Source organism: Kitasatospora sp. NPDC058184, assembly GCF_042883725.1.
Taxonomy (GTDB): Bacteria; Actinomycetota; Actinomycetes; order Streptomycetales; family Streptomycetaceae; genus Kitasatospora.
In genome coordinates this window covers 56,833-114,319 of the sequence record NZ_JBHVVE010000028.1, presented here as the reverse complement: position 1 = coordinate 114,319, position 57,487 = coordinate 56,833, and the positions used below count along the sequence as shown (strand labels likewise).

The window sequence follows — 57,487 nt, the reverse complement described above, 5'->3', positions numbered from 1 at the left end:
CTCGACGGCTGCTCATCGGCTTGCGGACGTCAGCTCGTCAGCCGCCGTCCGCTCCGGTGTCCGGCGCGCGCCGGCCCCGCGTCAGCCGAAGGGCCGGTAGTCGCCGCTGCGCGAGGCGGACGCGAGGTCCTTCACCACGCTGCCGTCGGCCGACTGGTAGCCGTTCGAGGAGCCCCGCACCTTGCCGGCCAGCTCGCTCAGCGCGCTCTTGATCGTCGCGGTCTCCGCCTGCCAGGCGCTGCTGAAGTTGCGGTACGCCGGGTCGACGTCCTCGCCCCCGAACACGTCCGCGCCGTAGCAGACCGGGTCGCTGATCGCCGTTCCGATCGTCCCCTCGTCCCCGGACGCCTTGTCCAGCGCCTTCGCCTGCCCCTCGGCCCCGCCGGCCTGGATCGCGTACCCCGACCCCTGCGCCATGGTTCACCCCTCGTGCGTCCCCCGAGCCGTCCACGCGACGGCGTTCGAGCACCCTACGGGCCCTCCGGTGCCCGGGCAATTCGTATCGCGCCTGGTGGGAGGGCTGTTGCGAATTCATGACACACCGTCCGGAACCCGGTGACGGCGGGCGACGGACGCTCCGTCCGCAGTCACCGGGCGACGGGCCGCGGACGTCACCCTGCCGCGGGCGGGGCGGCGGCCCCGGCTACTGGATGCTCCAGCGGTGCGGGTGGCCGGGGTCGGCGGGGCAGGCGAAGACGTTGAGCAGGCCCCAGCGGCCGACGGTGACCTCGGTCGGCGTGCCGGCGTGGTGGCCGTCCGCCGAGGCCTCGTCCTCCAGCGGCCGCCAACTGCCGCTGCCGCCGTCCCACTCCGAGCTGTCGACGGTCAGCAGCAGCCGCATCGGGGTCGCGCAGTCGTGGCAGTCCATCGGGGCCGGGTCGGTGCTGTGCCAGGAGGCGAAGCCGCCGACGCGCCAGCCGGGCGGGATGGACAGGTCGTACTGGTAGAGCGGCGGGTCGTCCTCCCCGTGCTCCTCGGCCGCAGCCTCCCGGGCCTCCTCCCAGGCGTCGATGCGGGCGCACAGGTCCTCCGGGAGGAGGCCGGCGAACGGGTAGGTGGGCACCTGCTCGGGATGCAGCACGCACGGCTCGGGCAGGTATCCGTCGAAGCCGACGACCTCCGGGCGCGGGGGCTGGGCCAGCACCTCGGCGACCTCCCACGAACGGCGCCAGCGCAGGTCGAGCAGCATCTCCCAGCGGCCCGGGCCGTGGGCGTCGAAGGGGCACCAGAACACCTGGAGCAGGTCGCAGCCGTCCGGCCCGGGCGGCAGGTCGGGGACGTCCCGCCGGTAGAACTGCGCGAGGCCGACCAGCGGCAACGGGCCGTCCGCGGCCGGGCCTTCGACCCGGTGGCGGCGGTCGAGCTCCTTGAGCAGCTGCCGTTCCGCGTCCGTCGGTCCGGGGTCCTGCTCGCGGTTCCAGGCCGCGGCCAGGACCTCCCGGGAACGGTGGACGTCCGCCGGGCGCCGGCCGCGGGCGTGCGGGTGGGGGTCGGTGCAGACCGGCCAGGGCTCGTCCGCGGGCCACAGCAGCGGGCCGCCGACGGAGCTCGCCGAGGCGTCCGGCCGTCCGGGGCGCGGATGGAGCCGGGTGGTGGTGCCCCGGTGATGCGCCAGTTCGGGGAAGAGCGCCTCGACGTCGAGCGGGCGCGGGGGTGTGGTTCTCGGCATGGGGTCGACCCTAGAGAGTGGCCGGTGGCACCCGGGACCAGGGTCCCCGGCGCCGTGCTGTCAGCGCCGTGCCGGTGTCCCGCCGACGGTGACAGCGCGGTGTCCGCGTCCTGCAAGTGGCTGACCGCACAGTGGTGTTGAGACAGAGCAATCCATGGGAGGAACACCATGTCGAACAGCACTTGGCCGGGCTCCGGCCCGCGCACCACCTCCGTCCTGGTCTCCGGCGCCGGGATCGCCGGCACCGCCCTCGCGTACTGGCTGAACCGGTACGGCTTCCGGGTCACCGTCGTGGAGCGGGCCCCCTCGCTGCGCGGCGGCGGGCAGGCCGTGGACGTCCGCGGCACCGCCCTGACGGTGGTCGAGCAGATGGGGCTGCTGGAGGAGATCCGGGCCCGTCGGACCGGCCTGCGCGGGATGTCCGTGGTCGACGCGGACGGCCGCGAGCTGCGCCGCACCACCGAGTGGACGGCCACCGGCGGGCCGGTCGACGGCCCGGACGTGGAGATCCTGCGCGACGAACTCGCCGGGCTGATCGCCTCGGCGGACGCGGGCGTCGAGGGCGCCGGAACCGCCGGGCCCGGCGTCGAGTACCGCTTCGGCGACTCGATCGACACCCTGGTGCAGCACCGGGAGGGCGTCGAGGTCCGGTTCCGCGGCGGCACCGAGCAGGCCTTCGACCTGGTCGTCGGCGCCGACGGCCTGCACTCGAACACCCGCCGCCTCGTCTTCGGCCCCGAAGCGGACTACCTGCACCCCATCGGCACCTACCTCGCCGGCTGGAGCGTGCCCAACCACCTGGGCCTGGACCGCTGGGAGGTCGTCCACCGGCTCGGCGACGACCAGAACTGGTTCTGCATGGCGATGACCGTCCGCGACAACAGCGAACTGCGGGTCTTCGTCGGCCTCGACACCGAGGAGCCGCTCGACCGGATGCTCCCGCGCGACCCCGCCCGGCAGCGGCGGCTGGTGGCCGAGCGCTCCGCCCACGCGCGCTGGGAGGTGCCGCGCTTCCTCCGGGCGCTGGAGGAGACCGACGCCTTCCACTACGACGTCGTCGCCCAGATCCGGATGGAGCGCTGGTCCAAGGACCGGGTCGTGCTGCTCGGCGACGCGGGCTACTGCTGCTCCCCGTTCACCGGTCAGGGCACCAGCGTGGCCCTGACCGCCGCCTACGTCCTGGCGGGTGAGCTGCACGCGGCCGACGGCGACCACCGCACGGCCTACCCCGCCTACGAGCGGCGGCTGCGCGACCACGTGGCCGCCAACCAGGCGATCCTCGAACTGACCGGCGACCGGCGGGCCCGGGTCGACAGCATCGCGAACCTCGAAGGGCCCGGTCCGGAGCTGGAGGCGGCCTTCCGGGCAGCCCTCGACTTCGACCTGCCCGCGTACTGACTGCCCCGACCGCCGGTTTCGCCGCCCCGACGATCCGCCCCGACGATCCGCCCCGACGACCCGTCCCGCCACGGGCCGTCCGGGCGGGACGTCCTACAAGGCGGGGGAGAGCTCCGCGGCGAGCCGGCGCAGCTCGGGCCCGTACTCCGGGTTGGCGAGCGCGGCCGCGAACTGGGCGCGCAGGTAGGCGGCGGGGTTGCCGGTGTCGTACCAGGTGCCGGCGATGACCTGCCCGTAGACCGCGCGCCGGGCCGCGTAGGCGTTGATGGCGTCGGTCAGGTAGACCTCGTCCTCGGGCTTCTCGTGCCAGCGGAGGGTCAGTTCGCGCAGCTCGTCGACGATGCCCGGGGTGATGACGTAGCCGCCGATCGCCGCGTACGAGGAGGGCGCGTCGGCCGGCTTCGGCTTCTCGACCAGGCCGCTGATCCGCAGCGAGCCGCCGCCGAGGTCCTCCTTCACCACCGGCACGCCGTACCGGTAGGAGTCCTCGGGTGCCATCGGCATCAGCGCGAGCACCGGCGCGTTGGTCTGCTCGTACGCCCTGATCAGCTGCTGCGCGCGGGGGACCTCCGCCACGAAGACGTCGTCGGGCCAGAGCACCAGGCAGGGCTCGTCCCCGAAGTGGCGGGCGGCGTTGAGCACCGGGGTGCCGTTGCCGTACGGGCCGTGCTGGTAGAGGTAGCTGATGTGGCCCTTGCGGGACAGCTCGCCGACCTCCTCGACCGCCGCCGCGAAGGCCTCCTTGCCGTCCCGGCGCAGCTGCTCGACCAGGACGGGGTTGGGGCGGAAGTGCTCCTGGATCAGCCCCTTGTCGCCGTTCACGACGATGGTGATGTCGGTGATGCCGCTCTCGACCAGCTCGCGCACGGTGTGCTCGATCACCGGCTTGTCGCCGACCGGCAGCATCTCCTTCGGCGTGGCCTTGGTCAGCGGCAGGAGGCGGGAGCCGAGCCCGGCGGCGGGGATGACGGCTCGGCGGATCGTCCTGGGGGCCATGTGAGACGCTCTCTCGTTTCGTCGGTGGTGCGACGCCTTGGTGACGCGGCGTCACGGCCGACGCTATCAAGGACCGGCGGCACGTTGAGTGGACGGCTGCCGTACGGAAGTTGGCCCCCCGGCGGCCGTCCGGCTGCGCCCGCCGCCCGCGGGCGGCCCGTGACCGGTGGGGCGCGGGAGGTGCGAGGGGATTCGTGGGAGATTTGTCCGCCGGGGGACGTCAAGACGGCGTCGCCCGCTCCGACCACCGGTCGAGGGCGGCCCCGCCGGGGCCCGCGAACCCGAGGAGGACGAGATGAAGTTCCTGATCAGCCTGCACCTGAACCCGGCCGTGCTGGACGCGCTGACCGACGAGGAGAAGGGGGCGATCGGCGCCGGGCACGGCCGGTTCATCGAAGAGCTCAGGGAGTCCGGCGAGCTGGTCCTCACCCAGGCGCTGGTCGATCCGTCGCAGGCCGCCGTGGTGACCGTCCGCAACGGGCAGCCGGTGGTGACCGACGGACCGTTCCTGGAGGCCAAGGAGTTCCTGGGCGGCTTCTACCTGGTCGACTGCGAGGACAAGGAACGCGCGGTCGAACTGGCCGGCCGCATCCCGGACGCCGCGATCGAGGGGCTGGGCGTCGAGGTGCGGCAGGTGATGTTCTCCGACGGACACTTGGAGGCATGACGGAACCGGACTTCGAGGACCTGCTGCGTGGGCTCACGCCGCAGGTCCTCGGCGCGTTGGTACGACGGTACGGCCGCTTCGAGGGGTGCGAGGACGCGGTGCAGGAGGCCGTCCTCGCTGCCACCGTGCAGTGGCCGTCCGAGGGGGTGCCGGACAACCCGCGCGGCTGGCTGGTGACGGTCGCCTCGCGGCGGCTGATCGACCAGCTGCGCGGCGACCGCGCGCGGCGCGAGCGGGAGTGGGCGACGGCGGCCGCCGAGGTGGTCCCGGAGGAGGTGCCGGACACCGACGACACGTTGCTCCTGCTGTTCCTGTGCTGCCACCCGGCGCTGACCGCGGCGTCCCGGACCGCCCTGACGCTGCGGGCGGTCGGCGGACTGACCACGGCCGAGATCGCCCGCGCGTTCCTGGTGCCGGAGGCGACGATGGCGGCCCGGATCAGCCGGGCCAAGCAGCGGATCAGGGCCGCCGGCGGCTCGTTCGAGCAGCCCGGGCGGGCGCTGTCGGCGGAGGAGCGCGAGGAGCGGCTGCGGGTGGTCCTGCACGTGCTCTACCTGATCTTCAACGAGGGCTACACCGCCACCTCCGGCGGCGAGTTGCACCGCCTCGACCTCGCCCGCGAGGCGATCCGGCTGACCCGGGCGGTGCGCGCGCAGCTGCCCGAGGACGGCGAGGTCGCCGGGCTGCTCGCGCTGATGCTGCTGACCCACGCCCGCCGCGCGACCCGGACGACGGCCACCGGCGACCTGGTCCCGCTGGCCGAACAGGACCGCACCCGGTGGGACCGCGACCTGATCGGGGAGGGAACGGCGCTGGTCAAGGCGGCGCTGGCCGGGCCGGAGCTCGGCCCGTACCGGCTCCAGGCCGCGATCGCCGCCACCCACGCCGACGCGGCCCGCGCCGAGGACACCGACTGGCGGCAGGTGCACGCCCTGTACCTGATCCTGGAGCGGATCGCACCCAACCCGATGGTCACCCTCAACCGGGCGATCGCCCTCGCGGAGACGGAGGGCCCGGAGGCCGGCCTGGCACTCCTCGCCGCGCTGGACGCGGACGCCCGGATGGCCGGCCACCACCGGCTGCTCTCCGTCCGGGCGCACCTGCTGGAGCGGACCGGCGACACGGAGGGGGCGTACGAGCACTACCGGCGCGCCGCCCGGGCCACCGCGAGCCTCGCGGAGCGCCGGTACCTGGAGACCCGCGCGGGCCGGGTGCGGCCGACCGGTTGAGCCGGCCCGCTGATCGGGTCTGCTGAGCCGCGTCCGGTCGGGCCGCCCGGCCGCGCCGCTTCGCGGGGCCCGGGGCCCGGGGCCCGGGGTCAGAGCCCTATCGCGTCGGCGGTCTGCTCGGTGGTCCAGGCGAAGAAGTCGTCCGCCGGGTCCAACGAGCCGACCAGCTGGCCGTGGAGCTCGAAGCCGATCAGGCCGACCAGCTGCACCCAGGCGCCGATGGTCCGGGCGAGGACGTGCGGCGGCAGGTCGAGGCCGAACTCCGTGACGATCCGGGTCAGTTGCCCGGCCAGCGCGCCGCGCGGCGGCGGGACGGGCTGGGTGGGCCGCAGCCTGGCGTCGCGGACCACGCCGATCAGGGCGAACGGCAGCCGGGTGGCGGGTTGGACGGTGGTGCGGGGCGCCGCGTATCCCGGCACCGGGGTGCCGTAGAGCAGCGAGAACTCGTGCGGGTTGGCCCGGGCCCAGTCGCGGGTGGCCGTCCACAGCGCCCGCCAGCGCTCGCGCGGCGCGGCCGCCCCGGCGGTGGCGAGGGCGCCCTCCGCGGCCGCGCCGAGTTCGTTGTAGGCGTCGATGATCAGCGCGGTCAGCAGTTCGTCGCGGCTGGCGAAGTAGCGGTACAACGCGGAGGAGGCCATGCCCAGCTCGCGGGCGACGGCGCGCAGCGACAGCTGCTGGGCGCCCACCGAGGCGAGTTGGCGGCGGGCCTCCTGCTTGATCTCGCGGGTGAGTTCCTCGCGGGCCCGTTCGCGGGCGGTCCGGATCGCTGGCATGGGGACAGACTGCCACATTTCGGAGCGCCGCACACAAGCGAGAGCACTGCTCTTGTTTCTTTCATCCGCCGGTGCCATGCTGAAGACGTCGAAGCGAGAGCAGTGCTCTCGAAGAGAAGCGGTATTCACGGAACCGAGGAGTCGCGATGTCCCGCGCCGAGCACCTGCCCAGCTCCACCACCCGCCTCCAGGCGCCCACCACCCGCCTGGGCATCGCCGCCGGCAAGCTGCTCAACGGCATGGTCGCCGCCTTCGCCAAGGCCGGGGTCAGCCTCTGGGGCTCCCGGGTGCTGGCCGTCCGCGGCCGCACGAGCGGCGAGTGGCGCACCACCCCCGTCAACATCCTCACCCACGAGGGCGAGCGCTACCTGGTCGCACCGCGCGGCCACACCCAGTGGGTCCGCAACCTCCGGGCGGCCGGCACCGGCGAGCTCCGGGTCGGCCGCCGCACCGAGGCCTTCCGTGCCACCGAACTCCCGGACGCCGACAAGCCCGAGGTGCTCCGCGCCTACCTGCGCCGCTGGAACTGGCAGGTCGCCCCGTTCTTCGAGGGGATCGGCCCGGACGCCCCGGCCGAGGACCTGCTCCGGGTCGCCCCCGGCTACCCGGTCTTCCGCATCACGGGCAGCTGAACACCCCTGCCGGACGGGGGCGTTCGTACCGGAAGGGAGGAACTACGGTGAGTCACCGGGCCCTTCTTGCTCCCGAATCGTTGTCCACGGCGGCAGACCAGCCGAGGACAACCACCGGAGGTTCCCCATGAGGGACGAGCCCGAAGCGACGGACGAACCCGAGAAGGCCGACGAACCCGAGAAGACCGACGAGATCATGACGATCGACGGATACGAGATCGTCGACGGGATCGAGACGATCGACGGGATCGAGATCCCGCCGTACCGCAGCTACACCTGGGACGGCGAGGAGGGGGCCGTCCACATCGTCCTCTACCCGGGCGAGGAGGAGGCCGACGAGGAGCGCAAGGCCGAGTTCCGGGCGAGGGGCGTCCGGATGCTGGCCGACCTGAACGCCGAGCGGGAGGCGGAGCACACCCCGCCGTTCCCCGGTATGCCGAACCTCCGCCTGATCCACGGCGAGGGCCCCGCCTGAGGTCCCGCTCCCGCCTGAACACCCCGCTGCCCGCTCTGTGACACCCCGCCCGCGCACGCGCCGAGGCGCGTCCGCGGGCGGGACGGGGCGGGACGGGGCGGGGCGGTGCGGTGCGCGGGCGGTGCGGTCGCGGCGCGCGGGCGGCGCGCGCCGGACCGGGCCTCAGCCCTTGCCGCCGCCCGCCTTCAGCACCTGGGCCGCGGCCACGCCCGCCGCGCTGAAGCCGTGCCCGCCGCCCTCGACCTCGGCGGCGACGGCGAGGTCGCCGCGGTAGGCGATGAACCAGCTGTTGGTGGCCTGACTGCCGGCCTCGACGGTGCCGGTCTTGGCGCCGATCTGGCCGGACAGGCCGGCCATCGGGGTACGGGCGGTGCCCTGGGTGGCGGTCTTGGCCATCATGGCGCGCAGGTCCCGGGCGACGTCGGCGGGGAGCCTGCTCGGCGCCGTCACGCGCTTGGCGTCCTCGCGCAGCACGGGCTGGCGGAACGTCCCGTTCTGCACGGTGGCGGCGACCGAGGCCATCACCAGCGAGTTGACCTGGATCCGGCCCTGGCCGATGTACGCGGCCGCGGCCTCGTCCTTGTTCCCGGGCGTCGGGATGGTGGCGTCCCGGCTCGGGACGCCGATGTGCCACTCCAGGCCGAGGCCGAACTGGTCGCGGGCCACCGTGCCGAGGGTGCCGGGCTGGAGCTTCTCCAGGCCCTTGTCGATGAAGCCGGTGTTGCAGGAGCGGGAGAAGTCGTCCGCGAGCGTGTAGGACGGGAAGTCGCCGCTCTCGTCGTTGTGCCAGGCGCGCGGGGAGTAGGTGGTCTCCTTGCACGGCACCACGGTGTCCGGGCGCACGCCCGCCTCCAGCAGCGCGGCCGAGGTGATCACCTTCATCGTCGAGCCGGGTGCCTGGCCGCCCGCGAGCGCGCGGTTGAAGCCGCCCTGCGGGGCGTTGGCGATCGCCAGGATGTGGCCGGTGCTCGGCTGGACGGCCACCAGCGAGGCCGGATTGCCGTTCGCCGCCTGCTGCTTGACGGCGTCCTCGGCCACCTGCTGGAGGTCGGCGTCCAGGGTCAGTTTGACCACCGGGGCGCTCGGCGGCGTCAGCACGAACAGCGGCTCCGCCTCGCCGCCGCCCGAGAGCACCACGGCCCGTCCGGTGGTGGCGGCCGCGCCGTCCGGCGGGGCGATCTGGGGGAGGACGGCGCGCAGCGACGGGAAGGTGTCGAGCGGTCGGCCCTTGCGGTCGGTGGGCTTGGACACCGGGTTGGGCGTCTCCTGCACCCCGATGGTCCGGCCCGGGGTGAGCTGGGGGTGGATCACGGACGGCTTCCAGCGCACCACGGGCCGCCCGTCCTGGGACCGGACGACGCTCAGCACGCTGTCGTACTCCCAGGCGTCCGGGGTGCCCTCGAACTCCGCCTTCACCCGGAAGCCGAGGGCCGGCTCGCTCGGGCCGTCGGCCTTCGCGGGGCCCGTCCCGGTCAGGGCGAGCGAGCGGGCGCCCACCTGCTCGTGGAACGTGGCCAGTGCGGCGCGGGCGGTCTCCGGCCGGTCCGTCAGGCCGGCGGCGGCCGGGATGTCGCCGCGGCTCCAGGCCGCCAGGAACTCCTTGGCCGTCGACTCGGCCTGCTCGGCGGTCGGCGGCTCCTGCGGGGCCTTCGCCACGGTGCCGGCGCCCTGGTGGCCGCCACCGGCCGGGCCGTTGTCCGTCACGGCGTTCAGCACGTTGTAGGCGCCGTAGCCGCCGACCGCCAGCAGGGCGGCGAACACCCCGCCGGCGGCGACCATCACGACCCGGCGCGTGGTCGAGCTGCGCGGGGCCGCGTCGTCGTGCCCGTCATGCCCGTCGAGGTCGTCCAGATCGTCGTACTGGTCGTACTCGATCTCGACATCGGCGAGTCGGCCGTCCTGCTCGTGCCCGGCGTGCCCGGCGTGCTCGTCGTGCCGGTTGTCCCTGTGCTCCTCGAACATGCTTCCGTCCCCCCTGCGATCCTCCGTGGTGGCGGGCACGCCCCCTCCGGCATGTCGGCCCGCCGGCCCGATGACCGGACGAAGGTCCGTTCGGGCGCGGACCAGCCTATGCCGGGACGGGTGATCGGTCGACAGCGGGACGGCCCGCCCGGCGATCGGCCGGGCGGGCCGTAGGGGCCGGTCAGGCCCAGGGGTCGGTGAAGGAGCGGCCGGGCACGGGCTTGGCGACCAGGGCGATGGCGGTGAAGAAGTTGACCTGGCCGATGGCGAGCATGAGCGTGGTCAGGGCCGTGTCGTCGTAGTGCCCGGCGACCTCGGCGTACAGCGCGTCCGACACCCGTTCGCCGTGCGGGTTGGGCTGGAGGACGGCCTCGACCAGGGCGAGCGCGGCGCGCTCCGGGGCGGTGAACCAGGGGGAGTCCGGCCAGCCGGCCACCGAGGCGATCCGCTCCTCCGACTCGCCGGCCCTGCGGAGGAAGCCGGTGTGCAGGACGGTCAGGTAGGTGCTGCCGGCGATCTGGCCGGCCCGCAGCTGGACCAGGCTGATGGTGCTGCGGGGGACGGACCGGTTGCCGGTGGCCTTGAACAGTGCGGCCGAGACCTCGGCGAGCTCGGGGACGAGCTGCACCGGGTCCTGGGCCATGCGCGGGCGCAGCGGGACCTCGGCGGTGATCGGACGGGCGTTCATCGTGGTGTTCCTCTTCTCGCGGATGAGCGGATGAGCGGGTGACCGCTCGACCGGGTGGACCGTGCGGCCACCCGCTCACCGGTCCGACGGATCGCGGCGCGGCTTTGTGACAGCGCGGCCCGCCCGCAGCCCGAGGACGCAGCCGACGGCCACCAGGCCGGCCATCGCGAGCAGCGGCGCCGCCCAGGACCCGCTCGCGGTGTGGAGCGCGGAGGCGAGCGCGGGGCCGGTGGCGGCGAGCAGGTAGCCCCAGGTCTGGGCCATGGTGGAGAGCGCGGCGACGTGGTCCGGGTCGGTGCCCCGACGGGCGAACAGGACGGCGGCGAGCGCCTGTCCGCCGCCCATGCCGATGCCGAGGACGGCGGCCCAGAGCGGCGCCCCGCCGGCCGGGGCGAGCACCAGGCCGAGCAGGCCGAGGACGCAGACGGCCGCCACGCCCAGGATGTGCGGCCGCTGGTCGCTCCGGGCGGCGGCCAGGGTCGGGGCGAGGAAGCCGCCGACGGCGAGGCCGAGGATCAGCACGGCCTGGTCGGTGCCGGCGGTGGTCCGGCTCAGGCCCGCGTCGACCAGGACGGTGGGCAGCCAGGCCAGCGTCGCGTAGAAGACCAGGGTCTGGACGCCGAAGAAGGCCGTCAGGCTCCAGGCGAGCGCCGTCCGCCCGACCCGGCGGCGCCCGGCGGGTGCGACGGGCCCGGCCGGCGTCCGCGCGACCCGCAGCTGCGGCGCCAGGCCGGCCGCCGCCAGGGCCGCCGGGACGACGGCGATCGCGATCGCGGCCTGCCAGGACCAGGCGCCCGCGACCGGCGCGACCAGTGCGGCGACGACCGCCGAACCGGCGCCCATGGACAGCGCGTAGACGCCCGTCATGGTGCCGATCCGCCGGGGCGCGAAGCGGGCCCGGACGAACACCGGGATCAGCACGTTCACCACCGCCACCGCGACGCCCACCAGCACCGTGCCCGCGTACAGCCCGGGCAGGCCCGCCGTTCGCAGCACCGCCCCGGCCAGCAGCAGCACGCTCGCCCAGAACAGCCCGCGCTCCTCGCCGAGCCGCTGCCGGGCCAGGGCGCCGAGCGGGGCGAACAGGCCCATGCACAGCGGCGGCAGGAGGGCGAGCAGGGTCACGGTGCCCGGGCCCCAGCCGGCGACCGGCGCGAGCGGCCCGATCTGTCCGAACGCGACCCGGGTGTTGAGGCTGAGCAGGACGAAACCGAGGACGAGCAGGGCCCCGGCGGTCCGTGGGGTGCGGGAGGGGGCGGGTGCGGTGGTGGTCGCAGTGGCCGACGCGGTGGTGGCCGTCGGGTCGGTGAGCGGCATGGGGAGCAAGCCCTTCGCTTCGATGAGAGGTTAGGCTTGCCTAAGCGTTCTCGCTCAAGCGCGCTTGAGCGCAACCCGGTCCCGGCGCACCCGGCCGAGCCCAACTCGGCCTGGGTGCAACCCCGAAGGAGGCGGTGGCGGATGGCGGAGCTCCACTCGATCACCGAGGTCTCGGCGGCCTTCGGCCTCTCGGTGCCCGCCCTGCGCTACTACGAGGAGTGCGGCCTGATCGCGCCCGCCGCCCGCCGCGGCCGGGTCCGCTACTACGACCGGGAGTCGCTGGAGCGCCTCGCCCTGGTCCAGCTCTGGCACGTGGACGGGATGATCCCAGTCAGCGGGACCGCCGCCGTCCTGGCCAGCGAGCGGGCGGCCGACCGCACGGCGCTGCTGCACGCCCAGCGGGACGGGATGCTCGAGCGCGCCCGCCGGCTGGAGCACGCCGCGGCCGTCCTCACCCACATGCTGCTGTGCAGTCGGGACCGCCCGCTCGACTGCCCGACCACCCGGGCCCACATCAGTGCCCGGGTCGACGCCGCCCTGGCCGGCGAGGAGCTCGCCGACGGCTTCCTGCCCGCCCGGCCGGACGGCCCGCGGTCGGAGCACCCGCGGTCGGGCAGCGCCCCACCGCAGGAAGGCCTCAGCCCAGCACCGCCGGCGTCGGCCCGTCCGGCCGTACGGTGATGCTGTACGCCGCCCCCATCGGCCGCGAGCGGAACGTCAACGGCCCCATCGGCAGCAGGAGTTCCAGCAGTGCCGTGGTCTCGCGCAGCGCGAACCGGGTGCCCAGGCAGGCGCGGGCGCCGAGGCCGAACGGGAAGTAGGCGCCGAGCTGCCCGGGGCGGTCCGCGCCGTGGGCGAAGCGGGCGGGGTCGAAGCGTTCCGGGGCCGGCCAGAGCGCCGGGTCGCGGTGGGTGAGGTACGGGCAGACCAGCACGTCCGTCCCGGCGGCGATGCGGTGCCCGGCGATGACGTCGTCCTCGACGGCGTGCCGGGGGAGCAGCCAGGCGGAGGGGTAGAGCCGCAGCGTCTCGCTCACCAGCGCCTGCGGATCGGCCGTCCGGGCCTCGGGGTGGCGGTCGAGCAGCAGGAAGAGCCAGGTGAGCGTGGTGGCCGTGGTCTCGTGGCCGGCGACGAGCAGGGTGACCAGCTCGTCGCGGATCAACCGGTCGGTGTACCCGGGGTCCTGCTCGCCCGCGTCGAGCAGCACCCGGAGCACGCCGGGCTCCTCGGTCGGGCCGGCCGAACGCGCCGTGTCGATCGCCGCGTGCGCCACCGCGTCGATCCGGGCGAGGTCCTCGGCGACCGCGTCCCGGGCGTCCGCCGCGTTGGTGGGCAGGGTCGGCATCGCGGCCACCACCCGTTCCACCGACCGGAGTTCGCGGTCCGTCCGGTCGTCCAGCGGCAGCCCGGTGAGCGCCCGCCAGACGGTGTCCAGGGCGAAGCCGCGCATCTCCTCGCCGACGTCGAAGGCCTCCCCGCTGCGCCGGTAGCCCTCCCAGCGCTCGGCGGTGCGGTGCGCCGCCTCGGTGATCCGCCGCTCGTAGCGGCGCATCCCGGTGCCGGTGAACTGCGCCTGCAGCACCCGCCGTTGGCGCTTCCAGGGGGCGCCGGTGGCGGACAGCACGCCGTCCCCGACCAGCATCCGGGCGCGGTGCGAGCGCTTGACGTACCGGTCCGGGTGGTGGCCCAGGACGTGCTGCACGGCGGCCGGGTCGGTGACCAGGACGGTCGGTGTCGGGCCGAGCCGGAAGGCGGCGACGCCGCCGACACCGCGCTGGGTCCGGGCCAGCAGGTCGACGAGCTCGGCCTCCTCGGCCCGCCACCGCTCGACGACCTCCGCGGCCAGCTCCGGTACCGGACGGGTCTCGGTGCTCACAGGTCGTGTCCTTCCGCTCTGCTGACGGTTCGTCGGTTGCGGTCCGACTCTATGCCAGCGCGCGGCCCGTCCGGGCTGCGCCGAACGGCTGGCCGACCCGGCCGGGGGCGGCGCGGCGGCCCGATCGGCCGTACCCGCACGGGTACGGTGCGGCGGGGCCGACCGGCCCCTGCTCGCCGCGCGGATGGGAGAACGCATGCCTGGGACCCGGCACTTCGGAGGCGGCGGGATCCGAACGGGAAGGCCTGCGGGCGCGGGCCGGTGGCTGGCGGCCGCCCTGCTCGTCCCGGTCCTCGCGGCCTGCGGCGGCGGTGGCGGATCCGGGTCGGCCGGCGCCACCCGGAACGGCCAGAACGGCCAGAACAGCGGCTCGGGCCTGCCGGACGACCAGCGGACCAAGGACGAGGGGGACCAGGGCGGGTTCCGGACCGCGGGCGAGCCCTCGGCGAGCGTCCAGGGCATCGACAACAGGGCCCGGATCACCCTGTCCTTCCCGTCGAAGACCAGTTTCACGGCCGTGATCAGCAAGGTCGCCGAGTGCGGCAGCACGTCCTACGCCACCCCCGCCTCGCAGCAGGTACAGGTGACCGACGGCAAGACCGAGCTGGTCGATTTCCGGCTCCCGCAGTGGAAGCCCGGGACCAAGGACCGGACCGTCTGCCTCACGGTGACGGCCGACGACTCCTCCAAGCGGATCGAGGCCGCGGGCTCGGTGGTCGTCGTCAGCCCCGACGACGGGGCGACCACCGGCAACGGCGCGACCCCGAGTTACGGGTCGAGCCCGTCCAGCGGCGCCGGGAGCACCCCCTGAGACCTGCCGAGGAGGAACCCCCGGACGGGCAGCGGCAGCCGCAGCCGCGCTCCTGGGCCGACTGGCTCACCAGGCTCGCCACCTGGATCGCCCCGACCACCCTCCTCACCGCGTTGCTCTTCTTCTTCGGCTACGCCTACACCAGTTCGCTCTACGCCTTCTTCGGCATCGACGCCGGCACGATCGGCTTCGCCACCCAGGACCTGCTGATCCGCAGTTCCCCCGCGCTCTACCTCCCGGCCGGGGTCGCCCTGTGCGGGGCGCTGGTCGGCGCGCTGGGCTACCACCTCGCGACCAGGGCGGCCGGGAAGGGCGGGGCCGGCGCCCGGACGGTGCGCCGGGCCTGTTGGGCGGTCGCCGCACTGGTCGTCCCGCTGCTGGTGCTCGGCCTCCTGGCCGGCTTCGAGGTGTTCGACGCCGGCCCGCTGGGCACCCCGCTGCTGATCGGCGGCGCGCTGCTGCTCGGGGTCCTGGCCCGGATGATGTACGTGCGCGGCACCGGCGCACCGTACCCGCTGACCGGGGAGCGGGCGGCGCTGGGCGTCAGCGTGGCGATCATCGTGCTCTGCTCGTACTGGGCGGTCGGCGACTACGCCCAGCAGAAGGGGACGGCCGACGCCGAGGACCTCGCCCACCACCTCTACCGGCGCCCGGCGGTCGTCCTGGACACCCCCGAACGCCTCCACCTGGGGTGGCCCGGGGTGTGGGAGACGGCGCTGCCGGACGTGGACCAGGGCGCGCGGTTCCGCTACCGCTACGAGGGGCTGCGGCTGCTGGCCCTCTCCGGCGGCCGGATGTTCCTGGTCCCGCGGACCTGGACCTGGGAGACCGGCAACGGGCTGATCCTCCCCTTCGACGCCACCGTCCGGGTCGCCTTCCATCCCGGCTGAGGCCGCCGCGCGGGCTCCGCGCGACCCCCGCCCCGCGCACGGCTGCGCCGCGGTCCGTCCCCCTCGACGGACCGCGGCGCAGCGGCTTCACCGGGCGTCAGCGCGCCCCGGTCACACGGCCTGCCAGAGCGCCGGGACGATCGGCGGCTCCCAGCCGACCTGGGCGGTGTGGCCCTGGAGGCAGCGGTAGCTGACCCCGTTGTAGGTCACCACGTCGCCCGCCTGGTAGGTGGTGCCGGGCGTCCAGGTGCCACCCGGGTTCGGCGAGTCGTTGCCCACCACCAGGGAGAAGCTGGTGCTGTGGGTGGCCGAGCCGGTCCCGGTCAGGGTGATGGTGTAGGTGCCGGTGGCGGTCGAGGCGGCGGTGGCGACGGTGAGCGTCGCCGAGCCGCCGGACTGCACCGAGGACGGGTTGAAGGAGACGGTCACGCCGGCCGGGGCGCCCGAGGCGGTCAGGCTGACCGTCTGGGCCGAGCCGGAGGTGGTCGAGGTGGCGACCGTCGCCGTGGTGGTGTCACCGGGCTTGACGGTGGAGGTGGTCGGGTTCACCGAGAGGGAGAAGTCGTTGGCGGGCGCGGTGCCGCCGACCGAGGTCTTCCAGATGGTGTACGCCACGCCGTCGGCGTTGCGGTTCAGCACCGTCGCGTCGACGTTGCTGGTGGTGTCGCAGGACGAGTGGTAGCAGGAGTCGTAGGAACGCCCCGCCGTGCCGCCCCACTTGGCCGCCTGCGCCGAGGTCTTGGTGGCGTCGGCGCCGGCCGCGTAGCCCGAGGTCGGGATGCCGGCCTGCTGGAAGGAGTAGTCGTCCGAGCGGCCCTGGCCCTCGACGTTCTCCTCCGGCTTGAGGTTCAGCGAGTCCCAGTAGGCCTTCATCGGGGCCGACGCCGCGGAGTTGATGTTGTTGATGAAGTAGCCGGCGTTGGGCGAGCCGACCATGTCGAAGTTGTAGTACGCCTTGATCGCGGAGCGCTGGGCGGAGCTCAGCTGGCCGACGTAGGACTGCGAGCCCTGGAGGCCCTGCTCCTCACCGGTCCACCAGCCGAACCGGACGTGCCGGGTCAGGCTGGGGTTCTGCTGGGCGAGCACGAGCGCGTTCTCCAGCAGGACGGCCGAGCCGGAGCCGTTGTCGTTGATGCCGGGGCCGGCCGAGACGCTGTCCAGGTGGGCGCCGAACATGGTGACCTGGTCGGACGGGCCGCCGGGCCAGTCGGCGATCAGGTTGTTGGACTGGTAGCTGCAGGAGGTGCAGGTCTGCTCGGTGACGTTGTAGCCGGCCGCCTGCAGCTTGGCCTTGATGTACGCGATCGACTGGCTGTGCCCGGCGCTGCCCGCCCGGCGGTGGCCGCCGTTCTGGTTGGCGATGGTGTTCAGCTGGGACAGGTGGGCCTGGACCTTGGCGACGTCGATGTCGGGCGCGGGCCCGCCGGGGTTGCCCCCGCCGCCGACCGTCAGGCCGTACTGGGCGGTGTGGGTGGTGGCGCCGGCGGTGCCGGTGACGGTGATCTGGTAGGTCCCGGCCACGGCCGCCGCGGAGGCGGACAGGGTCAGGGTGGAGGAGGAACCGGCCTGCACCGACGAGGGGTTGAAGCTCGCGGTGACGCCCGCCGGGAGGCCGGAGGCGGTGAGGCCGACGGTCTGCGCGGTGCCGGAGGTGACGGCGGTGCTCACCGTCGACGAGGTCGAGGCGCCGGGCTGGACGGAGCCGGACGCCGGGCCGAGCGACAGCGAGAAGTCGTTGTTGCCGGACGGCGTGCAGGTCGGGTCGCCGCTCTGGGCGGGGACGCTGACGGCGTCCCAGGCGGCCTTGGTGCGGTTGAAGAAGGCGCAGGTGGCGTCGAGGCTCTTGGCGGCGGTCAGGGTGGCCGTGCGGTAGCGCTTGTAGGTCATGCCGCTGGTCTTGAGGAGCATGCCGCCGTAGAAGACCCGGCCGGCGTCCTTGATGCCGATGCCGGTGACGGAGGAGTTGTTGCAGGTGGGGCTGGTGGGCTTGCCGCCGCCGGGGTTGGAGCCCTCGGCCAGCAGGTAGAACCAGTGGTTGAGCGGGCCGGCCGCCGCGTGCTCCTCGGTCTGCGGGATCGACGCCGAGTAGCAGTTCGGGTCGTTGTTGACGAGCGAGGGGTTGTACATGTTGCGGATCGGGCCCTGGCCGACCAGGTTGATCATCTCGCCGACGGTGTAGTCCGGGGAGTCGTACGGGGCGGGCTCGTTGGCGTACGACTCGGTCAGCGCGCCCATGATGTCGCCGGTGGCCTCGCCCAGGCCGGACTCGTTGTTGGCGCCGCCCGGGGTGTACTGGTCGATGCCGTGGCCGAACTCGTGGCCGACCACGTCGATCGCCGCGATCCACTCGTTGGCCTGGCTGTGGCCGATGGATATCGTGCTGCCGTCCCAGTAGGCGTTGACGTCGTTGAGGCCGACCTTGACCGGCCAGCTGCCGCCGTTGCCGTTGTGCCCGTTGCGACCGAGCCAGTCGCGGAGCATGTCCCATTCCTTCTGGGCCGCGAACATCGCGTCGCCGCAGCCGGTCTCCTTGGTCGACGGGCTGCCGTTGCCCCAGGAGTCGCTGGACTTGGAGAAGACCTGCCCGGTGCTGTAGTCGGAACACGACAGGCCGGGCCGGTTCGGGTCGCGCAGCGAGTACGAGCCGCCCGAGCTCGTGGTGCTGATGGTGACCGGCGCGGGGCCGTTCCACTTGCTGTTGATGGTGCCCGCACGGACGTCGTCGTAGCTGTCGAGCACCTCGCCGGTGGCCGCGTCCACGAAGACGTGCAGGGTGCTGGGCGCCGACGCGGTGCGGCCCTTGAGGACGGTCTCCCAGGCGAGCCGACCGGTGCCGTCCTTGACCCGGACGACCAGGCGGGGGGAGTCCGCCGAGTCCACGGTGGCCAGTTTCGTCCGGGCGGTCTTCTCCGCGTCCGCCGCGCTGACCTGCGGGGTGGTCGAGCCGCCGACCGGTCCGGTGGCGGCGGACTGCAGGGCGCGGACCTTGCCCTGGGAGTCGGCGAGGACGACCGCGTCGCCGCCGACCACCGGCAGGCCGTGGTAGCTGCGCTCGTACGAGACGGAGTAGAGGCCGCCGAGCCAGGGCGTGACGGTCTTGCGCTCGTAGGTCTCGCCCGGGCCCTTGGCCAGCGCGTCCAGCCCGGCGTTCGCGGCCGCGTCGGCGGCGTTGACGGCGGCGGCCAGGGCGCTCGGCGGCGCCGAGGAGGGAGAGGGGGTGGGCGCGGCGGTGGCCGGGCCCGCGGCGGCGGCGATCATGCCGGCCAGCACGGTCAGGGTGGTCGCCGTGGTCAGCAACCTGCCTGCGGTGACTCTGCGTTGCATCGAGGCTCCTCGCATGTGGGGGTCCTCGACCGCGGACGGCAGGGGCTGGTGGCACACCGCGGGGCCGTATCAGGGGGACGGCCGTGCGGGCCGTCCGCGCTCGGGTGCCCGAACCCTCACACGACGTCATGCCCAGGTCAATGCCCGGTGCGCGCGGGGCAAGGGGTTGGCAAATTCCGTCAAGCCCGTCGGTCCGGCTTTGCGTCAAGCTGGGCTTTTCTTCAAGTGGTTGAGACCACCTCATGTACGAGGCGGGTGGCCATCGAGTACCGTCCTCCTGATCCGAGTCGTCGGAATCACTGGAATCGTCGACAGGCCCGGCGGCCGGCCGGGGACGACGCGCCCGGGGAGGCAGCCGTGCAGCGGAACCGTGTGGCCCCTGCGGCGGCGGTGCCGGCACCGCCGACCGGCCGGGGGCAGGACGCCTGGCGGGAGTTCGGCGCCCGGCTGCGGCACTGGCGGCGCCGGGCGGGCCTCACCCAGGCGCAGCTCGGCGCCGGGATCGGCTACGACCACACCGCGGTCAGCAAGATCGAGCACGGCGCCCGCCGGGTCACCCCCAGGGTCGCCGACCGGATCGACGACCTCCTCGGCGCCGCCGGGGAGTTGAGCGCCGCCTGTCAGCGCGCGGAGAACGCCGAACTGTGCGACCCGGACGCCATCTCGCCCGCCCTGCTCCGGCCCCCGCTGCCGGGCGGCGCACCGTCCGGCCCGCCCGCCCCGCCCCCGGCGCCCGCTCCGCCGCGACTGCCGGACTACGGGCTGCTCTGTCCGCTGCACGGCGCCGAGGGCTGCGCCGTCCCCGAGCCCGGGGAACTCGCGGCCCTGCACGCCGAGTTCTGCTCCGCCGAGGCGATCGCCGACCCGGCCGCCGCCCGCCCGCTGGACGCCGTCACCGCACACGCCCTGACCGGGCTGCTCGCCGCCCGCCTGCGCTCCGGCGAGACCGGCGACCGCCCGGTCCTGGTCGCGGCCGTCGAGCGCACCCTGCGCGCGGTGCTCGCCAGGCTCGCCACCGCCCCCGCCGGGCAGCGCGGCCCGCTGGTCCGGCTGGCCGCCGAGCACGCCCACGCGGCCGGCGCGCTGCGGATGCAGGACGGCCGCAACGCCACCGCGATGGCCTGCTACGACCGCGCCCTCACCTGGGCCGGGCTGGCCGCGGACCGGGCCACCCAGGTCGGCACGCTCAGCGACATGAGCATCCTGGCCCGGCTGGATGGCGACCCGGTCGCCGCCCTCGGCTACGCCCGCGAGATCGAACGGGCCGCCCCGGACCGGCACTGGGCCGGCGCGATGGGCCGGATCAGCCGGGCCCGGGCGCACGCGCTCACCGGCGACGTGCGGGCGACCGTCCGGCAGATCGACCTGGCCCGGTCGCACCTGGACCACATCGGCGCGGAGGACGAGGTCGACGTGCCCTGGCTCTCCATCGCCTCGATGCGGATGCGGGTCGAGTCCGCGGCGGCGGCCGCGCTGCGCGACCTCGCCGCCGCCACCGACGACCCCCGGCTGGCCCGCCGGGCGCTGGACGCCACCGAGACCGCCCTCGGCCTGCTCGGCCCGGACCAACTGCCCTCCAGCCGTCTGCTCTTCATCGTCCGCGCGGCCGACTGCCACGTCTGCGCGCACGACCCGGCCACGGCCGTCGACCTGCTCGGCCCCGCCCTGGAGGCGACCGGCGCGACCGCGCTGCCCGCGCTGGTCGAGTACGAGCTGCGCGGTCTGCGCGACCGTCTCGCGGCGCACGCGCCCCGTGCCGCACACCGATGGGCGGAGCCGGCCCGCTCCTGATCCGGGGGCGCTCCGGGAGCCGGGGCGCCGGCCGTGGGATTTGGCCGGATCGGTAGCCGCGCGGGGCGGCGCAGAAGGGGCGCACATCAGCGCTCGAAGATCTGCACGACTGTTGTCACACACCGTCAAGTCCCGTTTCTTCTCGACAATGCGCCCCCTTCGCGCCGCACAGACGTCAACTTCGTGCGCGTATAGTCCGCCGATCGGGTCATTCATGGAGTTAACACGTCGAATGACTGTCACGGCGCGCGTCGCCCGCTAGAGTCTCTGACGTTTCCAGTCGTTAGTCCGCGAAGAACGGGGGGCGCGTGCTGTCAGCCATTGCCCGCCGGCTCGCCCATCCGCTGCTGCTCCTGGGTGTGCTGTGCACAGCCGTCGCGACCCTGCACTTCCGCTGGGGGCCGGACCGGGTCTCCCCGCTCTTCCTGATCGCCGTCCTCGTCTACCTGGCGGTCCTGGAGCGGGTGATCCCGTACCGGACCGACTGGCATCCGAGCCGACGTGAACTCGGCTGGTACAGCGTCTACTTCGCGCTGAGCATGGTCGGCGGCGCACTGGCCCAGGGGCTGGTGGCGACGCTGGTGCAGGTGCTCGGCCCGGCCCACCCGGCGCTGCCGTTCGCGGTGGAGATCCCACTCGCGCTGCTGGTCGGCTCGCTCGGCGACTACCTCGTGCACCGCTGGTCCCACCGCAACAGGTGGCTCTGGCGGCTGCACGGGGTGCACCACGTCCCGGACAAGGTGAACGTCGCGAACAACGGCGTGAATCATTTCCTGGACGTGTTCGTCGCGCAGTCCGTGGTGCAACTGTCGCTGGCGCTGATCGGATTCTCGGCGGATTCAGTGTTCGTGGTCGGAATATTCGTCCTGGCTCAGGGGTATTTCGTCCACGCCAACATCGAAGTCCGCATCGGTCCGCTCGGCCACGTCCTGGCCGGGCCGGAACTCCACCGCCTGCACCACAGCACCGACCTCGCCGAAGCCGGCCACTACGCCTCCGACCTCTCGCTCTGGGACCACGTGTTCGGGAGCTTCACCTGGCGGCCCGGCCGAGTGCCGAAGGCCGTCGGCCTCACCGACCCGGCCGCGTTCCCCGCCACCGGCGAACTCGGCGCCACCCTGCTGCACCCCTGGCGCCGGGCGAAGACCACCGAGCAGTCCGTCTGACACCCGGCCCGAGCGGCCGCTCCCACCTGCCCGTGCCCCCGGCGCCACGCCATCACCACCCCGGATTGGATCATGACCTCCTCGCCCTTCGCCGTGCCCCGCGAACGCATCGCGATCACCGGTATCGGCTGCCGCCTGCCGGGACACGCCAACGACCACCGGTCCTACTGGCGCAACCTGATCGAGGGCCGGGACTGTCTCACCGAGACGCCCGCCGACCGCTACGACACCGGCACCCTGGGCAGCAGGGACCGGGCCAAGCCGGGGCGGCTGATCGGCGGCCGGGGCGGCTACATCGACGGCTTCGACACCTTCGACCCGGACTTCTTCGGGATCAGCCCGCGCGAGGCCGAACACATGGACCCGCAGCAGCGCAAGCTCCTGGAGGTCAGCTGGGAGGCCCTGGAGGACGGCGGCCTGCGCCCCGGCGAGCTGGCCGGCCGGGAGGTCGGCGTCTACATGGGCGCCTTCACCCTCGACTGGAAGATCCTCCAGTTCGCCGACCTCGACTTCGCCACCATCGCGGCGCACACCGCCACCGGCACCATGATGACGATGGTGTCCAACCGGATCTCGCACTGCTTCGACTTCCGCGGGCCGAGCGTCTCGATCGACACCGCGTGCAGCTCCTCGCTGGTCGCGGTCCACCTCGCCTGCCAGAGCCTGCTCCGCGGCGAGACCGAACTCGCCCTGGCCGGCGGCGCGTTGCTGCACATGGCGCCGCAGTACACGATCGCCGAGACCAAGGGCGGCTTCCTCTCCGCGGACGGCCGCTCGCGCGCCTTCGACGCCTCCGCGGACGGCTACGTCCGGGCCGAGGGCGTCGGCGTGGTCGTGCTCAAGCGGCTCTCCGACGCGCTGCGCGACGGGGACCCGGTGCACGCCGTCATCCTCGGCACCGGCGTCAACCAGGACGGCCGCACCAACGGCATCACCGTCCCCAGCGCGGACGCCCAGGTCACCCTGATCGAGCGGGTCTGCGCCGAGGCCGGGGTGCTGCCCGGCAGCCTCCAGTACGTCGAGGCGCACGGCACCTCCACCCCGGTCGGCGACCCGATCGAGGCCGCCGCCCTCGGCCGGGTGCTCGGCGTCGGCCGCCGCGCCGGGGACCGCTGCTACGTCGGCTCGGTCAAGACCAACATCGGGCACACCGAGGCGGCGGCCGGCGTCGCCGGGCTGATCAAGACCGCGCTCGCGATCAAGCACCGCCGCATCCCGCCGCACCTCAACCTGGAGCGGCCCAACCCCGGCATCGACCTCGACGCGCTGCCGTTCGAGATCCCGACCGCCCCGGTGGACTGGCCCGAGCACCGGGGCCCGGCCCGGGCCGGCGTCAACTCCTTCGGCTTCGGCGGCACCAACGCCCACGTCCTGCTGGAGGAGCCGCCGCGGCCCGGGCCCGCCGCACCGGTGGCCGAGCCGGCCCGCACGGTGCTGCCGCTGAGCACCAAGGACGCCGCCGGACTGCCCGAACTGGCCGCCGCCGTACGGCAGGAGCTCGCCGGCGGGACGCCCCTCGCCGACGTCGGCCACACCCTGGCGCACCGCCGCCAGCACCTGCCCGAGCGGCTCGGCGTGGTCTACTCAACCCGGGAGGACCTGGACGAGGCGCTGGCCGCGTACGAGCGCGGCGAGGAGCACCCGCGGGTGGTCCAGGGCCACGCCCGGGAACGCCGGCAGCGCCGGCTGGCCTGGGTGTTCACCGGCATGGGCCCGCAGTGGTGGGGCATGGGCCGGGGGCTGTACGAGCACGAGCCGGTCTACCGGGAGGCCGTGCGGGCCGTCGACCGGGAGATCCGCGCGCAGGCCGGCTGGTCGCTGCTGACCGAGCTGGACCGCGACGAGGCGGACTCCCGGATGGCCGAGACCTGGCTGGCCCAGCCCGCCAACTTCGCCGTCCAGGTGGGGCTTTCGGCGCTCTGGCGGAGCCACGGCCTGCGCCCCGACGCGGTGGTCGGCCACAGCACCGGCGAGGTCGCCGCCTTCCACGAGGCCGGGGTCTACGACCTGGCCGACGCCGTCCGGGTGGTACTCGCCCGCAGCCGGCTCCAGCAGCGCCTGGCCGGCACCGGCACCATGCTCGCGGTCGGCCTGCCGGAGGCCGAGGCGGAGCGCCGGATCCGCCCGTACCGCTCCCAGGTCTCGCTCGGCGCGGTCAACAGCCCCTCCGCGGTGACCCTGGCCGGGGACGCCGAGGCCCTCGGCGAACTGGCCGAGGAGCTGCGCCGGCAGGGCGTCTTCGCCCGCCTGCTGGACGTCGAAGTCCCCTACCACAGCGTGCGGATGGACCCGATCCGCGGCGAGCTGGTGGCCGCGCTCGCCGCCATCAAGCCCCAGGCGGCCCGGCTGCCGCTCTACCTCACCGCCCGCGAGGGGCTCGCCCGAGGGCCGGAGCTGGACGGCGAGTACTGGTGGCAGAACGTCCGCAACCCGGTGCGCTTCCGGGCCGCCGTCGAGCGGATGGCCGAGGACGGGCACGGGCTGTTCCTGGAGCTCGGCCCGCACCCGGTGCTCGGCCACGCGATCCGCGAGTGCGCGGAGCAGGCGCACACCCTGCCGTCGATCCGCCGGCAGCAGGACGAGCCCGAGCGCCTCGCCCGCAGCCTCGCCGAACTGCACACCCTCGGCGTCGAGTTGAGCTGGGACGCGCTGCACCCGGCCGGCCGCCCGGTGCCGCTGCCGGCCTACCCGTGGCGGCGCGACCGGTACTGGGTGGAGCCCAAGCCGGTCGAGCAGGTCCGGCTCGGGCGGCTCGACCACCCGCTGCTCGGCCGCCGCACCGCGAGCGCCCAGCCCGGCTGGACCGGCACCCTCGACCCCGAGCGGCTGCCCTACCTGACCGACCACCGGATCGAGGGCCAGGTGGTCTTCCCGGCCGCCGGGTACCTGGAGATGGCCGCCCAGGCCGTCCGCACCCTGACCGGCGGCACCGAGGTGACGCTGGCCGAGATCGAGCTGAACCGGGCGCTGTTCCTCTCCGAGACCGAGCCCGTCCCCGTCCAGCTCGGCTACGCGCCGGAGGACGCCCGCTTCACCATCGCCTCCACCCCGGCCGGCGGCGAGCCGACCGTGCACGCGGGCGGCCGGGTCCGCACCGGCCAGCGCCGCTCCTACGGCCCCGCACCGGACCTGGACGCCCTGCGCGCCCGGGGCCGGCACCTGGACGGCCCGGACTGCTACCGGCAGCTGGCCGAACGCGGCTACGACTACGGCCCCGCCTTCCAGGCCATCGCCGAGGTGTGGGCGGGCCCCGGCGAGGCGCTGGCCCGGATCCGGCCGACCACCCAGCTCGGCCCGGACGCGGCCGACCACCACCTCCACCCGGTGCTGCTGGACGGCTGCTTCCAGACCCTGCTCACCACCCGGCTGGCGGTGCCCGAGGGCGGCAGCGTCCGGCTGCCCGTCTCGATCGCCGAGGTCCGGCTCGACGCGATCGGCGACCGCCCGCTCTGGGTGCACGCCACCGTCACCCGGGACAGCGGCGAGGAACTCGTCGGCGACCTCGCGCTCTACACCGAGGACGGCACCCCGGTCGGCCGGGTCACCGGCTTCCGGGTCGCCGACGTCGCCCAGGCCCCGGCCTCCGTCGGGCTGTCCACCATCGACGGCTGGCTCACCGAGGTCGACTGGGTGGCCGCCGCCGAGGCGCCCCTCGACGAGACCCCCGGCGACCTGCTGCTCTTCGCCGACGAGGGCGGACTCGGCGACCGCCTGGCGGCCCTGGCCGCCGGGCGCGGCACCCGCTGCCACCTGGTCCGGCCCGGAGACGAGTACCGGCACGGGGAGGGGCACTCGACCGTCCGGCCCGACTCCGCCGAGGACGTCCGGCGACTGCTCGCCGACCTCGACCCAGCCTTCGGCACCGTCGTCCACCTCTGGAACCTCGACCAGCCCGCGCTGGCCGCCACCACCGCCGACCGGCTCGGCCCGCTCGCGACCCTCGGCGCCTACTCGCTGATCACCCTCGCCCAGGCCCTGCCCGCCGCCCGCCCGGACGGCCGGCTGCACATCGTCACCCGGGGTACCCAGCCCGCCGCCCCCGGCGACCGGGTCGAACCGCTCGGCGCCCCCGCCTGGGGCATCGGCCGGGTGCTGTGGCAGCAGGAGCTGGTCGCCCAGCGCGGCACCCTGATCGACCTCGACCCGGCCGTCGACGCCGCCGAGCAGGCCGAGGCGCTGCTCGCCGAACTCGCGGCCCGGGACGAGCAGGAGATCGCGCTGCGGGCCGGCGGCCGGCTCACCAGCCGGCTGCGGCAGGCCGAGGGCCTCACCCGCCCGCTGCCGCCGGTCCTCCGCCCCGACGGCAGCTACCTGGTCACCGGCGCCTTCGGCGCGCTCGGCCGACTGCTCTGCCGCACCCTCGTACGGCGCGGCGCCCGGCGGTTGATCCTGGTCGGCCGTACCGCCCTGCCGGAGCGCTCGGAGTGGGCGTACACCGACCCGGACACCCCCGTCGGCGAGCGGATCGCCTTCCTGCGCGAACTCCAGGCGCTCGGCGCCGAACCGCTGCTCGCCCCGGTCGACGTCACCGACGAGGCCGCCCTCGCGGGCTGGCTCGCCGACTACCGGCAGCGCCAACTCCCGCCGATCCGGGGCGTGTTCCACCTCGCCGGGCAGGTCAAGGACACCCTGCTGGCCCAGATGGACCGTCCGGCCTTCGACGCCGGCTACGGCCCCAAGGTGGTCGGCGGCCACCTGCTGCACCGGCTGCTGAGTGACGAACCGCTCGACCACTTCGTGCTGTTCGCCTCCGTGGCCTCGCTGCTCACCACCGCCGGACAGACCAACTACGCGGCCGGCAACGCCTTCCTGGACGCCCTGGCCCACCACCGCAGGGCCGAGGGGCTGCCCGGGCTCAGCCTGGACTGGGGCCCGTGGGCCACCGGCATGATCGAGGAGCTGGGCCTGGTCGCCCACTACCGCGACGCCCGCGGCATGAGCTCGCTGCCGCCGGACGCCGGAACGGCCGTCCTGGAGCGCGTCCTCGGCCAGGACCGCGCCCAGCTGCTGGTCGCCACCGTGGTCGACTGGCCGACCTTCCTCGCCTGGTACCCGGCGCCGCCGCCGCTGGTCGCCGACCTCGCGGCGAGCGCCGCCGAGCAGGCCCCGGCCGAGACCGGCGGCTTCCTGGACGCCTACCGCGCGGCCGACCCGCAGGCCCGCCGGGAGCTGGTCGCCGAGCGGCTGACCGCCGCCGCCGCGGCCGTGCTGCGGATCGCCGCCGAACGGATCGACGCCGACACGAGACTCGGCGCGCACGGCCTGGACTCGCTGCTCGCCATGGAGCTGCGCGCCCGGGTGCACGGCGAACTGGGCGTCGCCCTGCCGGTGGTGGCCCTGCTCAGCAACGGCAGCCTCGGCGACCTGGTCGACCTGCTCACCGAGGGCCTGGCCGAGCGGCTCGCCGCCGCCGGCGGCCCGGCCGAGGCCGAGGTGGAGCTGTACGCCGACGAGTCCCGCTTCCCGCTCACCCACAACCAGCAGGCGCTCTGGTTCCTGCGCCTGCTGCACCCGGACGGCTTCGCGTACAACATCGGCGGCGCCGTGGAGGTCCGCGCGGAGCTCGACCCGGAGCTGATGTTCGGGGCCTTCCGGTTCCTGGTCGCCCGGCACCCCGAGCTGCGCGCCGCCTTCACCGCCGAGGAGGGCCGCCCGGTCCAGCGCATCCGGGAGGAGGTCGAGGCCGACACCGGGCTGTTCGACGTCGAGGGCCGGCCGTGGGAGGAGATCCACGACCTGATCGTCCGTGAGTACCGGCGGCCGTACGACCTCGCCGAGGACCCGCTGGTCCGGCTGCGGCTGTTCCGGCGCGGGCCGGACCGCTGGGTGCTGATGAAGGCCGTCCACCACATCGTCTCGGACGCGATCTCCACCTTCACCTTCATCGAGGAGCTGTTCGAGGTCTACGAGGCGCTGCGCCAGGGCCGCACCCCGGAGCTGCCCCCGGTGCCCGCCCGCTACCTGGACTTCCTCAACCGCCAGAACCGCTTCCTGGCCGGGCCCGAGGCCCGGCGGATGCTCGACTACTGGCGCGGCCACCTGCCGGCCGAGATGCCGGTGCTGGCGCTGCCCACCGACAAGCCGCGCCCGGCCGTGCAGACCCACAACGGCGCCTCCGAGTTCTTCCAGCTGGACGCCGAACTCACAGCCCGGGTGCACGAGTTGGCCCGCGCCAACGGCGCCACCCCGTTCATGGTGCTGCTCAGTGCCTATTACCTGCTGCTGCACCGCTGGTCCGGGCAGCCGGACATCGTGGTCGGCAGCCCGGTCACCGGCCGCACCCAGGAGGAGTTCGCCTCGGTCTACGGCTACTTCGTCAATCCGCTGCCGCTGCACGTGAGCCTGGCCGGGGAGCCGACCGTGGCCGACCTGCTGGCCCGGGTGCGGGAGAGCGTGCTCGGCGGGCTGGACAACCAGGAGTACCCCTTCCCGCTGCTGGTCGAGCAGTTGGGGCTCCAGCACGACCCGAGCCGCTCCGCGGTGTTCCAGGCGATGTTCATCCTGCTCACCCACAAGGTCGCCGTGGAGCGCTTCGGCTACCGCCTGGAGTACATCGAACTCCCGGAGGAGGAAGGCCAGTTCGACCTCACGCTGTCCGCTTACGAGGACCGCGCGGACGGCTGCTTCCACTGCGTCTTCAAGTACAACTCCGACCTCTTCGAGCCCGCCACCGTCCAGCGGCTGGCCGCGCACTACCGCAACCTGCTGGACGCCATGACCCGCGCCGCCGAGGGCGAGCCGGTCGGGCGGCTGCGGATGCTGGGCGAGGCCGAACGGCGGGAGATCCTCACCGGCTTCAGCGGCGCCGAGCGCCGGATCGAGCACGACACCCCGGTGCCGGAGCTGATCGCCAAGGCCGCCGCCGAGCGGCCGGAGGCGGTCGCGGTGGTCGCGCCCGGCCGGGACGGCGTCCGCCGGCTGACCTACGGCGAACTGGACCGGCAGTCCCAGCGCACCGCCGTACGGCTGCGCGAACTCGGCGTCGGCGAGGGCTCGGTGGTCGCGGTCTGCCTGGACAAGTCGCCCGAGCTGATCAGCACCCTGCTGGCGATCTGGCGGGCCGGCGCCGCCTACCTGCCGCTCGACCCCGGGCACCCGGCCGACCGGCTCGCCCACCAGGTCACGGACGCCGGAGCGGCGCTGGTGGTGGTCGACCAGCGGCGCCCGCTCCCGGCCGACCTGCCCGCCACACCGGTCACCCTGGAGGAGCTGGACCGGCCCGTGCTGGGGGGCGCCGTACCGCTGCCCGCCGCCGACCCGGACCGGGCCGCCTACCTGATCCACACCTCGGGCTCCACCGGCCGTCCGAAGGGGGTCCGGGTCGACCACCGCAACCTGGCCGCCGTCACCGCCGGCTGGCGCGCCGAGTACCGGCTGGACACCGAGGTCCGGGTGCACCTCCAGATGGCCGGCACCGCCTTCGACGTCTTCTCCGGCGACCTCGCCCGGGCGCTCAGCACCGGCGGCACCCTCGTCCTGGTCGACCGCGAGCTGCTCTTCGACACCGCCCGGCTGTACCGGGTGATGCGCGAGGAGGCCGTGGACGGCGGCGAGTTCGTGCCCGCCGTGGCCCGCGCGCTGCTGGCCCACTGCGAGCGCGAGGGCCTGCCGCTGGACTTCCTGCGGCTGCTGATCGTCGGCTCCGACTCCTGGAAGGCCGCCGAGCACCAGCGGGTGCGCGCCCTGTGCGGCCCGCGGACCCGGCTGGTCAACTCCTACGGGCTGACCGAGGCCAGCGTCGACAGCACCTACTACGAGGGCGCCACCGACCGGCTGGAACCCGGCCGGATGGTGCCGATCGGCCGCCCGTTCCCGAACAGCGCCGTGTACGTCCTGGACCCGTACGGCGAGCCCGTCCCGGTCGGCGTGCCCGGCGAACTGTGGATCGGCGGCGCGGGCGTCGCGGCCGGCTACCCCAACGACCCGGAGCAGACCGCCCGGCGCTTCGTCACCCTGGACCTCGACGGCACGCCCGCGCGGCTCTACCGCACCGGCGACCTCGGCCACTGGGACGCCGCGGGCACGGTGCACCTGCTCGGCCGGATCGACAACCAGGTCAAGGTCCGCGGCCACCGGATCGAGCTGGGCGAGATCGAGGCCCACCTCACCGCCCGCCCGGAACTCGCCCAGGCCTGCGTGGCCGTCCGCCAGGACACCCGGGGCGAGGCCGTCCTCGCCGCCTACGTGGTGCCCGCCGAGGGCACCGTGCTGGACCGCCGCGAACTGCGCCGCCACCTGGCCGAGCACCTGCCCACCGTGATGATCCCCTCCTACCTCACCGAACTGCCCGCCCTGCCGCTCACCCCGAACGGCAAGGTCGACCTCGCGGCCCTGCCCGAGCCCAAGGCCGACACCGCCGGGGCCCAGCACGAACCGCCCGTCACGCTCTACGAGACCAGCGTCGCCGAGCACTGGCGGAACCTGCTCGGCCTGGACGAAGTCGGCCTCCAGCACGACTTCTTCGAACTCGGCGGCAGCTCGATCCGGCTCATCGAGCTGATCCACCACCTCCAGAGCGAGTTCAACATCAGCATCCCGGTCGGCCTGCTGTTCAAGGTCACCACCCTGCACGGCATGGCCCGCACCGTCGAGCAGATCATCACCGGCGAGGTGGCCGGCGGCGAGCCCTACCTCTGGTTCAACGCCGGAGCGCCCGAGGAGCACACGGTCTTCTGCTTCCCGCCGGCCGGCGGCCACGGGCTGGTCTACCGGCAGCTCGCCGCGCACCTGCCGGAACACCGGATCGCCTCCTTCAACTACCTGACCGGCGACGACAAGACCGCCCGCTACGCGGACCTGGCCGAGGAGCTGCACGCCGCCGGACCGTACGTCCTGCTCGGCTACTCGCTCGGCGGCAACCTCGCCTTCGAGGTGGCCAAGGAGCTGGAGCGGCGCGGACGCACGGTGGCCTCGGTGCTGATGGTGGACGCCTACCGGGTCACCGAGGCCTTCGACCTCGGCGAGGAGCACCTGGCCGTCTTCGAACGCGAACTCCACGAGCACCTCCACCGCCACACCGGCTCGCGGATCGTCGCCCAGGAGACCCTCGAACAGGCCAGGGACTACCTGGAGTTCAGCAGCCGGACGCCCAACACCGGAACGGTCAGGGCCCAGCTGGACGTGGTCTGCGAGCGCGACCGGCTCTCCGTGCACGTGGGCGGCGAACCGGGCTCCTGGCACGGCGCCTCCGCCACGGGCACCGCGGTGTACGTCGGGCACGGCGCCCACGCCGAGATGCTCGACGGGGACTTCGCCGCCCGCAACGCCGAACTGGCGGGCGCCATCCTGGCCGGGGGCACCGCCGATGGCCGCGGCTGACCGCGGGCCGGACTGGTCCGGCAGGGAGCGGGCCGCCGGCGGCCCGCCCCGGGTGATCGTGATCGGGGCCGGCCTGGCCGGCCTCGCCACCGGCTGCTACGCGCAGATGAGCGGCCTGGAGACCCGGATCTTCGAGAAGCACGTGCTGCCCGGCGGCTGCTGCACCGCGTGGTCCCGGCACGGCTACCTGTTCGACTACTGCATCGACTGGCTGATCGGCACCGCCGAGGGCACCGGCGCGCACCAGGTCTGGAGCGAACTCGGCGCCCTGGACGGCAAGTCGGTGACCCGCTTCGACACCTTCAACCGGGTGGTCGACGAACGCGGCCGGGCCGTCACCTTCTACGGCGACCCGGACCGGCTCGAGGCCCACCTGCTGGCCCTCGCACCCGGCGACGCCAAGCCGATCCGGGCCTTCTGCCGCGACCTGCGCCGCTACGCCGCGATGGAGCTGCCCTGGGAGCTCACCCCGCCGCCGCTGCGCACCACGGCGGAACGGCTGCGCACCCTGCGTGCCGTCCTGCCCGCGTTCCGGCTGTTCTGGCGCACCGCGACCACCCCGATGAGCGGCTTCGCCGAGCGCTTCCAGGACCCGCTGCTGCGGCGGGCCTTCCCCAACATGTTCCTCCAGGAGCCCGAGGGCTTCCCGCTGCTGCCGTACCTCTACACCCTGGCGGCCGCCCACAACGGCAACGCGGGCTTCCCCCAGGGCGGTTCGCTCGGGCTGGCGCGCTCGGTCGAGGAGCGCTACACCTCGCTCGGCGGGGTGATCGGCTACCGCTGCCGGGTCGAGCGCGTCCTGATCGAGGACGGGCGCGCGATCGGGGTGGAACTCAAGGACGGCACCCGGCACTTCGCCGACCACGTGGTGGCCGCCTGCGACGGCCCGACGGTGCTCGAACGGCTGCTGGAGGGCCGCTACTCCAGCCCCGCCACCGAGAAGCTGTACGGCGAACTGCTCGACAAGCCGGGCAACCTGTACCCGGCCGTGGTCTCCGCCTTCGTCGGCATCGACGGACCGCTGCCCGAGGGCGAGCCGCACAGCACCACCTACCTGCTGACGCCCGAGGACGGCGAGCGGCTGCCCGGCTCGCTCCAGCGCAGCCTGGTGGTGCAGCTGCGGTCCTCCTACGCGGACGGCTTCGCGCCGCCCGGCAAGTCGGTGCTGCACTGCACCTACTTCAGCGACTACCGCTCCTGGAAGGACCTGCGGACCGGTGACCGCCGGGCCTACCGGGCGCGCAAGCAGGAAGTCGCCTCGTTCGTCCGGGAGTTCCTGGAGCGGACGTACCCCGGGCTCGGCGGGCGGATCGAACTCGTGGACGTCGCCTCGCCGGTGACCACCGAGCGGTTCACCGGCAACACCTACGGCAGCATCCTCGCCTGGCAGGCCTTCTCGGAGGCCGAGGACGCCGCCAACCGGCTGGTCAACAAGGACCGGATGCGGCTGCCCGGGCTGAGCGGCTTCTCCATGGCGGGCCAGTGGACCGCGCTCGGCGGGCTGATCCGGGCCGCCACCAGCGGACGGTTCGCCGCGCAGTACCTCTGCCGGGAGCTCGGCCGGCCGTTCCGGGCCTGGCCCAGCGACAACCGGGAACCCTGGCACGCGGGCAAGTGGGGCCGCCTGCCGCAACTCGACCGCGCCACCGTGGGAGCGCCGGACGTGGGAGTGCCGGAGGCAGGAGTGGCGGAAGTGGGTGTGGCGGAGTGAGCGGGACGACCACCAGCGGCCGGCAGAGCATGGTCATCATCGGCGGCGGGCTCGGCGGGCTCTCCACCGGCTGCTTCGCCCAGATGAACGGCTACCGCACCCGGATCCTGGAGATGCACGAGATCCCCGGCGGCTGCTGCACCGGCTGGGACCGGGGCGAGTTCACCTTCGACTGCTGCATCAGCTGGCTGCTGGGCAGCGGTCCGGGCAACGAGATGCACCAGATCTGGCTCGAACTCGGCGCACTGCAGGGCAAGCGGATGCGCAACTTCGACGTCTTCAACGTGGTGCGCACCCGGGACGGCCGGGCGGTCTACTTCTACTCCGACCCGGACCGGCTGGAGGCCCACCTGCTGGACCTGGCCCCGGAGGACGCCCGGCAGATCCGGCAGTTCTGCGCCGGGCTGCGCAAGTTCCGCCTGGCGCTGGCCCGTTACCCCTTCCTCAAGCCGGTCGGGCTGATGGGGCGGTGGGAGCGGACGCGGATGCTGGCCTCCTTCCTGCCGTACTTCAACGTGATCCGGCGCTCGATCACGGTGCTGATGAGCGACTACTCGGCGAAGTTCCGCAGCCCGCTGCTGCGCGAGGCGTTCAACTTCATCCTGTACGAGAAGCACCCCAACTTCCCGGTGCTGCCCAACTACTTCCAACTCGCCTGCCACGCCGGGCAGTCGGCCGGGGTGCCGGAGGGCGGCTCGCTGGGGCTGGCCACCTCGATCGAGCAGCGCTACCGGCGGCTGGGCGGCGAGATCACGTACAACACCAAGGTGACCGGGATCCTGATCGAGGACGACCGGGCGGTGGGGGTGCGGCTGAGCGACGGCCAGGAGGTGCGGGCGGACATCGTGGTGGCCGCCTGCGACGGCCGGACGACCATGATGGACCTGCTCAAGGGCCGCTACCTGAGCGACACCTACCGCCGGCTGTACACCCAGACCATCACCGAGCCGGGCATGGTCTTCCCCGGCTACGTGACCGTCTTCCTCGGCCTGCGCCGGCCCTTCCCGGCCGGGGACCCGTGCACCACCTACCTGCTGGAGGACGAGGTCGCCGAGCGGCTCACCGGCATCCGGCACCCGAGCATCAACGTCCAGTTCCGCAGCCGCCACTACCCGGAGCTGTCGCCCGCCGACACCACCGTGGTGTACGCCAGCTACTTCTGTGACATCGCGCCCTGGCGGGAGCTGAGCACCGGGCCGGAGCAGGAGCCCCGGGTGCGGCGCGGCGAGGAACTGCACACCCTGCCGGTCGGCCGGGGGCGGGAGTACCAGCGGGCGAAGCGCCGGGTGCGCGACACCATCGTCGAGTACCTGGACGGCCACCACCCCGGGCTGCGGGACGCGGTGGCGGTCAAGGACGTCTCCACCCCGCTCACCCAGGTCCGCTACACCGGGAACTACAACGGGACGGTGCTGGGCTGGCAGCCCTTCGTGGAGAGCGGCGAGACCCTGGAGGAGGAGGTCAAGCGCAACGGCCCGGGGCTGCCCGGCCTCGCGAACTTCTACCTCTCCGGGGTCTGGGCGACGACCGGCGGGCTGATCCGGGCGGCGGCGGCCGGCCGGCACGTCGTCCAGTTCATCTGCCGGGACGACGGCAGGCCCTTCAGGGCCGAGGTGGACGACAGCGCACCGCCGCCCACCCTGCTCATCGAACCGGTCGGCCCCGCCGACCGCCAGTTTGGAGTCACCTCGTGAGGATCGAGAAGTGGGTCGTGCGGGAGCACGTGGACGGCGTGCCGGACGTCGAGCGGATGTACCGGAAGGTCGTGGAGGAGGTGGACGTCCGGCTCGCGGTGGACGAGATGCTGCTGCGCACCCGGTACGTCTCGGTCGACCCGTACCTCCAGGGCATCGCGCTGGACACGCCGATCGGCGACCACATGGGCGCGGACTCGATCATGGAGGTGGTGGAGGCCGGGCCCGCCGCGCGCTTCGGCGTCGGCGACCTGGTGCAGGGCTTCGGCGGCTGGCGCACCCACCTGGTCAGCACCGGCGCGCCGAGCTTCTGGCAGACCGGGACCTTCCCGATGGTCTTCCCGGCCTTCCGCCGGCTGGACCCCGCCGACTACGGCGATGACCTGCCGCTGACCACCGCGCTCGGCATCCTGGGCGGGCCCGGGATGACGGCCTGGGGGACGGTGGAGAAGTTCCTCGACGTGCGCCCCGGGTCGACGGTGCTGGTCAGCGGGGCCTCCGGGGCGGTCGGCTCGCTGGTCGGGCAGCTGGCCAGGCACCGGGGCGCCCGGGTGATCGGCACCACGGCCTCGCCGGAGAAGGCGGAGCGGCTGTGGGAGCTGGGCTTCGAGGGGGTGCTGCTGTACCGCGACGGCGACGCGCCGGAGCGGCTGCGGAAGGAGTTGGCCGAGCTGGCGCCGGAGGGCATCGACCGGTACTTCGACAGTCTCGGCGGGGCGCTCACCGACGTGGTCTTCGGGATGCTCGCGGTGGAGAGCCGGGTGGCCGTCTGCTGGCAGTGGGGGAGCCAGGTCGGCGGGGACTGGGCGGGGCCGCGGCTGCTGCCGATGATCATGTTCCCGCGCACCACGATCCGCGGCATCTTCTCGCTGGAGTGGTTCACCGAGGAGAACTGGGCCGCGCTGCGGCGGGACCTCGGCGCACTGGTCCGTAGCGGGGAGCTGGCGTACCAGGAGACGCTGCACCGGGGGTTCGACAGCATCCCGGCGGCCTACCGCGGCCTCTACCTGGACCGTTCGGCGAACCGGGGGAAGGTGCTGGTCGAGCTCTGAGCGGACGGACGTGCGGCAGGGCCCTTCGGCGGATGTGCCGAAGGGCCCTGGCGAGCGGTCAGCCCAGGGTGAACCAGGTGCTGCGGGACTTCTTCCACTCGGGGTGGGTGAGGTCCTTGGCGGCGGTGCCGTCGTTGTAGAGGTCGGCGGAGCCGTCGTCGGTGATCAGCTGGGCGCGGGCGCCGGGGGCGTCCAGGTCCGGGACGTCCGTGACGGCCTCCCAGGCGCCGTAGTCGCTGGTCGGCAGGTCGATCAGCTTGGTCGGCTTGGAACCGGGCTGCCCGTTCCAGCGGTAGAGCGCGTACGGGGCGGAGTTGTCCTCGGCGGACCAGGAGCCGGCCACGATCAGGTACTGGCCGAGGTCGTTGCGGCGGATGTCGCGGACGGACAGCCCGCCGAGGTCCAGCTCGACCGGGTCGCCGAAGGTCGCGTGCGCGGCCGAACCGTTCACCAGGGACGGGAGGTTGGTGACCGGGACGAGTAGCGCCCGGCCGCCGGTGACGGCCGGGGTGAGCGGCGCGCGGAAGCCGATGTAGGCGGTGCTGGTGCTGCCGGGGGCGAACTCCAGGCCCTCGACGTTGAAGCCGTCGATCTGCTTGGGCGCCTGGCCGTCGGCGGCACCGGCCGCGAAGCCGTAGCGCTTGCCGTGGGCGTCGTCCCAGGAGATCAGGTCGTCGCGCAGGCCGTGGTACGAGCCGGCCAGGGACAGCTGGGTGTCGGCGCCGGAACCGGTGACGGTGGTGGCGAAGACGGTGTGCCGGTCGGGCTTGACCACGCCGTCCTTGTTGTTGCCGAGCGAGCCGGTCCAGTAGATGGTGTTGCCGACCCGGGTGGCGGCCTCGATGTCGATCTCCTTGGAGACGCCGAGGGCCGAGCTGAAGTCCCAGGTGCGGACCGGCGCACCGGAGTTGTCGCGGTCGTACAGGCGCAGGGTGTTGGACTCGTCGTCGCCGACCACGATGAAGCCGCCGCCCGCGTCCACGGCCGCCGAGGCGTCGCTGGAGCCGGTCAGGTAGCGGCTGGTCGCCGAGGACTGGACGGCGGGGGAGGCGGCGTAGTGCAGGGTGCGGGTGGCGCTCTTGCCGCCGAGGCCGGTGACCTTGATGGTGAGGTCGGCGTAGCCGACGCCCTGGGCGGCGACCGCCAGGGTGCGGGCGCCGCCGGTGCCGCTCACCGTCACGTCGCCGGTGCGGGCGACGGCGCTGCGGGTGGTCGCCGAGGCGGCGACGGTCAGCGCCGAGGCCGCGGCGCCGGACTGGGCGACCGTCACCGTCACGGTCGGGTCGCCGGTGGCGCCGACGGCGCCGGACAGGTACCCGGCCGAGAAGGTGATCGTCGGGGTGCCGTACGAGGCGGCGCCCGCCGGGAGGGCGGGCAGGGCGAGCACGGGCACCGCCGCGACGGCGACGGCGAGCGGCAGCAGGCGGCGGAGGGAACGCGACACGGTGGCTACCCTTCGGCAGGAGGCGGGAGTTGACGGAGGGTGCAAGCCTGCTGGCGCTCGGCGAACACCGACCCTACGGCGACCTTACGAGCAGGGACGGGCAGGCGAACAGCACGCCTCGCGGCGGTGAAGCACCGTGCGTTCAGCCGGTGATGCCGGCCGCCCGCAGGCGGCGCTCGACCGCGTCCCAGGCGGGGGCGACCGGCTCGGTCCTGCGGGTGCCGACGCCCTTGTCCTTGAAGCCGCTGGAGGTCGACACGCAGACCACCGGGCCGTCGGAGAGGTCCGGCTCGCCGAGGCTGCGCAGCCCGGCCAGACCGGCCGCCGCGGACAGCTCAGTCCACAGCCCCGCCCGGGCCAGCTCCCGCTGGGCGTCGGCGAGTTGGCCGTCGTCCAGGGTCAGCGCCCGGCCGCCGCTCGAGCGGACCGCGAGCACGCCCCGGTAGCCGCTGACCGGGGAGGTGATCGAGTAGGCGTCGCTCGGGCCGACCGTCACATGGGTGGCGGGCAGGCCGTCGGCGATCGCCCGGGCGAGCGGACCGGAGGCGGCCGTCTCGCAGGAGTGGATGCGCGGCACCCCGGCGGTCAGGCCCAGCCGGTGCAGCTCGACGAACCCCTTCCAGACGCCGAACAGCAGCTCGCCGTAGCCGGTCGGGACGAAGACCGCGCTCGGCAGGCCGACGTCCTGGAAGATCTCGTACGCGACGGTCTTGTAGCCCTCGGGGCCGTACGCGTGCCCGGTGTGGGTGGTGGTCAGGTTGCTGACCGGGTGCAGGCCCAGCCGGTCCACCACCTGGCGCAGCAGCGGCCAGCGGGCCTCCCACGGCACCGGGAGCACCACCGCGCCGTAGGCGTTGAGGAAGGCGTCGACGTTCGGCGGCGTGTCCGGGCCGGTGAACACCACGCAGCGCAGCCCGGCGCGGGCGGCGTAGGCGGCGGCCGAGGCGCCGTGGTTGCCGGAGGAGGCGACCGCGAGGCCCGGCGCGCCGGCGCCCACGGCGGCGCTGGTGGTGCAGCGGTTCAGCCGGTCCTTGTGGCTCCAGGTGGGGTTGCGGGACTCGTCCTTGACGTACACCCCGGGCGAGACCTCCACCAGCGGGGTGGCGCCCTCGCCCAGGCCCGGCGCGAGCAGCGGCGGCAGCAGCGGGGCCCAGCGCTCCAGGCCGCCGCGCACCGGGGCGGGGGCGAACAGGCCCGCCGGGTCGGCCTTGTCGTAGGCGTAGTCGACCTCGACGGGGTAGGAGACGTCCTCGGTGCTGGTGCGCGGGCAGCCGGCGGTGAGCGGGGGCCAGAGCGGGTAGTCGAGGGCGGGGTCGCCGAGGGAGCGCTGGCCGGTCGCGAGGGAGTCTTCTGTTGGCATGCCAGGAGACTAGCCGGGCGGCCGCCCCGCGGTCCGGCGGTTCGGCGGGCCGCGGCGCGAACCCGTTCGTGGGGGACCGGTTCCGGCTGTTCCGGGCGTTCCGGGCCCGTTCCGGGCGGGGCGGGTCCGGATCAGGCGCTCTGGCGGACCGCGGAGATGTCGAACTCCAGGACGACCTTGTCGCCGACCAGGACGCCGCCGCCCTCCAGCGCCGCGTTCCAGGTGACGCCGTACTCCTTGCGGCTGATGGTGACCGAGCCCTCCAGGCCCACCCGGAGGTTGCCGTACGGGTCGACGGCGTTGCCGGTGTACTCGAAGTCGATGGTGACCGGGCGGGTGGTGTCCTTGATGGTGAGGTCGCCGGTGACCCGGAAGTCGCTGTCGGAGCGCGCCTCGACCGCGGTGGAGCGGAAGGTGATGTCGGGGAACGTGGGGGCGTCCAGGAAGTCGTTGGTGCGCAGGTGCTGGTCGCGCTGCTCCACGCCGGTGTCGATGCTCTCGGCCTTGATCACCACCTGGCCGGAGGAACGGGACGGGTCGGCGCCGTCCAGGTGGGCGGTGCCCTCGAACTGGTGGAACGCGCCCCGGACCTTGGTCACCATGGCGTGGCGGGCGACGAAGCCGATCCGGGTGTGGGTGGGGTCGAGGACGTAGTCGCCGGTGAGTTCGGAGAGGTTGGCGGTCATGGTCGGCATGCCTCCTGGTGCGGGTCCCGGGTCTCGGCCCGGGGCTGGTCGGGCGGTCCCCGGACCACGCTAGGGGCAGATCCCGCGGGCCGCGCGCCGGGCTGGGCCTAAGTGGGGCACGGGGTGGGAAGGCTCGCGGGGTACGTCGGAGGAACGGGGAGACGAGGGGGCCGGATTGGACAGCGGGATACGGGCGATGGTCGACGCGGTCGGCGAGGCGGAGCGGCAGGTGCGGGAGAACGCGCTGCCGAAGGCGCGGGACAGCGCCCGCGAGAGGGTCCCGGAGAAGGAGGAGGCGGCGCTGCTGGGTGCGCTCGCCGGGCTGGTGGAGAGCATCGGGGAGCTGGCGGGCGCGGTCGGCGACCGGGTGACGAACCGGGGTACGGCCAGGACGTACACGGTCGCGGGCAGGCGGCTGCGGAGCGAGGCCGGCAACCTGCGGGGCGACGAGGACGAGACCGCGGCGCGGTCCAGGTGACCGGCCGCCGGTGCCCCCGGCCGGGGGCACCGGCGGTGTCGCTCAGCGGTGGCTCGGGAACTGCACCACCTGCTGGTAGGTCGGGCGGTTCTGCCAGGTGGTCTTGGCGTCCGTCACGCCGCCCAGCGGGCGCTGGATGATCGTGTCGGCGCACCACTGGTCGCCGGCCGCGCAGTCCGCGTCGCCCGGGTAGACCTGGGCCGGCGTCCGGGCGGCGGCCTGCTTCAGGGTGGTCAGCAGGACGGCGCGGCAGGCCGCGAGGTCGCCGCCGCCACAGAACGGCCGGGCCAGCGGGCCGGCCACCCGGTCGCCGAGGACGGCGCGCAGGTCCTTGTCCAGGTAGCTCCACCAGCCGTACTGGAAGGCCGAACCCTTGTGCGGGATGGCCTCGTTGGCGCTCACCGGGCCGCCGCCGGGGCCGGTCTGCCCGCCCGAGGGGGACTCGTTGATCTGGAGGGCGCCGGTCAGCGCGCCGAACAGCGGGTCGCCGAGGCCCGGCCGCATGACGCCCTCGGCGACCAGCGGCCACCAGGCGTCCATCACCCGGATCGCGGTGGCGTCCGCGTAGCCGTGGCTGCCCGGTGAAGTCTCCTTCCGCTGCCCTCCGTTGGCGAGCCAGGCCTCCAGTTGTTGCAGGGCGGTGAGGGTGGCCTGGTCGGTGACGGGCGCGCTGCGCAGGACGCGGATCAGGTCGGGCAGCACGTCCTCGGCCCGCAGGTCGGCCAGGGCGGCGCCCTCCATGGCCTGGGTGAGCGAGACCCGGCTCACCTTGCCGCCGTTCCCGAGCAGGGACTTGACCCGGTCGTCCAGCAGGTTGCCGCGGTGCACCGAGCCGTTGCCGAAGCCGGCCGAGGTGTAGCCGTTCGCCTGCTTGTTGTTCCAGGAGATGTAGTAGTCCTGGTTGACGGACTGCGGGTGCTCGGCCGCCGGGGTGTACCGGGCGGTGTTGGCGACGGGGTCGAAGTCGGCCCACTCGTAGGCGGGTTGGGCCTTCACGGGGAGCCCGGGGTCGACGCCGGGGGCGCGGACCGGGTTGCTGCCGGAGTTGTAGTACGCGATGTCGCGCGAGTCGGCGTAGAACCAGTTGAAGGTGTAGTTGATGTCCTGCGCCGCCTGCTGGAACCCCGCCGCGTCGTGCACCGCGCCGGGGTCGTTCAACTCCTGGAAGCCGATGATGGATTCGGCCTCGTGCCGGTAGGTGGAGCGCAGCGAGGTGAAGGCGACGGGTGCGCCGCCGACCGTGCCGCGGGCGGTGACCAGGCCGTACCGGGAGCGGTTCATCACCAGGGTGTAGGACCCGGCCGGGGTGGAGTCGGCGGTGGTCGGGTTCCAGGCGTTCTTGCGTTCCAGCCGGTCGAAGGGCAGGCACTGGCCGTGCCAGAGGTAGGAGTTGGCGGCGGTGGTGACCGGGGAGCCGTCGGTGGTGCAGAGCGGGACGGCGTAGGTGTCGGTGATGTCCTGCCCGGCCGAGGTGGCGCTCCAGGCGTAGTCCTGGCCGCGGCCGAGCTGCACGTAGAAGCTCAGGCCGGCGAAGGCGGCGCCGCGTGCGCTGATCCCGGGGCCCTGGATCTCCTCCAGCATCAGCAGTTGCGGGGCGAAGTAGCCGGTCTGCGGGCCGAACACGGCCACCGGGTGGCCGTCGTCGGTGCGGGCGCCGGAGACCAGCAGGGCGTTGGACATGCCGTGCCGGGCGGTGAGCAGGTTGCCGGGCAGGACGCCGTTCGCCGCGGTGGTGGCGGAGTCGGCGGAGCCGGTGGCGTCGTAGACGACCCGCTCGGGCACCACCGAGCCGGGGTCGGGCAGCGCCTCGCCCTGCGGGTGGTCGGGGACGGTGGCGTACGGGAAGCTCTGCCCGTCGTGCAGGGTCTGGACGGCCTCCGGGTCGTCCGCCTCGCGCAGCGACGCCCAGACCGCGTCCCCGGCGTCCTTGCCGTACCGGGCCTCGGCGGCCGACTTGACCTGGGCGGAGGCCAGTTCACCGCCGCCGCCGGAGCCGAACAGGGCGCCGACCACGGAGGCGAGGGCGACCAGGTCGGTCAGCTTGAACGGCTCGATCGAGCCGGCGTTGGTGATCGGGTCGATGTGCCCGGTGAGGTCGTACTCGCCCGGGAAGGTGCGGGCGTTGTAGGACTCCTTGGCGTACTGGTTGACGCCGTCGAGGTAGGCGTTGGCGTCGGCGAGGGCCTGGGTGGCCCGGCCGCCGCGGGCGGCGATGGTGTCGATCTGCTGCTGGAGCTCGGCCTCGGTGTACGGGGCGGCCTGCCAGAAGGTCTGCTCCAGCTGGCGGTTGGCGGCGGCGCCGCCCGCGAAGCCGGACAGCTGGCCGCGGCCGACGTGCCGGAAGAGGTCCATCACCCAGAGCCGGTCCTGGGCGGCGGCGTAGCCCGCGCCGAACTCGGTGCCGTAGCGGGTGGTGCCGGTGATGTGCGGGACGCCGGTGGCCTTGTCGCGCACGATGGCGACGTCCGGGCGCGGGCTGGTGGTGCTGGCCACCTGGTCGGCGGGGACGCCGAAGGAGGCGTCGTTGAAGAAGTCGCGCAGCTTGGCCTCGGTCAGGCCGGGGTAGCCGGAGGCGAGGGCGGCGTAGGGGCCGAGCTGGTCGTCGGTGTGCGCGGGGCGGGTGCCGAAGGCCCGGTTGAGCAGGATGTCGGCGAGGGTGGCGTTGCCGTTCTCGCCGGGCGGCAGGATGTCGGCGCAGTGGCCGCCGCAGTAGTCGTTGGCGGCGGCGGTCGCGGGGGCCGGCGCGGCGGCGGTGGGGGTGGTGGTGAGGGCGGCGGTGACGAGCAGGGCCGAGGCGAGGGCGGCGGCCGGGAGTCGGAGGGAGCGGGGGCGGGGGCGTTGGTGTTGGCGTGACCGCAAGGCGGACTCCTCCGTCGAAGTCTCACGGAAGAGTCGACGGTAGGGGCGCTACTGGCCGGTTGGCTAGTGGCGTGCATGCCATTTCCCGTACGGGGGAGCGGAGTTGGCCGTCCGCGGGTCGGTCGGGAAGGAGCGGCGCCGCACCTGCCGGGCTCAGTCCGGAGGTGCGGCGCCGGGTCGGTGGCGCGTCGGGTCAGGGCTTGAGCACCAGGCGGATCGGGTCGCCCTCCTTGTGCTCCAGCGCCTCGACCGCACGGGCCGCCTCGGCCAGCGGGAAGGTGCCGCTCACCGAGCGGGAGAACTCCAGCCGGCCGCCGCGGACCAGGTTGACCAGGTCGACGACGTCCTGGCCCTCGGAGCCGTAGTGGCCGCGGATCTGCTGGCGCAGGTAGCTGACCAGGGTGCCGTTGGTGACGGTCAGCGGCTTGTTGGTGAGGCCGACCAGCACCAGGCGGCCGTGCTCGCCGAGGGTGGCCATGGCCTGCTCGCGCACCGGGGCGACCCCGGCGAAGTCGAAGGCGACGGACAGCGGGCGGCCGCCGGTGGCCTCGCGCAGCAGCCCGGCGAAGCCCGGGTCGGCCGGGTCGAGGGCGGCGTCGGCGCCGAAGGCCAGGGCGCGCTCGCGGGCGGCCGGCAGCGGGTCGACGGCGACGATCGGGAAGGCGCCGATCGCCCGCAGCAGCTGCACGCCGTGGGCGCCGAGGCCGCCGACGCCCCAGACGCCGACCGCCTCGGCCGGGCGTACGGCGCCGGTGGCGGTGATCGCGGCCCAGGGGGTGGAGACCGCGTCGGGGATGAAGCAGGCCTGCTCGAAGGGGAGTTCGTCCGGTATCGGCACCAGGGTGGTGGCGGTGGCGAGCGCGTACTCGGCCCAGCCGCCGTCGTAGTCCACGCCGCGGGTGTGCACGACGCCGTCGCGGGTCTCGCCGGCCTGCAGCAGCACCCGGTCGCCGACGGCCGTACCGGTCACGCCCTCGCCGAGAGTGTGCACGGTGCCCGCGACCTCGTGGCCGAGGGTGACCTTGTCGCCCTCGAGGTAGAGCGGCTTGAGCATGCCCTCGATCAGGTGGACGTCGGAGAGGCAGACGCCGGCGGCCTCCACCTTGATCAGCACCTCGCCCGGGCCGGGGGCCGGGACGGGGACCTCCTCCACGGCGAAGGCGCCCTTCGCGACGTCGAGCCGGCCGGCGAGCATCGTGGCGGTCATCGGGACTTCCCTTCTCACGGGGGCGGCGGGTCGGGGGAGTGCCCGCCGCTCCGGAAGTTACTTGTTATTCAACAAGCAAGTTCACACTAGCATGGTGGCATGTCTACGCACGATGAGGACCGAACCGGTGGGGCCGGGGCGCTCCGGGGGGCGCCGGCGCGCCGCACTCAGGCCGAGCGGCGCGCCCGGGCCGAGTCCGCGCTGATCGCCGCCGCCGCCCGGCTGATCGCCGAGCACGGCAGCACCGGGGTCACGCTGGCCAGGGTGGGCGAGGAGGCGGGCTTCAGCCGGGGTCTGGCCACCCACTACTTCGGCTCCAAGGCCGCGCTGCTGGCGCGGCTCCAGGAGGCGGCGCTGGCCGAGGCGATGGCGTCGGCCGCACCGGCGCGCAGCGGGGCGGGGGCCGCCGACGAGCTGTGCGGGTTCGCGCGCGGCTGCCTGGAGGGCGTCCGCAACCCGACCGACCTGGGCCGGGCCTTCGTGGTGCTGGGGGCCGAGGCGCTCGCCGGGGCCTCGGAGCTGACCGGCGCGGTGGCGGAGCTGGACGCCCGGACCCGGGCGTGGACGGCCGAGGTGGTCGGGCAGGGGCAGCGGGACGGGGAGGTGCGTCCCGGTGTGGACCCGGTGGCCTTCGCGCCGGCCTTCGTCGGGCTGCTCAAGGGGCTGGTGGTGCAGGCCGCGGCCGCGCCGGAGGCCTTCGACGTGGGGGCGGCGGTCGCGGAGTCCGAGCGCTGGATCCGGCTCGCGCTCACCGCGGGCTGAGGCTGCGGAACGCAGGCGGCCGGGTGGTCCGCGCCGCTGTCGGCCGCTCCGCGCGCAACCCCCGCTGACCTCGCGGTTCGCCGCGCGGACCGGATCCGTACGGCCTGGATATCCTGATCCCATGAGCGACAACCTTCCCCCGTGTCCGCAGTGCTCCAGCGAGTACACCTATGAGATGAACGCCCTCATGGTCTGCCCCGAGTGCGGCCACGAGTGGGTGCCCGGCGGGGCCGACGAGGCCGGAGCGCCGGCCGGCGAGCGCGTGATCAAGGACGCCGTCGGCAACGTGCTGAGCGACGGCGACACCGTGACGGTGGTCAAGGCGCTCAAGGTCAAGGGCAGCGTCTCCGGCATCAAGGCCGGCACCAAGGTGCGCAACATCCGCCTGGTGGACGGCGTCGACGGGCACGACATCGACTGCCGCGTCGAGGGTTTCGGTGCGATGCAGCTCAAGTCCAGCGTGGTGAAGAAGGCCTGACCCACGGGCCCGAACGGCCGCGCCCCGCCGAGGAGATCGGCGGGGCGCGGCCGTTTTTTCGGAGTGGAGCCGTTTTCCGGATTAGTTGTAAGCTCACAATGATTACAACAACACAAATAATCATGGAGCGTTCGTCATGCCCGATGCCGCTCGACCGCGGCCCTGGCTCGTGCTCGCCATCTGCTGCATGAGCCTGCTGATCGTCAGCCTCGACAACACCATCCTGAACGTCGCCCTGCCCGCCATCCGTCGCGACCTGGACACCTCGGTGTCCGGACTGCAGTGGACGGTCGACGCCTACACCCTGGTGCTGGCGAGCCTGCTGATGCTCGCCGGCTCGACCGCCGACCGGATCGGCCGCCGCCGGGTGTTCCGGATCGGGCTGGTGGTGTTCACCGGGGCCTCCCTGCTGTGCAGCCTGGCCCCCGGGCTCGGCTGGCTGATCGCCGCGCGGATGCTCCAGGCGGTCGGCGGATCGATGCTGAACCCCGTCGCCATGTCGATCATCAGCAACACCTTCACCGACTCCCGGCAGCGCGCCCGCGCGATCGGCGTCTGGAGCGGCGTGGTGGGCATCAGCATGGCCGCCGGGCCGATCATCGGCGGGGCGCTGGTGGAGTCGGCCGGCTGGCGGGCGATCTTCTGGATCAACGTCCCGATCGGCCTGGCCGCGCTCTTCCTCACCACCCGTTACGTACCGGAGTCGCGGGCGGCCCGCACCCGCCGGGTGGACCCGGTCGGCCAGCTGCTGGTGGTCGTGCTGCTCGCCGGCCTCACCTACGCGATCATCGAGTCGCCGGAGCGCGGCTGGACCTCGCCCGTGGTGCTCGGCTGCACGGCGGCCGCGCTGGGCGCCCTGCTGGGCCTGCTCCGGTACGAACCCCGGCGCACCGACCCGCTGATCGACCTGCGGTTCTTCCGCTCCGCGCCCTTCGCGGGCGCCACCGTGATCGCGGTCGCCGCCTTCGCGGGCCTCGGCGGCTTCCTGTTCCTCGGCTCCCTGTACCTCCAGGACGTCCGGGGGCTCGACCCGCTGCACGCCGGGCTGTTCATGCTGCCGATGGCCGTCATGTCGCTGCTCACCGCGCCGCTGTCCGGCCGGATGGTCGCCACCAGGGGGCCGCGGACGCCGCTGCTGCTGGCCGGGGTGGCGCTGACCGCGAGCGCCGTGCTCCAGGCGGTCGCGTACTCCGCGCACCTGCCGACCGGGCTGCTGGTCCTCGCGTTCCTGCTCTTCGGCACCGGATTCGGCCTGGTCAACGCGCCGATCACGAACACCGCCGTCTCCGGGATGCCCCGCTCGCAGGCCGGGGTGGCGGCGGCCGTGGCCTCCACCAGTCGTCAGGTCGGCCAGTCCCTGGGCGTCGCGGTGACCGGTGCCCTGATGGCCGGGGCGGCCCTGTCGGACCCGGTGGCCTTCACCGGGGCGGCACGGACGGCGTGGTGGATCATCGCCGGCTGCGGGGCCGCCGTCCTGGTCGCCGGTACGCTCACTTCCGGCCGCTGGGCCCGGGCGACGGCCGAACGCGCGGCGCAGCGGCTCGCCGCCGAGGAGGCGGCCGAGGAAGCCGAGCGGACGAAGGGGATGGTGGACGCCTGATGGAGCGCCTGGACAGCGGCGGGCACCCGGAGGGGAGCGGGAGCGAGGCCGGAGCGGCGGCCCGGGTCTGGCAGGGGATGAACGCCCTCGTGCTGGAACGCTACGACCGCCGCAAGAGCGTCGCCGAAGCCCTCGGCATGAGCTTCAGCCGGGTCAGGGCGCTGCGCCGGCTCGTCGCCGGCCCGATCACCCTGCGGGAGCTGGCCGAGCGGCTGGGCGCCGACCCGCCGTACACCAGCGTCATCGTGGACGACCTGGTGCGGCGCGGCCTCGCCGAGCGCATCACCAACCCGGTCGACCGGCGCTCCAAGCTGGTCCACCTCACCGAGGAGGGCGAGGCGAAGGCCGCGATCGCCACCGGGATCCTCAGCACCCCGCCCGACGCGCTGCTCGCGCTGCCGCCGGAGGACATCCGCGTGCTCGACCGGGTGGTGGCGAAGCTGCTGGGCTGAGCCGCCCCTGCCGACCCGTTCGGCGGTGCCGAGCCCGCGGCGGAAGGGCCGTCACCGGATCCGCTCCGGTGACGGCCCTTCAGAACTCGGGGGGGGGGAATTCCCCGGCGGGCGCGGCTACTTCGCGCCGAAGGCCTTCTCGATGTCCTCGACGACCTTCTCCGCCGCGATCGGGCCGGAGCTGCTGCTCCACACCTGGCCGTCGACGCCCATGAGCTGGTTGGTGCCGACGGCCTTGAGGCGGGTGAAGGCCTCCTGCTTGCGGGCGGTCTCCAGGGCCTTCTCGCCCTCGGCGTTCAGGGTGGCGACGAACACCCGGTCGGCGTCGGCCTTGTTGAGGTTCTCCAGGGACAGCGGGTCCGAGTGGGGCTGGGCGCCCAGGCCGTCGGCGATCGGCATGGTGCCGGCGCCGGCCTTCTTCAGCAGGTCGCCGGGCATGTTGGTGGTGTTCATCACGATCGGCCCGTTGGGCATCCAGCGCATCACCACGGCGCTGCCGCTCTTGCCCTCGCCGGCCTTGGCGGCGCGCTTGTCCAGGGCGTCCAGCTTGGCGGCCAGGTCGTCCTTGTGGCCGAGCGCGTCGCCGTACACGGCGAGCACCTCGCGCCAGTCGCCGGCCTTGGGGACGATGGTCGGGGCGACCGCCGAGAGCTTGTCGTACTGGGACTTCTCGATGCCGGAGGAGGCCAGGATGAGGTCCGGGGTGGCCTTCAGGATCGCCTCGAGGTTGGGCTCCTTGACCGTGGCGACCAGCGGGATGCTGTCGGCCTTCAGGTAGGCGGGGGCGGTGGTGCTGCCGCGGCTGGAGCTGGTGCCGACCGGGGTGACGCCGAGCGCGAGGGCGGTGTCCAGCGAGGTGTCGCCGAGGGCGATGACCCGCTTGGCCTCGGCCGGGACCTCCACGGCGCCGAAGGCGGTGTCGATGCTGCGCTTGCCGCCCTTCGCGGCGGCGGTGGACGAGGAGCCGGAGTCACCCGCGGACCCGCCGGACCCCGAGGAGCCGCACGCGGTCAGGCCCAGGGAGAGGGCGCCGACCACGGCCGCGCCGAGCAGGGTCTTGGTAAAGCGGGTGCCAAGCATGGGTGTTCTCCGAGAAATGGTAGTTTACGGGCGAACCGTTTTTCTGAGGTTAGCCTAACCATACGTAAGGCCCTGACGGGGAGGCCCGGTGTGACATTCCGATCACTCCTGCTGCGCGGACTGCTGCCCGCCGGCGCGATACTGCTGCTCGCCGTACTGGCGAGCCTGCTGCTCGGCGCGGGCGACGTGGGACCGTCACGGGCGCTCTCCACCCTGCTCGGTGACGGCGACTCCGACTCCCGGTTCACCGTGTTCCACCTGCGCGCCCCGCGCACCGCGGTGGCCCTCGCGGTGGGGCTCGCGCTCGGCGTGGCCGGCACCGTCCTCCAGGCCGCCGCCCGCAACCCGCTGGCCGAGCCCGGCCTGCTCGGGGTCAGCACCGGCGCCTCCTTCGCCGTCGTGATCGCGATCGTGCTCGGCGCCAGCGCCGCCAGCGTCGGCCCGTACGTCGCCGTACTGGGCGCTGGCGCCGGCTGCCTGCTGGCACTCGGCGCGGCCCGGCTGCGCGGCACCGGCGACGACCCCGTCCGGCTGGTGCTCGCCGGCGCGGCGCTGAGCGGGCTGATGAACGCCGGCTCCTCCGTGCTGCTGCTCTCCGACGCCCGGGCCGCCGACGAGATCCGGTTCTGGACCATCGGCTCGGTCGCCGGCCGCGGCACCGACCAACTGCTCGCGGTACTGCCGGTCCTGCTGCTCGGCCTGGTGCTGGCGCTGCTCTCCGGCCCGGCGCTGACCGCGCTCAGCCTCGGCGACGACGTCGCCACCGGCCTCGGCCACAAGCCCCGCCGGGCCCGCGCCCTCGCGGTGACCGCCGTCGCCCTGCTGGTCGGCGCCGCCACCGCGATCGCCGGACCGGTCTCCTTCGTCGGCCTGGTGGTGCCCTTCGCCGCCCGGGCCCTGGTCGGCCCGGACCTGCGCCGGCTGCTCGTCGTCTCCGCCCTGCTCGGGCCAGCCGTCGTGCTGCTCGCCGACGTGGCCTCCCGGCTGGTCGCCCGCCCGTACGAGATGCCGCTCGGCGTGATGACCGCCCTGTGCGGCGCCCCCGTGCTGGTCGCCGTCGTCCGCTCGCACCGAATGCCCGCGCTGTGAAGGCCCCCGTGAAGGCCCCTGTGAAGAACGCCGCAGAGAACGCCGCAGAGAACGCCGTGGAACCCGACGCCCCCTCGGCCGCGACCCGGCGGCCGGCGCCGCCCGTGCCGCCCGGCACCCGGCTGCTCGCCCTGGGCGGCCGCTCGGTGCTCGTCCCGGTCCGGCCGCTGCTCGGCTGCACCGTCCTGCTGCTCGCCGTGGTCGCGGTGACCGCCGTCTGCCTGGCCGTCGGCGAGACGAACCTCGACCCGGTGACCGCCCTGCGCGCGGCCTTCGGCGACGGCACCGCGCGCGACGTGCTGCTGGTGGAGAAGCTGCGGCTGCCCCGCGTCGAGGCCGCACTGGCCGTCGGCGCCGCCCTCGGCGTCGCCGGCTGCCTGATGCAGACCCTCGCCCAGAACAGGCTGGCCACCCCGGACACCGTCGGCTTCAACGAGGGCGCCACCGCCTTCGCGGTCGCCTCCGTCACCGGCGTCGCCACCCAGCTGCTGCCCTCCGCCGCCGCCCTGGCGGGCGCCGCCACCGCCGCCTCGCTCGCCTTCGCCCTCGGCGGCGGGGCCGGCCGCAACGGCTACCGCTTCCTGGTCGTCGGCCTCGGCATCGGCGCGGTCTTCGGCGCGGTGACCAACCTGATGCTCTCCCGCGCCGCCATCGACTCCGCCAACGCCGCCTACGCCTGGACGGTCGGCACCCTCAACAGCCGGGACGCCGACGCCGTCGGCTACCTCGAACTCGGCCTGCTGGCCTGCCTGCCCGCCGCCGTGCTGCTCGGCCGCCGGCTGTCGCTGCTGCGCTTCTCCGACGCCGTCGCCACCGGGCTGGGCGTCCGGGTGCGCGGCCTGCGGGTCGGCGTCCTGCTGGTCTCCGTGGTCTGCGCGGGCCTGGCGGTGGCCGTCGCCGGACCGCTCGGCATGATCGCGCTCGCCGCGCCCGAGGCCGCCCGCCGGATCGCCGGACCGCGCTGCGTGCCGGTGCTCACCTCGGCCGTCGCCGGAGCCGCCTTCACCCTGCTCGCCGACCTGATCGGCCGCACCCTCCTGTCGCCGCTGGAGGTGCCGGCCGGCCTGGTCACCGCCGTCGTGGGCGGCCCGTACCTGCTCTGGCTGCTGCTCACCACCCGTCCCCGGAGGACCGCATGACCGCCCGCCCCGCGACCGCTGAATCCCCCGGGACCGTGACGGCCACGGTCGGAGCGCCCCGGCTGGCGACCAGCGCGCTCAGCCTCGGCCACGACCGCACCATCGTGGTGCGCGAGCTCGACCTCGAACTGCCGCAGCGCCAGGTCACCGTCATCGTCGGCCCGAACGGCTGCGGCAAGTCCACCCTGCTCGGCGGCCTCGCCCGGACCATCGCCCCGCGCTCCGGCGCCGTGCTGCTCGACGGCAAGCCGCTGACCTCGCTGTCCACCCGCGCCATCGCCCGGATCATCGGCCTGCTGCCGCAGTCCGCCACCGCCCCGGACGGGCTGACCGTCCGCGACCTGGTCCGCTACGGCCGCCAGCCGCACCAGGGCCTGCTGCGGCAGTGGTCCGCCGCCGACGCCGAAGCGGTCGAGCACGCGCTCGCCGCCGCCGACCTGCACGAGCTGGCCGACCGCCCGCTGGACACCCTCTCCGGCGGCCAGCGCCAGCGCGCCTGGATCGCCATGGCCGTCGCCCAGGACACCGACATCCTGATGCTGGACGAGCCGACCTCGGCGCTGGACATGGGCCACGCACTGGAGGTGCTGGAGATGGTGCGCGGCCTGACGGCCGAGCGCGGCCGCACCGTCGTCCTCGTCCTGCACGACCTGACCACCGCCTGCCGCTACGCCGACCACATGGTGGCCATGCGCGACGGCCGGGTGGCCGCCCAGGGCGCGCCGCGCGACATCGTCACCCCGGAGCTGGTGCGCGAGCTGTACGGGGTGGAGAGCGTGATCCTCACCGACCCGGTGCACGGCACCCCGGTGGTCTGCCCGGTCGGCCTCGCCCCCCGGGTGCGCTGACGCCGGCGGGCCGGTCAGCCGGCCAGGCCCGGCAGCACCAGGGCGCCCGGCAGCTCCGCCAGGGCCCAGCCGGGCAGGATGAGCTTGCCCCGGCGCCGGCCGCTGCCGACCAGGACGTACGGGGCCGCGGCCACCGCCTCGTCGATCAGCAGCGGCCAGCCGCCGGGCAGGCCGACGGGGGTGATGCCGCCGTACTCCATGCCGGTCAGCTCGACCGCAGTGTCCATCGGCGCGAAGGACGCCTTGCGCGCCCCCAGCTGGGTGCGCACCGCCTTGTTGACGTCCACCCGGGTGGTGGCCAGGGCCAGGCACCCGGCCAGGGTCACCTCCCCGGCGCGCTTGGCGGCGACCACCACGCAGTTCGCGGAGAGCTCCGGCGGCACGTCGTAGGCCGCGCAGAACACGGCGGTGTCCGCCTGCTCCGGGTCGCTGTCCACGTAGAGCACCGAGGCGGCCGCTCCGGGCGCGTCCCAGTTCTTCAGCGCGTCGGCGACGGGCGCGGCGAGCTCCGCGCCGAGCTCCAGGGCCGGTACGGCGGTGGCGAAGTTCCCGAACGGCGGGGCGGTGGACTCACTCATGGAGCGGACTGTAGCGCGCCCGGCTACCCGGTCGGCCGTACCCGGCTGCCGTCGGCCGTACGGGAGGACCGCGGTCAGCCGTACGGGACGACGGCGACCGGGCAGTGCACGTGGTGGATCGCGGCGTGCGCCACCGGGCCGAGGTGGTGGTGGCGCAGCGGCATCCGCCGGATGCGGCGGCCGACGACCAGCAGCCGGGCCGTCGCGGCGGCGTCCACCAGCTCGACGGCGGCCTTGCCGCGGATCAGGTCGGTGCTCACCGTCACCTCGGGGTGCCGGGCCTGCCAGGGCTCCAGGGCCCGGGCGAGGCCGTCGTGCTCGACGGCCGAGACCTCGCCCTCCAGCCCGCCGATCGCCCCGTAGGACATGTACTCGCTGCCGGCCGGCGGGGACCAGACGTGCACCACGCGCAGCGGCGCCGAACGGAGCGCGGCGGCCTCGAAGGCGAAGGCCAGCACCTCGTCCGCCGGGTGCGCCAGGTCGAGGCCGACCGTCACCGCGCCGTCCGGTTCGTCCCCGCCGGCCCGGATCAGCACCACCGGGCAGTCCGCCCGGCGCAGCACCTCCTGGCTCACCGAGCCGACCAGGAAGCCGCGCAGGGTGCCCAGCCCGCGCGAGCCGAGCACCAGCAGGGCGGCCCCGTGCGCGGCGGCCTCCAGCGCCTCGACGGGATCGCCGGCCACGGAGCCGGCGGTGACCTCGACCTCCGGCGCGATGGTGCGCAACTCGCGCTCGCGATCGGCGAGTCGTGCCAGTGCGGAGTGGTCGCCGGGCCTGCTCCCGGGGGCGATCTGCTTCGGCCGGGGCCAGGCCTGGAGGACGTCCAGGCGCAGGCCGCGGCGCTGCGCCTCGTGGGCGGCCCAGGCGGCGGCGGCCAGGCTCTCGGGTGAGCCGTCGAATCCGACGACGACGGGTCCGGTCACGGCGTGCTCCTCGGTTCCGGTGCGGCCCCAGCCCCCGGAGGTCTCGGTGCGGCCAGTATCCGCGCCGGCCCGGACCGGCGCCTCCCGGAGCCGTCGCCGGTCGCGGTGGGTGACGGGACGGGCCCGGTTCCGCCGTCCGGCTGGTCGGCCGGGTGGTGGCGCGGCACGCCCGGGCCGGGCGGGGGCGCCGGGCTAGGGTCGGCCGAACCGCCGCGTGCCGGTCGCGCCGTTCCGAGCGCTCCGCCCCAGCCGGTCCTTCTCAGCCCGGGAGAACGATGCCGAGGGTCCCCACGTTCCGCTCGCGGTGGGCGGGCGCCGCCGCCGGACTGGCCGTGCTTGCCGCCGCCCTGGTGGGCTGCGGGGACGGTGGAAGCGGCGGCCCGGTCACCCTGAACTGGTACAACTTCCCGGACGACTCGGGCGCCCTCCAGCAGGCCGCCGACCGCTGCGGGCAGCAGTCCGGCGGCCGCTACACGATCCGCTACAACAAGCTGCCGCGCGGCGCCGACGGCCAGCGCCAGCAGCTGGTGCGCCGGATGGCGGCGCACGACACCGGCGTGGACGTCCTCGGCCTGGACGTCACCTGGCCCGCCGAGTTCGCCGAGGCCGGCTGGATCCGCGAGTGGACCGGGGCGATGCGCGAGCGGGCCACCGCCGACACCCTCGACGCGGCGGTGCGGACCGCGACCTGGCGGGACCGGCTGTACGCCGTGCCGTACAACTCCAACACCCAGCTGCTCTGGTACCGCGACGACCTGGTGCCGACCCCGCCCGCCACCTGGGCGGAGATGCTCTCCCAGGCCCGGGAGCTGGACCGCGAGGGCAAGCCGCACCTCGTGGAGATCCAGGGCGCCCAGTACGAGGGGCTGACGGTCTGGTTCAACACGCTGGTCACCAGCGCGGGCGGCTCGATCCTCACCCCTGACGCCCAGGGGCCCGCGCTCGGGGCGCCCGCCGTCACGGCCGCCGGGGTGATGCGCGACCTGGCGGCCTCGGTGGCCGCCGACCCCTCGCTGTCGAACCAGATGGAGGACCAGAACCGGCTCGCGATGGAGTCCGGCACGGCCGCCTTCGAACTCAACTACCCCTTCGTCTACCCCTCGATGAAGGCCAACCGGCCGGAGCTGTTCCCGCACTTCCGCTGGGCGCCGTACCCCGCGGTGAGCGCCGACCGCCCCGCCAGCGTCACCATCGGCGGGATCGACCTCGCGGTGGGCGCCTACAGCCGGCACCCCGACCTCGCCGCCGAGGCCACCCTCTGCCTGCGCGACCGCGACAACCAGCTCACCAACGCGCTGAAGGGCGGCCTCCCGCCCTCGCTGCGGAGCCTGTACGAGACGGCCGAGCTGACCGCCAGCTACCCGTTCGCCGCCGACGTGCTGGCCGCCCTCGACTCCGCCAGCGTGCGGCCGCAGACTCCGGCCTACCAGAACGTCTCCATCGCGATCTCGCACACCCTCTCCCCGCCCGCCGGCATCCACCCGGAGAAGGACGTGGCCGACCTCCGCGGGCAGATCCGGGACGCCCTCGGTTCGAAGGGGCTGATTCCGTGACACCGCCCGTTCCCGGGCCACCGCCCGCTCCCGGGTCACCGTCCGTTCCCGGGCCACCGCCCGCTGAGGCCGCGGCCGGGGCCGCCGCCGGGCCGGGACCGGCCGGGCCCTCGCGCGGCGCCCGCCAGGAGAGCCGGCTGGGCCTGCTGCTGTGCGCCCCCGCCGTGATCGTGATGCTCGCCGTCACCGCCTACCCGATCGGCTACGCCGTCTACCTGTCCCTACAGCGCTACGACCTGCGCTTCCCGGCCCAGGCGCACTGGGTCGGGCTCGCCAACTACGGCGCGGTGCTGACCTCGCCGTTCTGGTGGCAGGCGCTCGGCGTCACGGTGCTGATCACCGCCGTGTCGGTGGCCGTCGAGCTGGTGCTCGGCCTGGCGCTCGCCCTGGTGATGCACCGTACGGTCTTCGGGCGGGGGACGGTGCGCACGGCGGTGCTGGTGCCGTACGGGATCGTCACCGTCGTCGCGGCCTACTCCTGGCAGTACGCGTGGACCCCGGGCACCGGCTACCTGGCCGCCCTGCTGCCGGAGGGCAGCGCCCCGCTGACGGAGCAGTGGCCGGCCGTCGGTCTGATCATCCTCGCGGAGGTGTGGAAGACCACCCCGTTCATGGCGCTGCTGCTGCTCGCCGGCCTGGCGCTCGTCCCGGACGAGACGGTCCGGGCGGCGATGGTGGACGGCGCGAGCTCCGGGCAGCGGCTGCGGCTGGTGATCCTGCCGCTGATGAAGCCCGCGATCCTGGTCGCGCTGCTCTTCCGGACCCTGGACGCCTTCCGGATCTTCGACAACATCTACGTGCTGACCAGCGGCTCCAACGGCACCGGCTCGGTGTCGATCCTCGGCTACGACAACCTCTTCACCGCGCTCAACCTGGGCATCGGCTCGGCGATCTCGGTGCTGATCTTCGTCTGCGTGGCGCTCATCGCGCTGGTCTTCGTCAAGCTGTTCGGCGCGGCCACGCCCGGCGCGGAACCGGAGCGGCGATGAGCGGCCGGCCCGCCCGGGCCCTGACCGGCTGGGGCATCGCCAACCTGGTGGTCGTGCTCTACGCGCTCTTCCCGGTGTGGTGGATCGTGGCGCTGTCCTTCAAGGACCCGAGCACCCTCTCCGACGGCGCCTTCGTGCCCCGCCGGTGGACCCTGGCCAACTACCGCGGCATCTTCCAGACCTCGGAGTTCACCCGCGCCCTGGTCAACTCGATCGGCATCGCGCTGATCGCCACCACCGTCGCCGTCGCGCTCGGCACCATGGCCGCGTACGCGGTGGCCCGGCTGCGCTTCCCCGGCAAGCGGCTGCTGATCGGGGTCTCCCTGCTGATCGCGATGTTCCCGCCGATCTCGCTCGTCTCGCCACTGTTCGGCATCGAGCGGGCGCTGGGCCTGTTCGACACCTGGCCCGGGCTGATCATCCCGTACATGACCTTCTCGCTGCCGCTGGCGATCTACACGCTCTCGGCGTTCTTCCGGGAGATCCCCTGGGACCTGGAGAAGGCGGCCAAGGTGGACGGCGCCACGCCGTGGCAGGCGTTCCGGCTGGTCATCGCGCCGCTGGCGGCGCCGGGGGTGTTCACCACCGGCATCCTGGTCTTCATCTTCTGCTGGAACGACTTCCTGTTCGCGATCTCGCTGACCTCCACCACCTCGGCCCGGACGGTCCCGGCCGCGATCGCCTTCTTCACCGGGAGCTCCCAGTTCGAGCAGCCGACCGGCTCGATCGCGGCGGCCGCGGTGATCATCACGATCCCGATCGTGGTCTTCGTGCTGCTGTTCCAGCGCCGCATCGTCGCCGGGCTCACCGCCGGCGCCGTCAAGGGCTGAGCCCGACATCGAGTTTTCCCAGGATGGGTTTCCCAGGAAGAGCCCGCCCCACCCGGCGGGCCAGGAAGGCGGACCGTGGCCGAGATCGTCCTCGACGGCATCACCAAGCGCTACCCCGACGGCGCCCTCGCCGTCCGCCACGTCGACCTCACCATCGCCGACGGCGAGTTCGTGATCCTGGTCGGCCCCTCCGGCTGCGGCAAGTCCACCACGCTCAACATGATCGCCGGGCTGGAGGACATCACCGAGGGCACCCTGCGGATCGCCGGGGAGGTGGTCAACGACCGCGCGCCCAAGGACCGCGACATCGCGATGGTCTTCCAGAGCTACGCCCTCTACCCGCACATGAGCGTGCGCGACAACATGGGCTTCGCGCTGCGCCTGGCCAAGGTCGACAAGGCGACCATCGCCGCCAAGGTCGAGGAGGCCGCCCGCGTCCTGGACCTCACCCGGCACCTCGACCGCAAGCCCGCCCACCTCTCCGGCGGGCAGCGCCAGCGGGTCGCGATGGGCCGGGCGATCGTCCGCGACCCCAAGGTCTTCCTGATGGACGAGCCGCTGTCCAACCTGGACGCCAAGCTCCGGGTGCAGATGCGCACCCAGATCGCCGCCCTCCAGCGCCGCCTGGGCACCACCACCGTCTACGTCACCCACGACCAGGTCGAGGCGATGACGCTCGGCGACCGGGTGGTGGTGATGCGCTCCGGCGTCGTCCAGCAGGTCGGCTCGCCGCAGCAGCTGTACGACGAGCCGGTGAACCTCTTCGTCGCCGGGTTCATCGGCTCGCCCGGCATGAACTTCCTCGGCGCCGCGCTGGAGCACGGCGCCCTGCGCACCTCGCTGGGCGATCTGCCGCTGGACGACCGCACCCGGCGCGCCCTGGAGGGCGCGGACGCGCCGCGCGAACTGGTGGTCGGCATCCGCCCCGAGGACTTCGAGGACGCGGCCCTGGTCGAGGGGCACGCCGGCGGGGTCACCGTCACCGTGACCGTCGAGGTCCGGGAGTCGGTCGGCTCGGACGTCTACGTCCACTTCGCGGAGGAGGGCGGCCCGGCGGCGGCCCGGGGCCCCGGCGGCCTCGCCGGACTGGCGGAACTCGCCGAACTGGCCGAGCTGGCCGAACTCGCCGCCGACTCGGGCCGGGCCGACACCGGCATGCGGGAGCACCGGGTGGTCGCCCGGCTGAACCCCGCCACCCGGGCCGCCGAGGGCGGCCCGCTGGACCTGCGGGTGGACACGGCGCGCATCCACGTCTTCGACCCCCGCACCGGAGCCAATCTGACCCACCCGGAACGTTCGTAGCGTGGTACGGAAGGCCCAACCCCCGGCCGGTGCGCGGTGTGCCTGACCGTTGCCGTACCGGACCCGACTTACATTGCCCAGTTATGGGAGAAAATGTCGGAATCAGTCGCCGATCGGTGCTCAAGGCCGTCCCCGTAGCCGTCCTCGCGGCCGGCTCCGACGGGATCCTCGCCCGGCCCGCGGCGGCGGCCGCCGCCTTCCCGCAGCCCGTCGTCCGGCGCGCCCGGTCGGCCCCCGGCGGGCAGGCGGCGGTGCTCGAGCAGACGCTCGACGTACGGTTCACGACGCTCTCCGTCCCGGGCTACGGGACGGTCACCACGCGCACCTACAACGGGACCATCCCCGGGCCGACCCTGCGGGCGCGCGCCGGGGACGTGCTGTGGCTGACCCA

The 57,487-nt window shown here is 74.1% G+C and carries 44 protein-coding genes (1 of these 44 cut by a window edge); 27 read left to right on the top strand and 17 right to left on the bottom strand.

What is annotated here, in order from left to right:
• Nucleotides 1–81: 81 nt before the first annotated feature.
• On the bottom strand, nucleotides 82–417 hold the full coding sequence (locus tag ACFVXH_RS35965) for a hypothetical protein (RefSeq protein ID WP_049651413.1): 336 nt from the start codon (nucleotides 415–417) through the stop codon (nucleotides 82–84).
• Between the two features lie 226 nt (nucleotides 418–643).
• Nucleotides 644–1,669 (bottom strand): hypothetical protein, encoded by a 1,026-nt coding sequence (locus ACFVXH_RS35960; protein WP_387830308.1) that lies wholly within the window; start codon nucleotides 1,667–1,669, stop codon nucleotides 644–646.
• Between the two features lie 168 nt (nucleotides 1,670–1,837).
• On the opposite strand from ACFVXH_RS35960, the gene ACFVXH_RS35955 reads away from it, so the two are divergent.
• Complete coding sequence (locus ACFVXH_RS35955; RefSeq protein ID WP_387830306.1) at nucleotides 1,838–3,067, top strand: FAD-dependent monooxygenase; 1,230 nt, start codon at nucleotides 1,838–1,840, stop codon at nucleotides 3,065–3,067.
• Nucleotides 3,068–3,160: 93 nt separating this feature from the next.
• Here ACFVXH_RS35955 and ACFVXH_RS35950 read toward each other — a convergent pair whose 3' ends face one another.
• Entirely contained in the window at nucleotides 3,161–4,063 is a 903-nt protein-coding gene (locus tag ACFVXH_RS35950) for a UTP--glucose-1-phosphate uridylyltransferase (protein WP_049651410.1), read from the bottom strand.
• A 295-nt stretch (nucleotides 4,064–4,358) separates the two neighbouring features.
• Between ACFVXH_RS35950 and ACFVXH_RS35945 the strand changes: the two genes are divergently transcribed.
• Together ACFVXH_RS35945 and ACFVXH_RS35940 are read left to right on the top strand one after the other, a co-directional pair.
• Entirely contained in the window at nucleotides 4,359–4,730 is a 372-nt protein-coding gene (locus ACFVXH_RS35945) for a YciI family protein (protein ID WP_049651409.1), read from the top strand.
• On the top strand, nucleotides 4,727–5,959 hold the full coding sequence (locus tag ACFVXH_RS35940) for an RNA polymerase sigma factor (protein ID WP_049651408.1): 1,233 nt from the start codon (nucleotides 4,727–4,729) through the stop codon (nucleotides 5,957–5,959). The genes ACFVXH_RS35945 and ACFVXH_RS35940 overlap by 4 nt, the downstream gene beginning before the upstream one ends.
• Before the next feature lie 89 nt (nucleotides 5,960–6,048).
• On the opposite strand, the gene ACFVXH_RS35935 is transcribed toward ACFVXH_RS35940, so the two are convergent.
• On the bottom strand, nucleotides 6,049–6,732 hold the full coding sequence (locus ACFVXH_RS35935; RefSeq protein WP_074005965.1) for a TetR/AcrR family transcriptional regulator: 684 nt from the start codon (nucleotides 6,730–6,732) through the stop codon (nucleotides 6,049–6,051).
• A gap of 146 nt (nucleotides 6,733–6,878) precedes the next feature.
• On the opposite strand from ACFVXH_RS35935, the gene ACFVXH_RS35930 reads away from it, so the two are divergent.
• Nucleotides 6,879–7,364, top strand: coding sequence for a nitroreductase family deazaflavin-dependent oxidoreductase (locus ACFVXH_RS35930; RefSeq protein WP_082345683.1), 486 nt, complete (start codon nucleotides 6,879–6,881; stop codon nucleotides 7,362–7,364).
• Between the two features lie 127 nt (nucleotides 7,365–7,491).
• The gene (locus ACFVXH_RS35925) at nucleotides 7,492–7,839 is read left to right on the top strand and encodes a hypothetical protein (protein WP_049651406.1); all 348 of its coding nucleotides are present in this window, start codon (nucleotides 7,492–7,494) and stop codon (nucleotides 7,837–7,839) included.
• 162 nt (nucleotides 7,840–8,001) lie between these two features.
• Here ACFVXH_RS35925 and ACFVXH_RS35920 read toward each other — a convergent pair whose 3' ends face one another.
• From ACFVXH_RS35920 to ACFVXH_RS35910, 3 genes are all read right to left on the bottom strand, one after another.
• A complete protein-coding gene (locus ACFVXH_RS35920; RefSeq protein WP_387830300.1) occupies nucleotides 8,002–9,801 on the bottom strand; it encodes a penicillin-binding transpeptidase domain-containing protein in 1,800 nt (599 codons plus the stop codon).
• Between the two features lie 181 nt (nucleotides 9,802–9,982).
• A complete protein-coding gene (locus ACFVXH_RS35915) occupies nucleotides 9,983–10,489 on the bottom strand; it encodes a carboxymuconolactone decarboxylase family protein (protein ID WP_117486856.1) in 507 nt (168 codons plus the stop codon).
• A gap of 75 nt (nucleotides 10,490–10,564) precedes the next feature.
• Nucleotides 10,565–11,806, bottom strand: a complete 1,242-nt coding sequence (locus tag ACFVXH_RS35910) for an MFS transporter (RefSeq protein ID WP_387830296.1) — start codon at nucleotides 11,804–11,806, stop codon at nucleotides 10,565–10,567.
• 141 nt (nucleotides 11,807–11,947) lie between these two features.
• Here ACFVXH_RS35910 and ACFVXH_RS35905 point away from each other — a divergent pair, with 141 nt between their 5' ends.
• Complete coding sequence (locus ACFVXH_RS35905; RefSeq protein ID WP_387830293.1) at nucleotides 11,948–12,487, top strand: MerR family transcriptional regulator; 540 nt, start codon at nucleotides 11,948–11,950, stop codon at nucleotides 12,485–12,487.
• Here ACFVXH_RS35905 and ACFVXH_RS35900 read toward each other — a convergent pair.
• Complete coding sequence (locus ACFVXH_RS35900) at nucleotides 12,444–13,682, bottom strand: cytochrome P450 (RefSeq protein ID WP_387830290.1); 1,239 nt, start codon at nucleotides 13,680–13,682, stop codon at nucleotides 12,444–12,446. The two genes, ACFVXH_RS35905 and ACFVXH_RS35900, sit on opposite strands and share 44 nt — an antisense overlap.
• 196 nt (nucleotides 13,683–13,878) lie before the next feature.
• Between ACFVXH_RS35900 and ACFVXH_RS35895 the strand changes: the two genes are divergently transcribed.
• Together ACFVXH_RS35895 and ACFVXH_RS35890 are read left to right on the top strand one after the other, a co-directional pair.
• Complete coding sequence (locus ACFVXH_RS35895) at nucleotides 13,879–14,493, top strand: hypothetical protein (RefSeq protein WP_387830287.1); 615 nt, start codon at nucleotides 13,879–13,881, stop codon at nucleotides 14,491–14,493.
• A 113-nt stretch (nucleotides 14,494–14,606) separates the two neighbouring features.
• Entirely contained in the window at nucleotides 14,607–15,383 is a 777-nt protein-coding gene (locus tag ACFVXH_RS35890) for a hypothetical protein (RefSeq protein WP_387830285.1), read from the top strand.
• Nucleotides 15,384–15,494: 111 nt separating this feature from the next.
• Here ACFVXH_RS35890 and ACFVXH_RS35885 read toward each other — a convergent pair whose 3' ends face one another.
• On the bottom strand, nucleotides 15,495–18,707 hold the full coding sequence (locus tag ACFVXH_RS35885) for a M28 family peptidase (protein ID WP_387830283.1): 3,213 nt from the start codon (nucleotides 18,705–18,707) through the stop codon (nucleotides 15,495–15,497).
• A gap of 357 nt (nucleotides 18,708–19,064) precedes the next feature.
• On the opposite strand from ACFVXH_RS35885, the gene ACFVXH_RS35880 reads away from it, so the two are divergent.
• The 6 genes from ACFVXH_RS35880 (at nucleotide 19,065) to ACFVXH_RS35855 (ending at nucleotide 35,439) form a co-directional block, all read left to right on the top strand.
• Nucleotides 19,065–20,498, top strand: coding sequence for a helix-turn-helix domain-containing protein (locus ACFVXH_RS35880; RefSeq protein WP_387830280.1), 1,434 nt, complete (start codon nucleotides 19,065–19,067; stop codon nucleotides 20,496–20,498).
• Between the two features lie 308 nt (nucleotides 20,499–20,806).
• Nucleotides 20,807–21,664, top strand: coding sequence for a sterol desaturase family protein (locus ACFVXH_RS35875; RefSeq protein WP_234348325.1), 858 nt, complete (start codon nucleotides 20,807–20,809; stop codon nucleotides 21,662–21,664).
• Between the two features lie 72 nt (nucleotides 21,665–21,736).
• A complete protein-coding gene (locus tag ACFVXH_RS35870; RefSeq protein WP_387830278.1) occupies nucleotides 21,737–30,982 on the top strand; it encodes an amino acid adenylation domain-containing protein in 9,246 nt (3,081 codons plus the stop codon).
• Nucleotides 30,969–32,693: a phytoene desaturase family protein gene (locus tag ACFVXH_RS35865; protein ID WP_387830275.1), complete on the top strand. Its 1,725-nt coding sequence runs from the start codon at nucleotides 30,969–30,971 to the stop codon at nucleotides 32,691–32,693. Before ACFVXH_RS35870 ends, ACFVXH_RS35865 begins: the two co-directional genes overlap by 14 nt.
• A gap of 29 nt (nucleotides 32,694–32,722) precedes the next feature.
• Complete coding sequence (locus ACFVXH_RS35860; protein ID WP_375875498.1) at nucleotides 32,723–34,387, top strand: phytoene desaturase family protein; 1,665 nt, start codon at nucleotides 32,723–32,725, stop codon at nucleotides 34,385–34,387.
• Complete coding sequence (locus ACFVXH_RS35855) at nucleotides 34,384–35,439, top strand: MDR family NADP-dependent oxidoreductase (protein ID WP_375875491.1); 1,056 nt, start codon at nucleotides 34,384–34,386, stop codon at nucleotides 35,437–35,439. The genes ACFVXH_RS35860 and ACFVXH_RS35855 overlap by 4 nt, the downstream gene beginning before the upstream one ends.
• Nucleotides 35,440–35,497: 58 nt before the next feature.
• Here the strand turns inward: ACFVXH_RS35855 and ACFVXH_RS35850 are convergent, their stop codons facing one another.
• From ACFVXH_RS35850 to ACFVXH_RS35840, 3 genes are all read right to left on the bottom strand, one after another.
• The gene (locus tag ACFVXH_RS35850) at nucleotides 35,498–36,883 is read right to left on the bottom strand and encodes a hypothetical protein (RefSeq protein WP_387830272.1); all 1,386 of its coding nucleotides are present in this window, start codon (nucleotides 36,881–36,883) and stop codon (nucleotides 35,498–35,500) included.
• Between the two features lie 142 nt (nucleotides 36,884–37,025).
• Entirely contained in the window at nucleotides 37,026–38,243 is a 1,218-nt protein-coding gene (locus tag ACFVXH_RS35845; RefSeq protein WP_387830269.1) for a pyridoxal-phosphate dependent enzyme, read from the bottom strand.
• Nucleotides 38,244–38,374: 131 nt separating this feature from the next.
• On the bottom strand, nucleotides 38,375–38,929 hold the full coding sequence (locus ACFVXH_RS35840) for a YceI family protein (RefSeq protein WP_074005987.1): 555 nt from the start codon (nucleotides 38,927–38,929) through the stop codon (nucleotides 38,375–38,377).
• 175 nt (nucleotides 38,930–39,104) lie between these two features.
• On the opposite strand from ACFVXH_RS35840, the gene ACFVXH_RS35835 reads away from it, so the two are divergent.
• A complete protein-coding gene (locus tag ACFVXH_RS35835; protein WP_375875488.1) occupies nucleotides 39,105–39,407 on the top strand; it encodes a hypothetical protein in 303 nt (100 codons plus the stop codon).
• A gap of 42 nt (nucleotides 39,408–39,449) precedes the next feature.
• Here ACFVXH_RS35835 and ACFVXH_RS35830 read toward each other — a convergent pair whose 3' ends face one another.
• Both ACFVXH_RS35830 and ACFVXH_RS35825 read right to left on the bottom strand, forming a co-directional pair.
• Nucleotides 39,450–42,266 (bottom strand): penicillin acylase family protein, encoded by a 2,817-nt coding sequence (locus ACFVXH_RS35830; RefSeq protein WP_387830266.1) that lies wholly within the window; start codon nucleotides 42,264–42,266, stop codon nucleotides 39,450–39,452.
• A gap of 193 nt (nucleotides 42,267–42,459) precedes the next feature.
• Nucleotides 42,460–43,473, bottom strand: coding sequence for a zinc-binding dehydrogenase (locus ACFVXH_RS35825; protein WP_387830263.1), 1,014 nt, complete (start codon nucleotides 43,471–43,473; stop codon nucleotides 42,460–42,462).
• A 99-nt stretch (nucleotides 43,474–43,572) separates the two neighbouring features.
• Here ACFVXH_RS35825 and ACFVXH_RS35820 point away from each other — a divergent pair, with 99 nt between their 5' ends.
• The 4 genes from ACFVXH_RS35820 (at nucleotide 43,573) to ACFVXH_RS35805 (ending at nucleotide 46,765) form a co-directional block, all read left to right on the top strand.
• Nucleotides 43,573–44,235: a TetR/AcrR family transcriptional regulator gene (locus ACFVXH_RS35820; RefSeq protein ID WP_375875485.1), complete on the top strand. Its 663-nt coding sequence runs from the start codon at nucleotides 43,573–43,575 to the stop codon at nucleotides 44,233–44,235.
• Between the two features lie 121 nt (nucleotides 44,236–44,356).
• Nucleotides 44,357–44,713, top strand: coding sequence for a zinc ribbon domain-containing protein YjdM (locus tag ACFVXH_RS35815; protein WP_117486841.1), 357 nt, complete (start codon nucleotides 44,357–44,359; stop codon nucleotides 44,711–44,713).
• A 136-nt stretch (nucleotides 44,714–44,849) separates the two neighbouring features.
• A complete protein-coding gene (locus ACFVXH_RS35810) occupies nucleotides 44,850–46,313 on the top strand; it encodes an MFS transporter (RefSeq protein ID WP_387830258.1) in 1,464 nt (487 codons plus the stop codon).
• On the top strand, nucleotides 46,313–46,765 hold the full coding sequence (locus ACFVXH_RS35805; RefSeq protein WP_117486839.1) for a MarR family winged helix-turn-helix transcriptional regulator: 453 nt from the start codon (nucleotides 46,313–46,315) through the stop codon (nucleotides 46,763–46,765). The genes ACFVXH_RS35810 and ACFVXH_RS35805 overlap by 1 nt, the downstream gene beginning before the upstream one ends.
• A 117-nt stretch (nucleotides 46,766–46,882) precedes the next feature.
• Here ACFVXH_RS35805 and ACFVXH_RS35800 read toward each other — a convergent pair whose 3' ends face one another.
• Nucleotides 46,883–47,845, bottom strand: coding sequence for an ABC transporter substrate-binding protein (locus tag ACFVXH_RS35800; RefSeq protein ID WP_387830255.1), 963 nt, complete (start codon nucleotides 47,843–47,845; stop codon nucleotides 46,883–46,885).
• A gap of 90 nt (nucleotides 47,846–47,935) precedes the next feature.
• Between ACFVXH_RS35800 and ACFVXH_RS35795 the strand changes: the two genes are divergently transcribed.
• From ACFVXH_RS35795 to ACFVXH_RS35785, 3 genes are read left to right on the top strand one after another with little or no spacing between them, the layout of a single operon-like run.
• On the top strand, nucleotides 47,936–48,934 hold the full coding sequence (locus tag ACFVXH_RS35795) for an iron ABC transporter permease (RefSeq protein ID WP_079272857.1): 999 nt from the start codon (nucleotides 47,936–47,938) through the stop codon (nucleotides 48,932–48,934).
• Between the two features lie 20 nt (nucleotides 48,935–48,954).
• Nucleotides 48,955–50,073, top strand: a complete 1,119-nt coding sequence (locus ACFVXH_RS35790) for a FecCD family ABC transporter permease (RefSeq protein WP_387830251.1) — start codon at nucleotides 48,955–48,957, stop codon at nucleotides 50,071–50,073.
• Complete coding sequence (locus ACFVXH_RS35785) at nucleotides 50,070–50,921, top strand: ABC transporter ATP-binding protein (RefSeq protein WP_380775621.1); 852 nt, start codon at nucleotides 50,070–50,072, stop codon at nucleotides 50,919–50,921. Before ACFVXH_RS35790 ends, ACFVXH_RS35785 begins: the two co-directional genes overlap by 4 nt.
• Before the next feature lie 14 nt (nucleotides 50,922–50,935).
• On the opposite strand, the gene ACFVXH_RS35780 is transcribed toward ACFVXH_RS35785, so the two are convergent.
• On the bottom strand, nucleotides 50,936–51,499 hold the full coding sequence (locus tag ACFVXH_RS35780) for a YbaK/EbsC family protein (protein ID WP_387830247.1): 564 nt from the start codon (nucleotides 51,497–51,499) through the stop codon (nucleotides 50,936–50,938).
• A 74-nt stretch (nucleotides 51,500–51,573) separates the two neighbouring features.
• The gene (locus ACFVXH_RS35775) at nucleotides 51,574–52,422 is read right to left on the bottom strand and encodes a universal stress protein (RefSeq protein ID WP_387830244.1); all 849 of its coding nucleotides are present in this window, start codon (nucleotides 52,420–52,422) and stop codon (nucleotides 51,574–51,576) included.
• 275 nt (nucleotides 52,423–52,697) lie between these two features.
• Here ACFVXH_RS35775 and ACFVXH_RS35770 point away from each other — a divergent pair, with 275 nt between their 5' ends.
• The 5 genes from ACFVXH_RS35770 to ACFVXH_RS35750 form a co-directional block, all read left to right on the top strand.
• On the top strand, nucleotides 52,698–53,975 hold the full coding sequence (locus tag ACFVXH_RS35770; protein ID WP_074005947.1) for an ABC transporter substrate-binding protein: 1,278 nt from the start codon (nucleotides 52,698–52,700) through the stop codon (nucleotides 53,973–53,975).
• Between the two features lie 137 nt (nucleotides 53,976–54,112).
• Nucleotides 54,113–54,964, top strand: a complete 852-nt coding sequence (locus ACFVXH_RS35765) for a carbohydrate ABC transporter permease (protein WP_380741040.1) — start codon at nucleotides 54,113–54,115, stop codon at nucleotides 54,962–54,964.
• Nucleotides 54,961–55,794 carry a carbohydrate ABC transporter permease gene (locus ACFVXH_RS35760; protein WP_375875480.1) on the top strand — a complete coding sequence of 278 codons (834 nt, stop codon included), beginning with the start codon at nucleotides 54,961–54,963 and terminating at the stop codon, nucleotides 55,792–55,794. Before ACFVXH_RS35765 ends, ACFVXH_RS35760 begins: the two co-directional genes overlap by 4 nt.
• A gap of 75 nt (nucleotides 55,795–55,869) precedes the next feature.
• Nucleotides 55,870–57,096, top strand: coding sequence for an ABC transporter ATP-binding protein (locus ACFVXH_RS35755; RefSeq protein WP_380741019.1), 1,227 nt, complete (start codon nucleotides 55,870–55,872; stop codon nucleotides 57,094–57,096).
• 83 nt (nucleotides 57,097–57,179) lie between these two features.
• Nucleotides 57,180–57,487, top strand: the beginning of a protein-coding gene (locus ACFVXH_RS35750) for a multicopper oxidase family protein (RefSeq protein WP_387830240.1). 1,435 nt of this gene lie beyond the right edge of the window; 308 of the gene's 1,743 nt are visible here — the first part of the coding sequence; it begins with the start codon at nucleotides 57,180–57,182; its stop codon lies beyond the right edge, outside the window.

Bases quoted from the DNA above. Each gene is read 5' to 3' on its own strand.
- ACFVXH_RS35965 (WP_049651413.1), bottom strand. From the start codon at position 417: ATGGCGCAGGGGTCGGGGTACGCGATCCAGGCCGGCGGGGCCGAGGGG.
- ACFVXH_RS35960 (WP_387830308.1), bottom strand. From the start codon at position 1,669: ATGCCGAGAACCACACCCCCGCGCCCGCTCGACGTCGAGGCGCTCTTC.
- ACFVXH_RS35955 (WP_387830306.1), top strand. From the start codon at position 1,838: ATGTCGAACAGCACTTGGCCGGGCTCCGGCCCGCGCACCACCTCCGTC.
- ACFVXH_RS35950 (WP_049651410.1), bottom strand. From the start codon at position 4,063: ATGGCCCCCAGGACGATCCGCCGAGCCGTCATCCCCGCCGCCGGGCTC.
- ACFVXH_RS35945 (WP_049651409.1), top strand. From the start codon at position 4,359: ATGAAGTTCCTGATCAGCCTGCACCTGAACCCGGCCGTGCTGGACGCG.
- ACFVXH_RS35940 (WP_049651408.1), top strand. From the start codon at position 4,727: ATGACGGAACCGGACTTCGAGGACCTGCTGCGTGGGCTCACGCCGCAG.
- ACFVXH_RS35935 (WP_074005965.1), bottom strand. From the start codon at position 6,732: ATGCCAGCGATCCGGACCGCCCGCGAACGGGCCCGCGAGGAACTCACC.
- ACFVXH_RS35930 (WP_082345683.1), top strand. From the start codon at position 6,879: ATGTCCCGCGCCGAGCACCTGCCCAGCTCCACCACCCGCCTCCAGGCG.
- ACFVXH_RS35925 (WP_049651406.1), top strand. From the start codon at position 7,492: ATGAGGGACGAGCCCGAAGCGACGGACGAACCCGAGAAGGCCGACGAA.
- ACFVXH_RS35920 (WP_387830300.1), bottom strand. From the start codon at position 9,801: ATGTTCGAGGAGCACAGGGACAACCGGCACGACGAGCACGCCGGGCAC.
- ACFVXH_RS35915 (WP_117486856.1), bottom strand. From the start codon at position 10,489: ATGAACGCCCGTCCGATCACCGCCGAGGTCCCGCTGCGCCCGCGCATG.
- ACFVXH_RS35910 (WP_387830296.1), bottom strand. From the start codon at position 11,806: ATGCCGCTCACCGACCCGACGGCCACCACCGCGTCGGCCACTGCGACC.
- ACFVXH_RS35905 (WP_387830293.1), top strand. From the start codon at position 11,948: ATGGCGGAGCTCCACTCGATCACCGAGGTCTCGGCGGCCTTCGGCCTC.
- ACFVXH_RS35895 (WP_387830287.1), top strand. From the start codon at position 13,879: ATGCCTGGGACCCGGCACTTCGGAGGCGGCGGGATCCGAACGGGAAGG.
- ACFVXH_RS35885 (WP_387830283.1), bottom strand. From the start codon at position 18,707: ATGCAACGCAGAGTCACCGCAGGCAGGTTGCTGACCACGGCGACCACC.
- ACFVXH_RS35870 (WP_387830278.1), top strand. From the start codon at position 21,737: ATGACCTCCTCGCCCTTCGCCGTGCCCCGCGAACGCATCGCGATCACC.
- ACFVXH_RS35865 (WP_387830275.1), top strand. From the start codon at position 30,969: ATGGCCGCGGCTGACCGCGGGCCGGACTGGTCCGGCAGGGAGCGGGCC.
- ACFVXH_RS35860 (WP_375875498.1), top strand. From the start codon at position 32,723: ATGGTCATCATCGGCGGCGGGCTCGGCGGGCTCTCCACCGGCTGCTTC.
- ACFVXH_RS35845 (WP_387830269.1), bottom strand. From the start codon at position 38,243: ATGCCAACAGAAGACTCCCTCGCGACCGGCCAGCGCTCCCTCGGCGAC.
- ACFVXH_RS35840 (WP_074005987.1), bottom strand. From the start codon at position 38,929: ATGACCGCCAACCTCTCCGAACTCACCGGCGACTACGTCCTCGACCCC.
- ACFVXH_RS35825 (WP_387830263.1), bottom strand. From the start codon at position 43,473: ATGACCGCCACGATGCTCGCCGGCCGGCTCGACGTCGCGAAGGGCGCC.
- ACFVXH_RS35820 (WP_375875485.1), top strand. From the start codon at position 43,573: ATGTCTACGCACGATGAGGACCGAACCGGTGGGGCCGGGGCGCTCCGG.
- ACFVXH_RS35815 (WP_117486841.1), top strand. From the start codon at position 44,357: ATGAGCGACAACCTTCCCCCGTGTCCGCAGTGCTCCAGCGAGTACACC.
- ACFVXH_RS35810 (WP_387830258.1), top strand. From the start codon at position 44,850: ATGCCCGATGCCGCTCGACCGCGGCCCTGGCTCGTGCTCGCCATCTGC.
- ACFVXH_RS35805 (WP_117486839.1), top strand. From the start codon at position 46,313: ATGGAGCGCCTGGACAGCGGCGGGCACCCGGAGGGGAGCGGGAGCGAG.
- ACFVXH_RS35800 (WP_387830255.1), bottom strand. From the start codon at position 47,845: ATGCTTGGCACCCGCTTTACCAAGACCCTGCTCGGCGCGGCCGTGGTC.
- ACFVXH_RS35785 (WP_380775621.1), top strand. From the start codon at position 50,070: ATGACCGCCCGCCCCGCGACCGCTGAATCCCCCGGGACCGTGACGGCC.
- ACFVXH_RS35780 (WP_387830247.1), bottom strand. From the start codon at position 51,499: ATGAGTGAGTCCACCGCCCCGCCGTTCGGGAACTTCGCCACCGCCGTA.
- ACFVXH_RS35770 (WP_074005947.1), top strand. From the start codon at position 52,698: ATGCCGAGGGTCCCCACGTTCCGCTCGCGGTGGGCGGGCGCCGCCGCC.
- ACFVXH_RS35760 (WP_375875480.1), top strand. From the start codon at position 54,961: ATGAGCGGCCGGCCCGCCCGGGCCCTGACCGGCTGGGGCATCGCCAAC.